This is a genomic window from Streptomyces sp. NPDC048278 (genome assembly GCF_040652195.1).
Classification (GTDB): domain Bacteria; phylum Actinomycetota; class Actinomycetes; order Streptomycetales; family Streptomycetaceae; genus Streptomyces.
On record NZ_JBEZLP010000005.1, the window covers coordinates 447,114 to 494,958 of the forward strand.

Consider the following 47,845-nt stretch of genomic DNA (forward strand, 5'->3'; position numbering starts at 1 on the left):
CCGGCCGATCGCGTCACGGGTGTAGGTCGTGGTGCGGGTGGTGGAGTTCGCGGTCTCCGTGAGCGTGTGGATCTGGCCGTACCGGTCGTACGTGTACGTCTTGGTCGGCAGTTCGGTGGGGTTGGAGCCCCCGCCGGTGATGGCCGCCGCCGGGGCGGTGCGGCAGACGAGGCCAGCCCATTCGGGGCTCCCCTGGCAGTCGCCGCTGCCGGTCGCCGAGTAGTACGTGGTCAGCGTCGTCTTGGCGTCGCTGCCTGTGGAGCCCGACTGGATCTCCTTGGTCAGGTTGCCGTCGCTGTCGTAGCCGTAGCCGGTGCTGGCGGCCAGGCCGCTGGGGTCGGTGACCGTACTCAGGGGCAGGCCGACGGTCCAGTCGTACGTGGTGGCGGTGGTGTGCCGATCAGCGTCGGCCGGGTAGCCGGCCACCGTGGCGCCGGTGGTCATCGACGTCTGCTCGTCGGAAACGACCGCGTCGCTGGGCCGGTTCTCGTCGTAGGCGTAGGAGGTGTGAGTACGGGCGAGGGTCTCGGTGCCCGCCGCCAGGTCGGCGGCGCCGGTGCCGCCGGAGAGGGTGTGCTGGAGGGTGATGGTGTGCAGCGGGCCGTAGACGTCGGTCAGCTGCTCGGAGCCGTCGTCGGCCGTCGTGTAGTCGGTTACGGTGGACAACAGTTCGGCCGCGTCCGCGCTGCTCGCGGTGTTCGCCAGGGCACCGGCCAGCAGCGGGTCGTCGCTGGTGGTGGTCGAGAGGGCCAACTCGCGGTTGGCGGCGGTCAGCTCACGGACGGTGTTGCCCATCGCGTCGTACTCGGTGGTGGTGATACGACCGCCAGGGGTGGCCGTGTCGACGCCGAGGCCGGCCTCGTCCAGGTAGGTGACGGTGGCCTTCGCGTAGTCGCCCGAGCCCAGGGAGCCGCCGTCGTTACCGACAGGAACGGAGGTCGGTGGGAAAACCGCGGTGCCGACGGTGGGGTTGTCGGTCTGGCCCCACTTGGCGGTGGCGGTGGTGGACAGGTCGTAGGGAGCTGCCGATCCGGAGATCGGCACGTTGTAGACGACGCTCGTGGTTGCCGTGCCGTCCGTGGTCGCCACGGTGCCGGGCTTCAGCGTGGGTCGGGAGGCGGACACCAGCTTTCCGCTGCCCGCGTCGTAGGCGAAGGTCCAGGGCAGCTGTCCGGGCGGAGTGAGCGTGGCGATCCGGCCCGCACTGTCGTACGTATACGCCGTCTTGAGCGGGGTGTCCAGGCGAGGGTCCCAGGCCTCGCGGAGTCGGCCCGAGGTGTCGTACGCGTACTGGGCGACAACCGTCGCGGTCGCGGCCGAGCCACCGGGGGCGGTGGCCCACAGCTTGATCTGGCTGACCTGTCCCGCGTAGTCACCGAGGGCCGAGGAGGTCGCGGTGGTCGCGGGGGCGTAGACGAACTCCAGGACCCGACAGCCCTTCGTGCTCGGGTCGCCCTTACAGGCAGTTGCGGAGACTGCGCTGGTGGGTGTGATGACGTACTCGGGTTCGGCCAGGAACTCGCGGCCTCCGGAGACCGGCACCGCGTTGGAGACCACGGTGGTGGTGCTTGCCGAGTCGTCGGCGGCCGTGGCGGTGGTGGCCAGCTGCCAGGTGGTGGAGTTCCCGTTCGGCTTGGCGAAGGTGGAGACCGTGCCGTCGGCGGTGTCCTTCAGGGTGAAGGAACTGCCGGACGGGGAGCCGGTCAGCGTCAGATCCTCCGCACCAGGCTGCGGGGTCCAGGTGCCAGCGGTCGCGTCGAGGAGGGTGAAGCCGGTGGCCGCCCCGGTTGAGTCGAGCAGCGACACCGACGTGCTTGACGTCTCCTTGAGGTAGGTCCAGTCGGATGTCGGCGCGGTGACTCCCGAAGTCCAGTTCGGTCCGAAAATGGCGACCTGCCCGTCCTGTGCGGCGGCGCCCTGCGGGTTCCGGGAGGAGAACGCGCGGGTCACGGTCGCGCCGAACGCACCGGCGTCCGTGGCCGACAGACCGAAGTCACCGGTGAGCAGGTTGACCGAGCCCGGACCGACGGCGCCGCTGGGGGCATTGGCGGCCTTGCGGTCGACGGTGACGGTGGCCGCATCGGTGCCGTAGGTGTTGGTGCCGTCCGTGAACAGCGCCCGCACCTGCACCGGGCCGTCGTCGGAGACCTGGTCGGTGGCCGCCCAGGTGAGATTGTCGGGGTTCGAGGTGGCGGAGAAGGCGAACGGCCAGGAGGAGAGCGCCGTACCGTCCATCTTGGTCACATAGTTCACGGGGATGGGCTGCCAGCCGTACGGATCAGCAGCGCCGATCCTGTACTGGTAGGTCACACCGGTGAACGCCCCCGACTGGGTGGCCGACAGGCTCACATTGTCGTCGGTCGTGTCGCCCGTGACCGGGGAGGTGAGTCCCGCTTTGCCGACGCCGAACGCGTAGGAGGTGGTGGCGGTGGAGACGTTGCCGCCGGAGTCGATGGTCCGCGCGTACAGGGTGTGCCAGCCGTTGGCCGGCTTCACGGTGACCGTCTGGGACTGGCCGCCGCTGCCGTCGGTGGTGTCCAGCGCGCTGTCGGGGACCGTTTTGTCGTCCAGACCCCACTGGTAGCCGGCGCCGTCGGTGGAGGTGGTGCTCAGCGTGCAGGTCGCGCCGCTGCTCGACTTGTCCGTCCAACTGCCCGAGGAGTACGGCGAGCAGGAGATCGTCGGCGCGTTCGGCTTGGCCACGTTCGGCACAAAGTACACATAAGACGACCAGGCGCCGTAGTCCGTGCCGTCGTAGCCCCGCACGCGCAACCGCAGATGCGAGGCAGCCAGCTGGCTCGCGCTCGGGACGGCCAGGGTCGCGGTGCCGCCGGAGGAGACGGAGGACGAGGTGGCGGTGTAGGAGTAGGACGTCTCGCCTGAGTAGGCCGGGTCGTTGGTGATCTCGAACTGGGCCTTGGCCGTGGAGCCGTCCGGGTCGGAGACCTTCGCGGACAGGGTCGGGGTGTACGTCGTCACGTACCGCTTGCCGTTGTAGGCGTTGACGGTGGACGGCGACACCGCGGCCGAGGTCGGCTTCGCGGGGTAGGAGTTGTAGGTGACGACCAGCTGCGGGGCATACCCGGAGGTGGTGTAGTTCGCGGACCGGAACCTGCGCCAGGTCGTCGCGTCGGTCTCGTCGGCGCTGCGCAGCTGGATGCCGTAGTTGGTGGAGCCGTCGGCCCAGGCCTGCACGATGGACTGCATGTTCCAGTTCGACCAGGCGGCCGGACAGGAGGAGCTGTAGCCCCAGTGGCCGGTGTTGGTCGCCATGCCGGTCGTCGTCGTGGACGGCTGCGCGGACCAGGTCACCGAGGACGAGGACCAGGTGGAGGTGATCCGGCGGGCCTGGGTCGCGGCGCCCGAGGTGGAGCAGGTGGCGGAGTAGTAGTTGTAGAGCTTCATCGTCGCCGACGTGATGTGCGTGCCGGTGAACTTCGAGACGTCGAACTTCAGGTAGGCGCGGGCCACATCGGTGCCGCTGTCGTAGGTGCCCGACTTCAGCTCCTGCGAGGAGACCTGGGAGTCGGGGTAGTCCGGGGTCTGCACCCAGGTGTCGGTGGTGACGGCGAGGGTGGAGGTCGGGTCGACGGTCACCGGATAGGTGGCCGTGTCGAGGAAGTCGGCGTCCGGGGTCAGGACGAGGGTCTGGGAACCGTCCTCGGCGGTCTCGATCTTCGTCGAGACCTGCTCCTCGTGCGCGGACTCACCGGATGCCGGGTCCTTGGACGCGTCCCACATCATCGGCGCGGGCGCCTCGGCGACGAGCTTGCCGTCGCCGTCCTTCAGCAGCAGGTGGCCGGAGTCGGCCTGGGACAGGGCCAGGCCCTTGAGGTGCAGCGGGATCCGGTAGCTGACCGTCCTGTCGGACGGCCGGCTGTCCAGCGTGATGTTCTCCGAGAAGCCCTGCGCCAGCGCCGTCGCCGACAGGGTCTGGCCGTCGCCGAGGTCGTAGGAGGCGGTGTCGTCCTTGACGGTCGGGGTGGGGAGCTTGTCCGCCCAGCCCAGGCCGAAGGAGTCGCTACCCTTGGTGACGGAGGCGAGGTCGGTGTCACCGCCGTCCGACACCGCGATGTCCGCCGCGGCCACTTGGGGTTCCAGGTCCGGGCCGGTGTCGGAGAGGTCGGTGTCGATGTCGTGCCAGTCGCCGTCCTGCTTCACCCGGACCGGACCGGCGTAGTCCTCGGTCTGCATACTGCCGTCCGGCAGCGCGTAGGTGGTGGAGGCGCCCGTGCGCTCCGACAACACCTCGATCTTCCTGTTCTGCAAGCGCGCCGCCAGGAGAGCGGAGGCAGGGTCGTTGGCTTCTGCGGCCCCGTAGGTTGCGTCCGCCGACGTGGCGGCCGACGTCGCAGCGGTGACCGGGAGGGCGACAGCCGTACCAGTGCCGGCGAGGGTCAATGTCGCTTCTGCGACTAGAGCGATGGCGGCCACCAGGCCTGTCCCACGTATACGGGAACCGGAACTGCTCGGTCTGCCGGACTTGGATCTGCTGCGCACGGAAGGACCCCGTGATCTTTCTGCTGGCGTGAAGCGATGAGCAGCAGATCTTTACATCGCCCTCACATGGAGCCATTAGCACCAGCACACATCACTTCAAGCGACAGCAAAGAGGAGCTAAATGAACGGTGTGAGCACCTGAACCTCATCACCTTCACGAGGGCGACAAAAGAGATATTCTCTCCATACGCAAGGCCCTGAACAGGGACTACGCACGGTGGGCCGACAGTTGCGATCTTGGGTGATTCTTTCCAGAAGACCCGCTCAAAAGGTAAGAACTAGGTTGCGAGGGAGGAGCGGGGCAGAAGTCGCAAATAGAACGAGGGGCTGGTCCTGCTATCCGTCCCCGACAGTGACTGATGGGCGGGCAAGGCCCAGCCCGGATGACAGTACCTAGACACCACTGCCGAGGACTGTTTCGGCGGCTGACAAGGCCCAGTGCTGTGGCCTCGGTGTGATCGTCGAGGTTCGGGAGTCCCAACTACGGGGCCGCAGCGAGGCCGACACCCCGCTGGAACGCGCGCTCGGGCGCCGCCTGACCTCACCACCCCCACCGGGACACGGACGCGCGGTCTACCTGGCGCGAGCCGCGACCAAATCACCCGGGTTATATCACCGGCGCAATGTGCAGTCCGCCCCACGACCCGGAAGGCTGCTCCCCGCACACCTCTCGTTGTGCACTGGCACCACCGAAGCCGACACAAGCCGAGCACGGGAAAGGAGAGGGTCATGCCAACTCCCAGGCGCACCAAGGGCGATCACCTGATCTACGCCGACGTCGTCGACTCCAAGAGCAAGGCGGGGGTCTGGATGGGCGAGCGCGATGCCTTCCAGGCCAAGCAGGCCGAGATCATGGAGGCGTTGAAGGACAACACGGACTGGGTGCCCGTCGAGAACGCGATCATGGTGGTCAGCACCGAGCCCGCCGGCATCACGATCATCGCGGCGAACCCCACCCTTCCGGGCGTGATCGTCCTGGCGGACGGCGGCTCCCCGGAGGCCTCGGCACAGCTGCAGGCCACGGGGGAGGAACTCGTCCGCAAGCTGATGGCCGAGCGCGGCATCCTGGAAGAGGAAGCCGCGTAACACCAGTGGCCTCCTCGCAACTTCTGTGGGGGAAGTACATCCGGTACGACCGGGACGGCGAGGTCGCCCTCCTCGACCCGGTCACGCTGGACAGCGTGTACCTCGACCGCGGGGAGGTCACCGATCTCTCCGCGGTTCCCCCGACCGCGACGCACACAGCTCTCGCCGAGCTCGGCTTCTCGCCGGACGGTCCCGACCGCGACCAGCGCGAAGCACTCCGCAACCGACTCCGGAGACTGGGTCTGGAGCCCTTACCCGTACGGATCAGCGGTCTCCGGGTCGTCCTCACCGACGCCTGCAACATGAAGTGCAGCTACTGCTTCGTCGACACGAACACCGGCAAGCCGGACATGACGGAGCAGGAACTCGCTGACGGCCTGACCTACCTCTTCGAGACCAACGCCGGCCAAGGCGAGGTGGCCATCCAGTGGTTCGGGGGCGAACCGACGACTCGGTTCGACCTGATGCAACGCGGGGACGAACTCGCGGATGCCCTGGCCGAGCAGTACGGCGTACAGCGCGTGCGCCGAACCGTCGTCACCAACGGCGCCCGAATCACCGCCGCCATGATCGATCACTTCTCCCGCTATCGCTACGGCGTCGGGATATCCGTCGACGGCCCACCCTCGGTCAACTCCGAGCACCGGAGACTGCTGGGCGGCCAGTCGGCCGACGACCGCATCCGGCGCAACGTAGGCCAGCTCCTTGATGCGGACGGCATCCACGTGGGCTGCAACCTCACCCCCACGCCGGCGAACATCGGGCGCCTGGCCGAGACCGTCAAATGGATCACCGACGAGCTCGGCCTGAAGTTCATCTACGCCAACACGCCCATCCCCGCCGGCGGCCGCTGGACTGTCGACGGCGCAGAACTCGCTGAGGAGCTGTACCAGGCGCGCCTGGTGGCCCTCGGCCGAGGCGGGATGATGTTCTCCGTCCTCGACCGGGCGTTCCAGGCTCTCGACCGGCGCCGCCCCATGCTCTTCGACCACATGCAGAGCGACCGCACGCTCAACGCCGCCTTGCTGCCCGGCAGCCGCGTCAGCCTGTGCGACATCAACTTCACCGAGCCGGCCTTCCTTCACACCCTTGAGGAGTTGCGGGCCGACCCGGCACTGTTGGGCGGCATCGCCAAGGAGATCGCCCCGGTCCCCGAGTGCGGCGAGTGCCCGGCCCTCGCGATCTGCGGCGGTCCCTCCCGCAACGAACAGCTCCTGATCGCGGGGGACCGGCCGGACCCACAGATGTGCGCCTTCTACCAGGGCACGGTGGAGATCGCCGTATGGGACAGTACGGGGCTCCAGTGAGCGCGGTTGTCGCGCACTCCGAAGCGCCGAGCGCACCTCCTCGCAGGCGGTATCGGACCGCACTGGTCAGCACTGCGGGCCACTGCAGGATCGCCTGCGGGTTCTGCTTCCGCGCCGACCGCGCCCATGGGTTCCTGCACGTCTCCACCTACACCCGGACCCTGTCCCGGTTGAAGGAGATCGGCGTCGAGGGGATCTGTCTCACCGGGGGCGAACCCGCGCACCATCCCGAGCTACGCCAACTGGTTCGTCTTGCCCACCAGTTCGGCTTGCCGGTGTCCGTGGTCACTTCCGCCCGCGATCCCGAGGACGTAGACCGTCTGGCCGGCCTGGCCCACCTGCTCGCGAACGTCACCGTCTCCGCGGACTCGGCCGGCGCCATGGAACTCGGCCTCACGACACGGTCCGTAGCCTCGGCCATCGCGACGCTGAAGCAGGTCCCCGCACAGCAGCAGGTCCTTCACCTCACGTACTGGAAGCTCAGCGACCAAGAGAGCCAGGACATTTACCGACGCGCCGCCGCGGCAGGGGTCGAGATCCAGCTCAGCCCCGTCGCCCTCGATGACGCGGGGCGGCGGCGCGCGGGTCACACCGTCCACAGCTACCTTGACCAGCAGAGCGTCGACACCACCCACCTGGGCCGCTACTTCCGCCTCACGCCAAGGTTCCTGGAGTACCTGATGGGGCTTCGGACCATGCACCTCCATCCAGAGGACCGCCCCCTCTGTTCATCCGCCTCCCTGTACGTGTCCGCAGGCGGCGACCTCCGCCGCTGCCCGTACGGCAGTACCGGAGTGAACGTCCAAGCCCCCCGGGCGGAGATCACCCAGTTCCTCGACTCCGATCCCCAGGATCGGACCACGCCCGAGTGCGCGGCCGTCTGCCGCGCCGACGAGACCCGATGAGAGGCCCATGACGACGCTCGTCACCACAGCCGAGGAGTTCACCGAGCGATGGCGCACTCCCCCCAACCTTCGCGTCGGTGGATCTCTGGCCGGCACCGGGTATGACTTCCCTCCTGCACCGGACGTCCTCGACGTCATCCGGCGGGACGAAAAGGTACGGTTCACGATCCTCGGTGACGAGGACTGGTCCGTGCGTATGGACCGTACGGCGGCCTTCCGCACCGCTCCTCTCGAAGAAGTGCTCTCGTGGAACTTCCGCCTCGTCCACTTCGACCTCAGCCGCTTCTACGACGGCCTCCTGAGCGGGTTCCAACAGAACGTCATGGTCCCGTGGCGGACCCAGATGTCCGGCTGGGGGTTCACATGGCAGCGGTGCGCACCGATCCTTTTCTTCTCCACGGCCGGGGTGTCCTCGACCTACCACAACGACAACTCGCACGGACTCGTGTGGCAGATCGAGGGCACCAAGACGTTCCACAGCTACAACGACCCCGACAAGCACCTCAGCGCCGACGCCGCCGTCGTGAGTGAGACGACCGGAGAGGAACCGCCTGAGCACGATCCCGCTGATCGTCAATCCGTGCGGATGGACCCAGGCGACCGGCTGTGGAGCCACGCGCTCACCCCGCACTGGGTCACCACCGAATCCCCGGTGGCCATGAGCGTCACTCTGGCTCACGGAGGCCTGTGCCATCAGGGGCGCTTCTCGGACCGGGAGCTGGCGCTCCGGGCCTACTGGGACAGACATCCCGAAGAGGCGTGGAAGCTGGACCTGCGCAACGTGCGCTACTGACAGGGAACCGGGTCCGCCCCTCGGAGGGGCGGACCCGGTTCCCTGTCTCTAGGGGGTCAGCCGGTTGGGCCCCCGGAACAGGAACGTGGCTTCCCGGAGCGATTCGAGGCCGAGCAGCACCATCAGCACACGGCCGAGGCCCATGCCCAGACCGCCGTGGGGCGGGCAGCCGTAGCGGAAGCTGTTCAGGTAGTCCTGCATGGGCTCGGTGCTCATGCCCTTCTCCGCGGCCTGCTTGAGCAGCACGTCGTAGCGGTGCTCACGCTGGGCGCCGGTCGTGACCTCCAGCCCCTTCCACAGCAGGTCGAAGCTGAGTGTCAAGCCCGGGTTGTCGGCCGGCCTCATGTGGTAGAAGGGCCGGATACTCGTCGGATAGTGGGTGATGAACACCCACTCATGCCCGGTCTGCTCCTTGATGTAGGAAGCGATACCGCGCTCGCCCTCCGGGTCCAGGTCCTCCTTCACCCCCTCCGGGTCCCAGCCATTCGCCCGCAGGATCTTCTGCGCCTCGGCCATCGTGATGCGCGGGAACGGCGTCGCCGGCACCACGACCTCGACGCCGAAGGTCTCCCTGATCGCATCGCCGTGCAAGTCGGCGACCTTGGCGATGCCATGCGTGAGCATCTGCTCCTCGAACGTCATCACGTCCTCGACGCCGTTGATCCAGGCAAGCTCGACGTCCACTCCCGTGAACTCGGTCGCGTGCCGGGACGTGAACGACGGCTCGGCACGGAACACGGGCCCGATCTCGAAGACCCGGTCGATGCCCGCCGCGATCGCCATCTGCTTGAAGAACTGCGGCGACTGCGCCAGATACGCCGACCGGTCGAAGTATCCGAGTTCGAACACCTCGGCTCCGGACTCGGACGCCGTGCCCATCAGCTTCGGCGTGTGCATCTCGGTGCACCCCTGCGCGTAGGCGTACTCGCGCATTCCCTGCTCGAACGTGGTCTGCACGGCGAACAGCAGCTGCGCCTGAGGCCGACGCCGTACGTCCAGGAACCGCCAGTCGAGGCGGTGCTCCAGTCCTGTGTGCTCGTCGATGGGCAGCGGTGTCTCAGCGCGGTTCAGGATCTCGACCGACTCCGGAACGAGCTCAAGGCCGCCGAGCTTCACGATCGGGTTCTCGACCACGCGGCCGGTGATCCGGACGGCGGACTCCGTGGTCAGTCCCTCCAGTGTGGCCTCGACCTCGTCGCCTTCACCCGAGCGCTTGTGAGTGACCTGCACCATGCCGGTGTGGTCACGGACGACAACGAACTGCATCTTGCTCTGCAGGCGGAGCGTGTTCACCCAGCCCGACACGGGTACGGTCTGCCCGACGTGTTCTCGCAGGTCAGACACCAGTACGCGGCTAGTCGTGTGGATCATCGCAGCCCTCCCAGGGGCGTCGTCATGATCCCTTGGGGGCGCGGACGAGAAGGGTACTCGCGGTGCCACCGCGCCTTTACCACCGCTCAGCGAGAGCGGCGGCCTCATTCAAGCCTGATGACGGGGGCCGGCCGACGGGGCATTGGGTCGCAAGACCGTTCCTCCCCGCACTCAGGAGTGTCTTCACATCGGGCGCGAGATTGCCTTCGCAGCTACCGGCAATTCTCTCGGCTCACGTGATCCCGAAGCTACTCGTCTCCATCAACGCGTTGCCAATGAGCATAGCGGGAACGCCAGGGATCGGGAGGCAAGATCACGCCAGAGTCGGTGCGCAGGCGACGAATCGCCTCTCGACACTCCCATCCCCAGACGACCAGGTTCGCGCCCGGGCGCATGCACCATGGCGACGGCGGTTGCCAAGGCCAGCCTTGTCGTGGTCGCGCCGACCGTCACTCTGGGTCGTGGAGGGAACATCCATCGTGTGACCCCAGGCAAGGCCAACGCCCCATACCTGATCGAGACGGGAGGCAGAGAGGGGTGAGCACCTGGGCCGATCGCGATCGGATGGATATATCACCCGTGTGATTTGAGTCCATCACCGATAAAGTCCTACGCTTCGAAGAAATTCAAACGGAGATACCCAAACCTTTGGGCCGGTTAACGCGATCAAGTAATACGTCGAGCAATTCTGGCGTCCTTATCACCGAACTCCGCCGTGCTTCCTACGGAAGGGCATCCTGACGATGGATGGAACCTCACGTGCCGGAGTGCCCGTTGAGATCCTCTCGACCCTCAACGTGCCGCCCGGCAGGAGCACCAAGTACGTCTTCGGAACGTCCGACAGGTCCACTTTCGAGGCAGTGCGGCTCTGGGAAGGCGACCGGGAAGCCTACTCGGTGTGCATGTCCGCCCAGGCGGGATGCAGGTACGGCTGTACGCATTGCGCTACCACTTTCGCGCGTACACCCTTCGTGCGGAATCTACGGCCGGAGGAGATCACAGCGGCGGTGCAAGCGGTGGCGGATCCCGTTCGAACCCCCCAAGGCCCCCTCGTCTGGGTCGACTTCGCCGGAGTCGGGGATGCCGCCGCGAACTGGACCCACGTCACCTCAGCGGCGAGAACGATCGCGGATCGTGGCTTGGCGAAGCAGGTGAAGGTGACCAGCATCGCCCCACAGGCATGGGTTCGAAGGCTCCTGCGGGCCGACGCCTGGTTACCGGATCGCTTCATGTTCTCCCTGCACGGCGCCACTGGGACTCAGCGCCGCGCGATCATCCCACGCGCGGACGACCCCGCGACCGTCCTACCGCTGTGGGCCGCCGTCGCCGAGCAACGCCCCGTGGTGGTGAACTACGTCCTCTGCGAGCACAACACGCGGCCGGCGGACGAGGTCGCGCTCACACAGCTACTCGCTCCGTACGCCGGCCGCTTCGTTCTGCTGCGGCTCTCCAGCATCAACCCCGTGCAGGGCAGTCCCCTACGCCCGAGCGCCAGGGAAGCGGACTTCATCGCCGCGCTGTCCCGCGATCTGGAAGGCTGGGTCGTCTCGCACCACCTTTCCGCCGGGCGCGAGGCGGTCGCCGCCTGCGGTCAGCTGCGTTCGGAGATCCTGGACCTCGCTCCGCCAGTCAGCCGTCCGGGGCAAGCCGAGGCCATGAGCTGAGTCGATCGCCCGCCGCAGGAGAACTAAGTCCTCGGCTGCTCCCCGTGTTCCAGGTACACAGGACCGTCGTTGGCTCGCGAGGCGATCGCGGCCTTCACCCTGCGTGACAGCCTCGGGATCAGGAGCTCGTCGAGTTGCCCGGGAGGAAAGAACTCGGCGGCGAGAAGCTCGTCGGGAGCGACCTTGATGGAAGCGAAGTCCTCTGGGGTGAGTTCCCCGCCGTCGAAGACGTACAGAACCTTGTCACCCTCGGCGTCGCTCGGAGCCCAGTCGACGGCGAGGAGAATGCCGATCGGCGGAGTGATTCCGAGCTCCTCCTCTACTTCCCGTCGGCAGGCGGCCAAGGGCGACTCCGCATACTCGACGTAACCGCCGGGGATCTCCCACATCGGCTTGTAGGAAGGCTGGACGAGGAGGACGTGTCCGTCGGCGTTGAAGAACAGTGCACCGGCCGCCATCCGGGGCCGGGCCATGCGCTGTTCCTGCTCGTTGGGGGCCATGGGCCTCAGCCTACGACCCGGGTCCGCTGCGGCCCCGCGCGGCCACTCGCCTGGCGCGGGCGGTCACCGCGAGTGGATACTCCTGGCAGTGGCGGGACGGGAGCGAGCCCATGCGTGGCATGACCGATCATCTGCCCTTCGGCAAGCGCGTGCGGTTCTACCGGCAACGCCGCGGGCTGAGCCAGCGGCAGCTCGGTCAGCTTCTGGGACGTTCCGAGGACTGGATGTACCGGATCGAGTCCGGGCGTATACCGGTCAACAACGTGAAGATGCTGGCGGACCTGGCCCAGGCACTGCGTGTGCACCTGGAGGACCTTCAGGGCACGCCGAGGTTGTTGGAAGACCGTGGACGCGGCACAGGCAGCGTGCCGGCGATCCGGGCGGCGCTGATGCAGTCGCGCCACCTGGCGGGCTCGCTCTACGACGATCGTGAATCGGTCCGTCTGGAACGTCTGCACGTGGAGGTCGACGAGGCCTGGCAGCTCTACCAGAGCGGGAGGTTCGCGAAGCTGGCGGAGCGGGTGCCCGGGCTCCTCGCTGACGCCCGTCTGGCGACTCGGGAGCGATCGTCCGGTCGTGAGAGATCCGAGTCGCTACGGCTGTTCGCGTTGACGTGTCATGTGGCGGCGGTGCTCCTGCGGAAGTTGGGGGAGACCAATCTCGCGTGGACCGCGGTGGACCAAGGCGACATGGCCGCGGTGGAGTCGGGAGACCCGTCCGTCGTGCTCGCTCTCCGAAGGGGCATCGCGCACGTGCAGCTCGGCGCCGGATTCCCGGCGGAGGCGGTGAACGTCACGCTGGACGCGGCTGACGGCCTCGAACGCGGGTGGTGGTCATCCGCCCCGTCCGCCCTATCCCTGTACGGGACCCTCTTCCTCAACGGAGCGGTAGCCGCGGCGAGGATGAGGAACCGGGCGCTGGCCGATCACATGATGGGCAAGGCGCACGAGGCAGCGGAGCGGCTCGGCAGTGACCATAACGAGCTGTGGACCTCGTTCGGCCCCACCAACGTCGAGATCCATCGGTTGGCGCTCGCCCTTGAGTTCGAGGACGTCCAGCTGGCCGTGGACATGGCCCCACACATCCGAACCACCGGCCTTCCTGTGGAACGGCGGGCCCGGGCCCGACTCGACGTAGCCCGCGCGTATGCCGAAGCCGGACGTATCGACGATGCCGTCGAGGAACTGAAGCGTGCCTTCCGCATCGCACCCGAGCAGCTGCGAGCCCACGAGTTCGCCCGCGAGTTGGCGCGCCGGCTGCACAAGCTCTCGCGTCGCCGGGACGTTCAGGATCTTGCCTTGAACCTTGGGGCCATCAAGTAGCAGCCCAGGTCAGCCGCACCGATGGACCCGGAATTTTCCTCCGGGTCCACTCCCGCGTGGGCGCTTACGGTCTTGACCACCGAGCGTCGCTTGAACGGGAGGCAACAGGGTGTCTGTCCGCCGACTGGACGACAGAACTGGATCCGACGGCATCGACGACACGGTCGTGCTGCGATGGAGCGGCCACCCACGGTGTGTCGGACTCGCCCGCAACGAACTACGCCGTGCGCTACGCGGGTGGGATCTGTCCCACATGGAGGACACGGCCGTACTCGTGCTTTCGGAGATCTTCAGCAACGTCGTACGTCGCGTTCGAGTACCACCGGGCAGAGAGATCGAGTCCTGGTACTTGCACACCAGCGACGGCCTCCGGTTGGAAGTCCACGACGATGCTGACGGCTCATACCAACCGGCTTCTGAAAGGCTCGCTCTACAGGACGAGTTCGGATCGCAGCTCCTGCAGGCATTGACCCACCGCTGTGGCGTGGCCCAACAAGCCGGGAACCGCTGGGTCGTTTGGGCGGAGTTGGCCCCTGACTTCCGGAGGGGGCACTGCGATGACCGCTGACCGACGGACTCACCAGCTGTTCGCCCTGGCCGAGGAGATACAGGTCCTGCCCGCTTCCGCCAGCGAAAGAAGCGAAGACCGTGAAGCCGGCGTCTGGGAGGGGTTCGGCTTACGCACCCACGGCTCGGACACGGGACCGAGCGGACGCTCCGTTCGGCGCTGCCGCCGCTGCCAGTGCATTCTCAGCCGCTACAACGAGGGCTCCTACTGTGGCAGTTGTGTCCGCAACGCGCCGAGCAAGCCCTGGGTCGTGCCAGCTGTGCCAGCCGAGGTGTGGAATCGTGCCGACATTCAGACGGCGCTCTTCGCGCGGGACTTCGGCCAGGTGTGTCACCTCGTACGTATCGCGACTGGACTGCGCCAGAGTGACATGGCCGACCTCACGGGACTGAGCCAGGCATTCCTGTCCATGCTGGAGTCCGGTGGACGACGGCTGACCAACATCGACAAGATCGTCGAACTGCTGGCAGGACTCAACATCCCGGCCGACCTCGCTGGCCCCACCCTCCTGCCAACGACCGTGTCAACGGAAGAGGCCTACCACGCCAGCTAGACTTGGAGATCTTCAAGGACTGAAGGTCGCCAGGAGTACCTGGAGAGCGTGCCCTGATCCCCGGCATGAGATCTCTTTGAGAGATCCCCGTCAGCCGCCTCCTCACCGGGCACGGACCTCGGCCTGAGCGAATCACGCCGCCAGAAGAGTCTCAGCCGATGTACGAGACGCTGGCTCGCTTTGACACGACGTACTTCCGCGACGCCTGGCCCCGCCTCCTCGCCGAGGCGACGGGACTGTAATCACGAACTGATCAGCCAGCGAGCTTCGCTAGCACCCCGTCGATCCGGGCGAGGGTGCGGTCCTTGCCGAGGACTTCCAGGGACTCGCAGAGGGGCAGGCCCACCGTGCGGCCCGTGACCGCGACGCGCACCGGCGCCTGGGCCTTGCCCAGCTTCAGGCCGTGCTCCTCGCCAGCGGCCAGGACCGCCTCCTTCAGGGACTCTGGGCTGTTCCAGTCAGCCGTCTCCAGCTTGGCGCGGGCCGTGGTCAGGAGCGCCGCCGGGTCGCCCTTCATCGCCTTGTCCCAGGAAGCCTCGTCGGCCACCGGCTCCTTCAGGAAGAGGAAGTCGACGTTGGCCGTGATGTCCGACAACACGGCCACGCGAGTCTGGGCGTGGGGGGGCGATCGCCTCCCACGCGGCTTGGTCGAAGTCCTCGGGGGCCCAGTTGGCGTATGGGGCCCGTAGCCACGGCTCGCAGGCCTTGATGAATTTCTCCACCGGCAGGGCCCGGATGTACTCGCTGTTGAAGGCGGTCAGCTTCTTGATGTCGAAGAAGGCCGGCGAGGTGTTCACGTCCTCGACGCGGAACTTCTGCTCCAGTTCCTCGTACGGACGGATCTCGACGTCGTCGCCGGGGCCCCAGCCGAGCAGCATCAGGTAGTTCGTCATCGCCTCGGGCAGGTAGCCCTCGGCGAGGTAGTCCTCAAGAGCGACCTTGTCCCGGCGCTTGGACAGCTTCTGCCGCTTCTCGTTCACGATCACCGGCAGGTGCGCCCACACCGAGGCCTTCGCGCCGAGCGCCTCCCACAGCAACTGCTGCTTGGGCGTGTTCGACAGGCGCTCGTCGCCACGGATCACTAGGGTGATTCCCTCGTCGAGGTCGTCGACGACGTTGGCGATCAGGAAGACCGGGGAGCCGTCGCCGCGGGCGATGACGAAGTCCTCGATCGCCGAGTTCGGGAAGGACGGCTCACCGCGGATCAGGTCCACGACGACCGTCTCGCCCTCCGTACGCCCACCGAGATCGATGACGTCGGCGACCTTAGCGGCATCGTCGCGCTGACCTGCTGATCGGCTCGTCGCACGGCAACCGCATGGGGTGAGGAAGGCGGCTCCGAAACGGCGTACCGCGTACGGAGTGAGGGGGACAGCCGCCACCCCTCCACCTCACTCCGTACGCCACCGACTGGCTCAGACGGTCGGATCCTCGGCTGTGATCGCATCACGGGTCGCCGCGAAGGCGGCTTCCGCTTCCGGATCGCGCTCCAACATGCGCTCCCAAAAATCCCCCGCGATCCACTCTCTCGGACCCATGCTCAGCCCGCCCCGGGGATAGATCTCGACGCTCCACTGGGACGGAATGACATCGGACACCTGCTCGAAGTACTTCCCACCGTACAGACCGGCCAGGTCGCGCGGCGAGTGCTCGATACGCAGGGAGGAAGACCCGTCGCTCCGGACATGGAGTTCGAGTACGACGTATTCCTGTCCCGGGTTGAAGTGGTATCTGCCGTCGAGAGGGTCGGGCGGTGTGCCTGGGGCACCCAGATAGCGGACTCTCACCTTCGCTCCCCTCCGCCCAGCTTCACCTTGTAGTCGTAGTAGTAGATTTCTCCGCTCACTTCGTTTCGGTAGAAGTGGATGTCGAACGTTCCCTCTCCGCCCGGAATGTTCATGCGCGGAGTGGCGTATTTGCCCCACTGCTCGGCTCCTCCGTGCGCCGCGAAGTACTTCTTCAAGTGGTCGTTCCCCATCTTGGTTCCCTCCTGGATCTTCATGGAACGCGCGATGGTCTCCGCGGTGAGGTCCCCGTCCGTAGTGAACATCTTGGACGCCGCGGCCGCATCTGCCTCGTACGCCAGTTGCTTCCCGAGACGGGCCCCGTTGGCAGCGTTCGCCGCGCCACCGTACACGGAGCCGGACGGCATGCTTCCGCCCGCGGCGCCGCCCGTTCCGATCTCGGCCACCACCTCGGCGCAGCCCGCGGGGTTGGCCAGGCACGCCGTGGCGATCTCCGGCCCGGCGGCCGCGACCACGGGGGCGCCGACCACCGCGGTCGCCACGACCGTGACGACGCCCAGGACGACCTTTTGCCAGGTTGCGAGCTTCCCTGTGTCAGGAAGGTCGTCGGCATTCGGGTCGTAGTTGGGATTGGTGCCCATGGCCCAGCAGGATTTGCACGTCCATCCCTCCTTCTCCTGTGGCTTCGGGTCGGGTCCCTTCTTGAAGACGATCTGGGCCGACCTGTGGCCTGCGTCCGTGCGGACGGTGACGGTCATGGTGCCGCTTCCGGTGCCGCCGCCTGCCTTCTGGTACTGGAAGCTCTGGCTGTAGGTCCTGGTGGAGTGGAAGACCCACCCCCCACTGGCGCTCGGGGTCGCCCATTCCCGGTAGGTGCCGCCCTTGCCGTCGCTGCACCCCCGCTCGCAATCGGTGATCGGCCGCAGGCCGGTGGGGTCGGACTTGGTGACCGGGGTGTTGTTGGAGTAGGCGTAGCCGTTCAGCGACTCGTGGTCGTCTGGGGCCAGGACCGGGTCGGCGGAGAGAAAGCGGCCGCTGGTCGGGTCGTATTCGCGGGCGCCGACATGGGTGAGCCCGGTGTCGGTATCGGCTGGTTTGCCGAGGAAGCCCTTGTCGTCGGGCCAGGCCGACGGTGTGGTGCCGCGGGCCTCGCCGAAGGGTTTGGTGTAGCGGCGGGTGACGGCCTGGGTGGTGGCGTCCACCGTCATCGACGCGGTGCCGTGGTGGTCGTCGACCATCCAGGACAGGCCGGCCTCGGTGCGGACCGCGGTGGCGTCGCCCGCCGGGTAGTAGCGCTGGGCGGTGAACTTCTTCGCGGCCGTGTCGTAGTGGAGTTCCTGACCGGCCAGGTAGAGGACGGTCTGCGCCGGACCGCGGCGGATCAGGAGGTCGCCGTTGGCGTCGTACAGGTAGTCGGTGGTCTTGGTGCCTTCGGTGAGGCTGCTCAGTTCTCCTTCGATGTCCCAGTCGAGGCTCTGCGCGGTGCCTGTCGGGCTGTACCGCTTGGTGGTGTTGCCCTGCTCGTCGTACTCGTACGACTTGGCCGCTGCGGTGCCGACCGTGACGGAGGTCATCGTGTGGGGCTGGCCGGCACCGGAGGCGTTGACGGTGGGGTAGCCGTAGGCCGTGGTGGTGTTACCGGCGGCCTTGTGCTCGATCTGGGTGTCGCGCAGGCCGCCGGGCTTGTAGGTCCAGCTGGTCCAGTACGGGGCCGGGCCGCCGAGCGCGGACGCCGATCGGGCGGTGGCACAGTCGTTGGACGACGGGGTCCACGCTTCGGTGAGACGGCGGTAGCCGTCGTAGGCGAAGCACTGGGTGTCCTTGCCGTTCGCCTTGTCGGTGACCGACTTGATGTTGCCGGTGGTGTCGTAGACGTAGTCGACGTCGCTGGTGTAGCCGGTGTTGGTCTGGTCGACGGTGTGGGTGTTGGCCAGGCGGCGGGTGCCGTCCTCGTACTGGTTGAGGATCTGGAGTTGCTTGGCGCCGGTGGAGGTGCCGAGGCGGGTCTCCTCGATCTCGCCGTACGGGGAGTAGCCGATGTTCTGGACGTAGTCCGTCATGCCGTCGGTGCCGGTGAGCATGCCGAGGCCGTTGTAGCTGTTGGTGACGGTCTCGGCGGGAAGGCCGGCCACCGCGGGCATCGAGGTCGACTGGACCGTGCCGTCGATGTTGTACGTGGTGGAGGTGGTGAAGGTCTGCGGCGCGCCGGCGACGACCAGCGGGTCGGTGGCGGCGATGACGGTCTTGGTGCCCTTGGAGCGGCCGAGCGCGTCGTAACCCGTGACGACCTGGGAGTAGATCTTGCCGGCGGTGCCGCCGACGTAGCGGATCGCGGCGGTCGGCTGTCCCTTGGCCAGCGAGTCGTAGGTGAACTTCGTCAGCTGGTGGCCACTGTCCTGCACGCCGTCCCAGGTCCCGGTCCTGCGGCCGAGCTCGTCGTAGTCGGTGATCAGGGTCCGGGAGACGCCCTTGAGGGTGGAGGTGACCGTCAGTGGCTGGTCGGCGTTGTTGTAGGCGGTGGTGACGGTGCCCGTGTCCGGGTCGGTCGTGGTGGTCTTGCGGCCGCGCAGGTCGTAGCCGTACGTCCACACCGCCCCGTCCGGGCCGGTCAGCTTCTTGAGCTGGCCGCCGGGCGTGTAGTCGTACAGCGTGCGCGTGTAGTCGCTGCCCGTGGGGGCGGGACCGCCGTACTCGCGGCGCTCGGTGACCCGGCCGCGGGCGTCAGTGATCGTCAGGGTGCCGGTGCCCCCTGCGGCGGCGGTGACGGCGGTGCGGTCGCCCTGGTCGTCGGTCTTGGTGCGCCACTTCTCCTGGTCGTAGACCCGGAAGATCGATTCGGTGGCGCGACCGGCGCCGTCGAAGACCGTCTCGGTGGAAGCCGGGACGGAGCCTTGGAAAGTGTTCGCCAGGGTGCCCGACGGGGCGTTGTTGTCGTGGACCTGGGCGTTGGAGATGTAGGCCAGGCCGCGGTCGTCGTAGAGAGTCTCGGAGATCACCCGGCCGCCGTCCGGCGCGGGGACCTGCTTCTGGCGGGAACGCAGCAGACCGTCGAAGATCTCGTACGAGCTGTTGTAGGTCTTGCCGTCGGCCTTGAGGGCGTCGGTGCGGACCCAGGTCTCCTTGTCGTTGTTGATGCTGTACGCGTAGACGATGCTCGCGGCGTCACCCAGCGACCGTGAACGGTCCGGCTTCCAGACCGACTTGAGACGGCCGAGCGCGTCGAAGGACCACTCGGTGACGTTGCCGTTGGCGTCGGTGGTCTTGGTGGCCGAACCCCAGGCCGGGTCCACCTCGGTGGTCGAGGTGTAGAGCTTGGGGTCCTGAGCGGTCTTGGAGGTCAGCGGGCCGTAACCGGTGTCGTCGGGGACGTAGGTGGTCGTGACCGTCCGGTTGAGGGCGTTGGTCGCGGTGAGCGGGCGGCCCAGCTTGTCATAGGTGGAGGACGAGACCTGCTGGTAGACGGGTGCCTTGGTCACCGGGTCGTAGCTCGCGACCCGGTAGGAGGCGGTGATCTCGCCCTTGGTGGGCGCCGCCCCGGCGGCCTGGCCGTCGTAGCCCGTGGTGACGTCGGAGATGACGTCGTCGGGGACCGTCGGTGTGGTCGCACACGGAACCGAGTAGGTCTCGGTGCGCGAGACCGTGTTCACCAGCCAGGCCGTGGTGTTGCGGGCGTAGCTGGTCTTCACGCACGTCTCGTCGCCGCTCTTGCCGGCGTCGCCGCTGTCCTCGACGGTCATCGGCATGCCGTACGTGGGGTCGTACGTGGTCTTCTGGGTGACCGTGCGGGTGCCGGTGGACGTCTTGGTGCGGGTGGCTGTCTCGCCTGCCTGGACGATCCAGGAGTCGGTGGTGCCCCAGGTGTAGGTGTGGCTGCCGGTCTTGTGGGACCAGGGGGTGTTGACGGTGCCGCTGAGTTCGTCGGTGCCGTTGTAGACGATGGTCTCGCGGACGAAGCCGGACAGCTGGCGGGAGTCGTCGATCGCGGTGCCGGTGGAGTCGGTGACCTTCTCCACGCGGGCTGTGCCGTCGAGTTCCTTCTCGCCGTTCAGGCCGCGCATGTACAGGGTGGACTTCTTGGACCGCGGGCCCTCGGAGTCGCCGGAGGTCTCGACGACCTTGCCGTAGCCGCGCCACTGCGACCAGGTGCGGTTGGCGGCCTTGGTCAGGCCCTCGTCGTCGGCGTAGCCCCAGCCGGCGCCGCCCTGGTAGTCGTAGTACTTCTCGCCGGTGTCGCCGTGGCCGTAGGGGTCGTCCTGGAAGACGGAGGTGACGACGTACTTGTGGAACCAGTCGGTGACGGGGGTCGCGCCGGACTGGGACCACTTGACCGGGTAGCAGCGGCGGCTGTTCTTGTCGACGTCCGCCGGCATGCTGCTGCCCCAGATGCAGTCCGGGTCGGAGTAGTTGACGGTGGTGGTCGAGCCGGTCTCCGACTTGATCGTGCGCACCCGCCACTTGATGTAGCGCAGGGTGTCCGGACCGCTGCCCTCGACGTGGTTGGACAGCTGCATGCCGCCGAAGACGACGGGCGGGAGCTGAGCCGCAGTGGTGTTCGCCTTGCCGGTGTTCTGGATGGACTTCAGCCACAGGCTCGCCGAGGAGGCGTCACCGGTGTCGGGGAAGTCCTGGTCCAGGTGCCAGGCGTCGACGTCCCGCTGGGTGGTGCCGGTGCCGGTCCACACCGAGGTGGTGATGTCGGTGAGGCGCTTGCGGGTGAAGAAGGCCGGGCCGATCTGGGTGGTGCACTTGGTGCTCGCCGCGCAGATCATGTCGAAGGGCACGTCGGGCCAGTTGGCCTTGGTGTCCTTGGTCAGACTGGTGCACGAGGTCAGGCAGCGTTCGGCGTAGGTGAAGCGGACCTGCTGGGCGGCGGGCTTGCCGTAGATCAGGTCGCTGCGCTGGCCGTAGTCGATGCGGTTGAGGTAGCCGCCGCGGGTGTACGCGGTGCCGTTGACCGTGGTGTCGGCGTTCTTGGAGTAGTAGTTCGTCTCCTTGGTGTACCAATACGAGGACGCGTTGCCGTGGGGGTCGACGACGTAGTCGAGGTTCCACCGCCAGGCCTGGTTGCAGGAGGAGTCGGCGAAACCGGTGGACTTGTAGCAGGGCTCGCCCGGGTTGTTGCCGAACACCGGGACCGTCCACACGGAGTTGGTGACCGGGTCGTCGTCGGCGGTGTCGGTGGTGCCCTTGTCGCTCCAGCCGGGCAGGCGGTGCTTGCCGAAGAAGTACTGGATGCCGGAGGCGTCCGTGACCTTCCAGTACTCGGTGTTGTCGTCGCCGTTGCCGGTGGCGCCGGTCAGGTGCTCGACGAGGGTGCCGTCCTCGTTCTTCGTCTTCCAGCTGCCGCCAGATGCCTGGGAGAGGGCAGCGGTGTCGCAGGCCGCCTTGTCGGCACAGGTGTTGACGAGTTCGACGGCCTTGCCGTTGAGGACGAGGGTGGCGTTGGCGTACTTCCAGCACTGGTCGCCCTTGCCGGACTGGCCGTCTTCCTTGCACGAGGCGTACTTGCGTTCGATGTAGGACTCGGTGAGGGAGAAGCCCTCACCGATCACCGAGGTCTGGTTGTTCTCACCGGCCGTACGGCCGTCCACCGAACCGGAGTTGTAGGAGATGGACAGGTTCGGGGACGGACCGGCCGTGGCCGGGGGAACCCGCAGCGGGTAGTTCCAGGTGAAGTCCCCCGTGCTGCCGCCGGCCTCCCAGGTCGCGCTCGGGGACAGGGAGGTGGCGCCGTAGTCGCCCCCGCCGCCCGAACTGTCGGCCGCAGCCGCGAGCAGCATCGGGGTGCCGGCCTTCAAGGTGCCAGCGGAGACGGTGCCCGTCAGGGTCTGGGCCTGTGCGTCGTTGTCCGCGCCCTTGACCGGAGTCTGGGTGCGGCAGGACTTCTTCTCCGGGGTGGTCAGCGCACACGCCGGGAGGGTCACCAGGTGCAGACGGGGGCCGAAGTTGCCGCCGTACACGTCGGAGAAGGAGGAGTAGTCCAGGGTGACGCGGAGCCTGTCCGTGTCACCGGCGGACTTTCCGGACCTGGCGCCCGCCGGGTCGACGGTGAGCAGGACGCCGTTGACACCGGCCCTCTTCGCCGCTGATGGGGGGTGTACGCGGAGCGCCACCTTCTCGGCCGGGCCGGTGGCCTTCACACCGGATCTGGTTTTCGTCCCTGTCTTCGCAACGGGCGTCTGGGCCAGCTTTACGTCGAGTCCACCGACGGCGACCGAGGTCCTGCTCGTCGCCGGGACGTCGGCGGTGGCTCTTCCGCCCTTCGGCCACGCGGCCTTCTTCAGCCGTTCACGCGTCTTGCGGGAGGCGGGGGCGGCTTTGTCCTTCGGTGCCTTGGACACGCCGGGTCTGAGCACGCCCACCTTGTCGGTCTTCGCGTCGGGCTGTTCCTCCAACGGCTTGCGGGCCGTCGAAGGCTGGGCCTGCGCAGCGAAGTCGTAGCCCGAGGGGACGGCGACCTGTGGCAGGACGGCGAGGGAAAGAACCAAGGCGGCGCGGCTGAGCCAGCGGCGTACGACAGCTCCTGGCAAGGGTGGGCGGAAGGGTGATGAGGACAATGATTTCCCCGTTTCCTGGGTAGAGGCGGAGTCGCTCGGGGGACAACTGGTCACCCGAGGACGCCGGGTCTCGACAGCGCGTCGGTGAAAGTGCGCAGGGGCTTGAGCAGATCAGCGCATGGTGGGTCAAGGGCGGCCGTGGAGACCCGCCCTTGACCCCTGGTCGTTACCGCTGCTCGGTGTTGCGCCGGTTGGCGATGGTGTCGGTGGAGGTGGCGCCGGCCCACACACGGACGCTGTCGATCGACCCGGGGAAGTAGCGCGCGGCGGCGCCGTCGATCTTCGCCCGGCCGATCTCGAACGCCCCGGAGCCCTGCCAGGGGGTCGAGAACGGGATGCCGTCCTCGTCACCCATCAGCGCGCTGTCGACGTAGAGCTTGAGTCCGCCGAGCTTGGAGGTGTCGTTGGGGTTTGCCGCCGCCTGGGCGTCGTAGACGACCGTCAGCATGACGGGAACGCCCAGTTGGGTCCTTTTGACCGCGGTGGACTCGCTCGTCGTCCAGTCCGCCCCGGTGCCGTCCTTGTCGGGACGGCCGAACGTCCACCGGCCGTCGGTGCTGCCGGCGGGCTGCTCGTACCAGACACCCCAGGAGGACTGGCTCGTGCCTGACTGGCCGAACACCTGCACGGCGTACGACTTGCTGGTGTCGGTCAGTTTGGCAGGATCCAGCGTCACCCAGGCGGTCGCGGTGAACGAACCGGAGTCGTCGACGACCGGACCGGTGGCACCGGCGTACGCGCTGGTGCCGTTCAAGGTCATCGTCTGGGTGGTCGTGACCTCTTCACCGATGTCCGGGTCGCCCGTGGTGATCTGGGTGAGCGCGGCCCCGTTGAGGGTGAGGTTGCGGCCGAAGCCGCTGGTGTCCTTGACCGTGGTGCCCGTCGCGTTCGCCAGGTCCGTCGCGTCCCACTTGGCGACGAGGGCGGGAACCGGGTCGCCGGCGGTGCCGTCGCTCAGGTCCTCGTCCTCCAGCCAGGCCTCGTGGGCGACCTCGGTGTCCGCGAGCGCGCGGGACCAGACCTTGACCTCGTCGATGGTCCCGGAGAAGTACTCCTTGCCGGTCGCGGCATGCCACAGCCGCCCGACCTGGAGGGCGCCGGACGCCTTCCACGGGCTGACCGGGAACGACACCGGCGTGGTCTGCGGGACGCCGTTGACGTAGAGCTGGATGGTGTTGGCCGCCGCGTCGTAGACGCCCGTCAGGTGCGTCCAGGCGTTGAGGACCGGCGGCCTGGTGCCGATCGAGCGGGTGATGGCGGGCTCCACGACATCGGTCTGGTGGCGGTTGAAGATCCAGGCGTTGTAGGCGGTCGAGTAGTACAGCTGGAAGCCGGAGGCGTTCGTGCCGGCCTGCGACAGGACGGTGTAGTTGACGTCCTTCTTGGTCAGGCGCGCCCAGGCCGAGACGGTGAAGGACTTGGTGGTGTCCAGCACCGCGCCGGAGGTGGCCAGGTAGGCGCTCGTGCCGTTGAACTTCCCCGCTCCGGAACCGCTGCGCGCCAGGGTGTCCCACGTGGCGCCCGACCCGGTCAGCGGATGCTGAGTGGCTTCCGTGGAATCGGTGAGGGCGTTGTCCAGGTGCCAGATCCCGGCGGGCTTCTCGGCCCCCTTCACCAGGAAGCTGTAGTAGCCCGTCTGGGAACTGTGTTTCGCCGCGTCGTAGGCGAAGACCTGAAGGGTGTTCTCGCCGGCCTGGTTCGGCGGGATCGACTGGGTGGTGGAGCCGCCCTTGGTCACGGGGATCGGATCGGAGAGTTTGCCGCTGTTCAGCTTCCACTGGTAGCTGACGACGTCCGACTGGACCCCGGCCGCGACCGGGTCGCTGTCCCCGGGGGCGAAGGTGAACTTGCCGGGCGTGCCCACGCCGCCCGCGGCGGGGTCGGTCTCGGCCGGCTTGTAGTCGGTGCTTGTCACCACCGGAGGCGGCGGTGAGTCGGTGTCGACCCGGAAGTAGCACCAGGACGACCAGGACGAGTCCAGGACCCCCGTGTCGCCCCGGTCCGTCTTGTAGTACGCCTGTGTCTTGACCCGCATCCGGTAGTCCGTCTGCGGCGTCAGCGCGCTGGTGGTCGCGTCGCGGACGGCGTTGTCGGCCACCCATGCGCTGTCCGGGGAGGCCGCGTACCAGGTACGGGAGGAGCCGTCGGCCTTCCACACCTCGAACAGGGCGCGCAACTGAGCGCCGGAGCCGTCCGCCGACTGCACCGTGGCCAGCATCTTCGGCTTGGTGGCGCTGGTGACGAAGGCAGCGGTGGAGGCGTTGCAGACCTGCCCGGTGGTGCCCTGCTGCACGCCGTACGAGGTCGGCTTGTCCGGGTAGGACACGTACGTCACCGACAGCTTCGCGTCGTTGCGGAAGCGCGCCCAGGAGGCCGCGTCGGACTCGTCGTGCGCGGTCAGCGAGAACGTGATCTGCGGATCCTTGTCCGCGGCGGCCGAGGCGAGGGTGGGAGTGAGGTTCTCGTTCGTCTCCTCGCCCACGTTGTCGCTGAAGCGCACCCAGTTGGCCGGCTGCGACGGGCTGCACAGGGAGCCCCGCCCGTAGGCCACGTTCCGGTCGCCCATCAGGTCGTCCGCGGTAGGGCGGCCCGACCAGGTGGTGCTGGAGGAGATGCCCTTGGTGACATGGCTCAGGTCGTACCAGTGCGGATCACAGGTGAACGTCCAGACCTGGAACACCTCAAGTGTCGCGTCCAGGATCTTCTTGCCGTGGATCGAGGACAGCGGGTACTCGAAGTACATGCGCTGGGTGTACGGGCTGTTCGAGCAGAGGTAGCCGGCGTAGTTGGAGCAGCGCCCCACGCCTTTGTCCCCGTCGAACTTCCAGTACTTGGTGCCGTTCGAGGCCAGGGCGGTCCAGTCGCCCAGCACGACGCCCTTGGTCGGAGGATCGATGTACAGCGGGAAGACGGTGTCCTCGCCATGCAGCAGCGCCGGATCCGGGGTGATCTCCAGGGTCGTCCCGGTGACCTTCAGCGGCAGCTCAGCCTTCGCGTCACCACTGCTGGGGCCCTCCGAAGGAGCCGGTTCGCCGCCGGCCTCGGCAAGCGGGAGCGTGTCCGTCGCCTTCGGCTCCGTCACAGCGGCAGCGCGGGCGAGTTGGGTGGTGACGCCGGCCGGTGCGCTGTCCGCAGCGTCACCCGCCGAGTCCCACATCCGCCCCGCCGGACTCTCGAACACCGGCGAGCCGTCACTTTCACGGGCGACGAAACCCCCGTCGGCCGTCGGCGCGATGTCCAGGCCGCTGGCGGAGACGGACATCCTGATCGTGGCCAGCGCCGGGTTCTTCGCCGCTTCCGCGGTCTTCACCACGAGCACCGACGTGTAACCGGAGTTCAGAGCCGTCAGTTTCAGGTCGACGTCCGGGAGAACCCCGGCGTAGGTGACAGTGCTGCCATCGAGGTGGGGCTCGGGTATCGCGGTCGGCCAGCCGAACCGCAACTCATGCCCCTCGTCCTCCAGAGTGATCAGTCCGGCACCGCTGCCGCCGCCCGAGAAGGTGAGAGCGGCTGTCGTGTTCCTCGCCCTGATAGAACCGTCGGCGTCACGCCCGAGGGTGGTGTCGATGGAGGCCCAAGTGCCGTCGTCCTTGCGGGCACGCACCGGAGCCGCGTTCATCTCCTGGGTGAACGTGCCGTCCGGATTGGCGAACACCTGGGATGACTCGGTGGTCCTAATGTCCACCTCGACCCGCTCACCGGTCTTCGCAGCGAGAGCGCTCGCCTGCGACTCGGCGGTCCTGTCAGCCGCTGCTGAGGAGACACCTTCACCAGCGAGCGACGGAGCCGCCTCGGCTCCGAGTACCGGAACCGTGCCTCCCAGGAGAGTGACGACTACGGTCCCCACTCGTATCGCGTGATGCCAGCCTCGCCACCGTTCTCGCACGAACGCGCCCCCACCATTCTCTTAACTTTCCCTTACCAAAAGCTGTGGGAATCATGTGTGGATCTTGGGCGGGGGTCAACAGTGTCATCCGTCACGTTGCCCTTGTCTTGCTATGGGGTAAGAGACATCACCCTGACTCATGATCAGGCATGTGCAAGAGCTTGACGTAGCGGGTGGTGCGGTCGACGAGCGTGCCGGTGGCCGACCTGTTGCCCTGGCCGACGATGAGGTCGCCTTCCCAACGTGCCTCGACCTGGCGGTCGGCGGCCTCGGCCGGGCGCTGGCTGACGAGGGCGCCGGGGTAGATGAACCGGGTGGCGCGCCAATCTAGCCCACTGCCTTACCACCTACTGACAACTCGGTTCGCCGTGTTGGGCGTTGTTATCGACGCCGAACGCAACGCCGGCCATGCGCGTGTGGCCCGGATCTGCCCCTGGCCCGGCTCTGCCCGCCCATCCGCACGCGGCCAAACCGCCTCGCCTGGCTCCATTCGATATCAGATATCTCCCGGCCCGACCAAGTCGCCCTTTCCCCGGATTCTCATCCTGTCGCCGCCTCAGCCACGACAGGAGCACTGCGATGCCTCAGCCAAATCACATATCCGGGACCGCCTTCCTGAATCTCCCGAAGGCCGCCGAGTATCTGGGCGTCTCCCCTAACACCCTCTACGTCTGGCGCCATCGCCGCCAAGGCCCGCCGAGCTTCCGGATGGGACGTCGCGTGATGTACCGCATCACCGCTCTCGACGCATGGGTGCAGGCCCAGGAGCAGGCAGACTCCCGCTCCAACTCTGCCCTCAACCCCCTCACACAGAAGGCGCAACGTCGCACCAAATCCCCCAAGTAACCCCCCTCGAAAAGACCAGGAAAAGAGCAGCCGCAGCCGGGATAAGCGCCGGCCGCGAGGTGCGTTGCCACCGACCAACACGCGACGCATGCACGCACGGAGGATCACTGAATGGCCGGTTACATAGAAGACCGCTGGCTGAAGAAGCGGCCGAACAAGGAGACCGGCAAGCGCGAACGCACCGCCCGGTACGGCAGCGGTAAGCGGTATCGGGTCAAGGGGATCCACGGAGTCCAGGACCGTGCCTTCGACACGAGCGAGGACGCCAAGCAGTGGCTCGCCACCGCCCAGACCGACTCCAGTCGCGGTGACTTCGTCGACCCGCGCAGGGGCGAGATCTCGCTCACCGACTACGTCGTCGACCACTGGTGGCCCGCACGGTCCGACGAGCCCTCGACCGCGGGTCCCCTGGCCAGCCGTATCTGGAACCACGTAATCCCGCTGGTCGGCGATCTCTCCCTCCGCGAGATCGACGCAGCGGCCCTACGCTCCTTCAAGGCCTCCCTCCTCTCTCGGGTCGAGGAAACGACGGCGGAGGTGATCTGGGGACACCTGTCGACGATCCTCGGCAGCGCGGTGGATGATCAACGCCTGTTGCGGAACCCCATGAAGGCCAAGAACAGCGTCAAGCCCCCGCGCCCCACGGAGAGGAAGGCCAAGGCCTGGGCCCGTGAGGTCGTCGACGCCGTTCGAGCGGGACTCCAGGAGCGCTACCGGCTCGCTGTCGACCTGGGCATCGGGCTGGGGCTCCGCCAAGGCGAAGCCTTCGGCCTTGCCGAAGAGGACCTCGACTTCGAGGCGGGCGTCGTCCACGTGCGACGGCAGCTCAGGTGGGACATCAAGGGACGCCCCTACTTCTCACTTCCCAAGGGACGCAAGACCCGCGACGTGCCCCTGCCGCCCAACCTCGTCATACGGGCACGCGAGCACTTCCGCCACTTTCCCTCCACCCCCTGCACTCTCCCGTGGCGCAACCCCGAGCCTCCGACCACCGCCCTGGAGGAGCGCCAGCGGAAGCCGATCACGGTGAACCTGGTTCTCACCACCTCGCACGGCAACCGGATCTACTACCGCACCTGGAACGACCGCAGCTGGAAGCTGGCGCTCGCCGCCGCCGGCATCATCAAGCCCGTCGGGGAGAAGGTGCGGCGCGACGGAGGCCGCGTTCGTCGCGTCCCCCTCTACGCCGCCCCGCGCGAGGAGATGTTCCACGTGCTCCGGCACACCTACGCGAGCGTGCAGCTGGAGGCCGGCGAGTCGATCGTCAGTCTGTCGAAGTGGCTCGGTCACTCGACGCCCAAGGTCACACTCGACCACTACGCTCACTTCATGCCCGGCGCAGGTCAGCGCGGTCTCGTTGCCATGGACGCGTGGCTGGAGGACCGCCGCCGGCCGAAAGTCCCCGAGAAGTCCCCAGCGGCCGAGTGGATCAAGAAAATCCCGGAGAACCAGCAGGCCAGCGGGCTCGTCGCGTCCGGCGCCGCCTTGTCCGTCAAGTACAAGGAGACCGCCCGGGGCGGGCTGGCGGTGAACATCATCGAGTGCTGAGGGGACGGGGCCCGCGCAGCGCGGGCTCGCCCCCTTCGCACGTCAGGCCAACCCTCGGCACTACCCCGCGCGACTCGCCGTGCGCGGCGTCCTGTCGCCGCCGCCGGCCCTCACCCCGTCCACGCACCCACCCCGTCCGGGACAACGCCCCGAGGGCCCGACTCGAACACGCGTGTTTGAGTCGGATCGTCACCGCGTGATTCCCGGGGGGGGCACGTCCCACCGGCCGCCGCCCGCCGCGCTTCCCGGGCCACGGAACTTGGCCGAATCGTGGTCGCCGGTCAGTCCGCCGTCAGCCACGCGCGGGTGCCGAACGAGGCGCAGGCACGGGAGGCCACCGCGGCGGCCCGGGCCAGGGCTTCGGCGAAGGCCGGGCCCTCGACGGGGGCGGGGCCGCCGAGGTGGTAGGCGAGGGCGCCGTGCAGGACGTCGCCCGCGCCCAGCGTGTCCACCACACGGGTCTCGGGCACGCCGACCAGGCCACCGCCGCCGGGGCCCGACCACGTGATCGGCGCCCCGCCGGCGGTGACCGCCGCCCAGGTCACCCCGTGGTCGTGGAGGAACTCCAGGGTCTCGGCGGGCGTACCGGTACCGGGCGGGCGGAAGTCAGCCGAGCACACGGCGACGTCGGTGGCGGACAGCAGCCGCTCCGTGCCGTCCTTCCAGCTGCCCCCGTCGAGGACGGTGCGGCGGCCGGCCGAGCGGGCGGCGCGTGCGACGTCGACGGCCAGGTCCATGTGGTGTCCGTCGAACTCGGCGATGTCGCACGACACCACCAGTTCCTCCAGTTCCGCGGGGGCCCGCAGCCGGTGTCCGGTCGCGTTGGTCGAGGCGACCGCCCGCTGCCCGGTCGACGCGGTCACCAGGACCGAGGACACCGCGGGCGGTTCCACGCGGCCGGCGGCGAGGTCCGTGACCCGCACGCCGAGCGCGCCGAGGTCCGCCCGGACGCCGAGGGCCAGCGGATGGACGCCGAGGCCCGTGAGCAGCCGGGGCCGGCCGCCCAGCCGGCCGAAGGCCACCGCCGCGCCCGTGGCCGGACCGCCCGCGGCCACCACCTGGTCACGGGCCGTCAGCTTCGAGTCCGGCCCGGGCACATGGTCCACCAGCTGGACGACGTCCAGGGTGCACAGTCCCACGAAGAGGCCCGCAGGCCGCCGCCCCGCCACCGGACCCGTTCCCACCAGCGCCTCCTCGGGCCTCGGCCTGCGGCCAGCGTACGTGCGGCCTCGCGCGCCCCGCGGGAGTTCCGGATACCGATGTTCCCCCAGGGGCTACCGCCGGGTAACCGCCAGCTTCTACGCTTCCGCCAACTCATCACCAAGCCAAGGGAGTTGGGTCATGCGTGTACGGAGACGGCTGGCGGCGCTCGTGGGTGCCGGGGCTCTGTTCGTGATGGCGGGCTCGGCGGCACACGCGGACACGGGCACGGACCTCAACGCGGCGAAGTTCTCCGAGACCACGTCCATCGGCACGCACAACGCGTACGAGAAGGACAAGTACACCTACTGGGCGCAGGCCATGGACTCCGGGGCGTCGCTGCTGGAGCTGGACGTGTACGTCGACAGCATCAGCAAGCGGTGGCGGGTCAGCCACAGCAACCCGTGGGGCGACAACAACAACTGCGAACACGCCAATACACCGAGCCAGTTGTACAGCCAGGCCACCAGCCAGGACCTCGGCAGCTGCCTCGACAACATGGCCGCCTGGGAGCAACTGCACCCGGACCACGCGCCCGTCGTCGTCAAGGTCGAGATGAAGGTCGGGTTCAACCAGACCATCGGCCTCGGGCCCACCGCGTTCGACACGCTCGTCGCGCAGAAGCTGGGCAGCAGCGTGTACAAGCCGGCCGACCTGCTCGGCTCGTCGTACCCGACGCTCGACGCCGCCGCGAAGGCCGACGCCTGGCCCACCCGTGACCAGCTCAAGGGCAAGTTCATCTTCGAGCTGATCCCGGGCACGGTGGAGCAGGCCAACCCGTTCGACCACTACTGGACGGACGAGGAGTACGGCGACCACCTGCGGGACCTGTACGCGGCCGGCAACATCTCCCAGGCCCAGGCCTTCCCCGCCGTGCTGGGCGCCGCGAACGGGGATCCACGGACCAGCAGGTACGACGCCTCGATCCAGCCCTGGTTCGTGTTCTTCGACGGCGACGCGGCGACGTACGTGAACAACGGCTACGACACGTCGTTCTACGCCACGAACCACTACATCCTGATCATGACGGACGCGTACAACGTCTCACCGGCGATCTCCTCGACCGCTCCGACGGACGCCGAGGTCGCCGCCCGGCTGGCGCTGCTCGCCGCCGACCACGCCAGCATCATCACCTCCGACTGGTCGACGAAGTCGGCGGCCGTGCTCGGTGAGGTGGCGGCCCGAAGCTGACAATTCACGCGCCCACGCGGATCTCTCCCGGCGCGGCGGGGAATACGACATACGCAGTTGCAACTTGTGTCACCCCACTGGCACCAAGGGAGTTCCCCCATGCTGCACGGAATCGACGTGAGCGCGTACCAGTCGTCGAGCTACGACACGGACGGCCTCTCCTTCGTCTTCATCAAGGCGACGGAGGGCCGTTCGTACGTCAACCCCAAACTCGCCGCCCAGACCAAGACCGGCCGCGACGCCGGACTGGTCGTCGGCTACTACCACTTCCTCTGGCCCGGCAACCTCACCGCCCAGGCCGAGTACTTCGTCCAGCACGCCCCGGAGAAGGCGGGCGAGATCCTCGCCGTCGACTGGGAGACCACCGGCGACGGCACCCACGCGAGCAACGCCGAGAAGGACTCCTTCATCCGCAAGGTGAAGGCGCTCCGGCCGAACAACCGGGTGATCCTCTACACGAATCGAAACTACTGGCTCACGATCGACACGACCTCGTACGCCGGCGACGGCCTCTGGATCGCCGACTACGTCGGCGCGGGCCACCCGCGCATCCAGGCCGACTGGCGTTTCCACCAGTACACCAGCGACCCGCACGACAAGGACGTGGCGGACTTCGCGAGCAGGGCCGACCTCAAGGCCTGGGCGGCGAAGGAGGACTGAGCGGCGGCGCCGGTCCGGGGCGGCGGCGGTACGGGCGGTGGGACCGGGCTCCCCGGCTCGGTCCCACCGCCAGTCGTCAGTCGTCCGCCGTCAGCCGTCAGCCGTCAGCCGTCAGCCGCGGAAGTTCTCCGGGCGCTCCGGGGACGCCTCGGCCAGGGCCTTGCGCACACTCTCGGCGTCCGCCCGCAGGCCGTACACCGGGGTGCCCGGCTGCTGGCGCCAGGAGTCGTCGATGCCGCCGTTGTCGACGGTGTCGAAGCCGAGTTCGTCGATCAGGGCGCGGACGACCCGCTTGGCGTCCTCGTCGTCGCCGGAGACCGGGAGGGCCTGGCGGCCGGGGTCGCCGGCGGGACGGCCGCGGTCCAGGATGTCCTGGGCGAAGGTGCCGTTGAAGGCCTTGATCACGGGGTGGCCGATCTGCCGTTCGGTCCAGCGGCTCTCCGTGATGCCCTCGTCCTCGATGCCGGCGATCCGGCCGTCCCGCTCCCGCGGGTAGTAGTTGTTCGTGTCGATCACGGCGGCGTCCGCCGCGGCGCCGTCGAGGAGGCCGGACGGCAGGCCCGGGACCGCCTTCACCGGGACCGTGACCACCACGACCTCCGCGCCCCGCGCCGCCTCCCCGGCCCGTACCGCCGTCGCTCCCGTCTCCTCGGCCAGCCCGGCGAGCGTCTCGGGGCCCCGCGAGTTCGCCACGGACACGTCGTGGCCGAGAGCGGCCAGCCGCCGGGTGAGGTTGCCGCCGATGTTGCCCGCGCCGATGATGCCGATCTTCATGACACGCCTTCCGATAGCCCATTGGTCTATGCACTTGCATGCATATGCTGCTGTGCGGCGACAACCCCGGGCGTGCGGGCCCTATTCCAGGGCTGGGCCGGACGGGTGAGGTCCGGCGCCGGACACGGCAAAGGGGCGCCCGGCACGCGGAGTGCCGGGCGCCCCTTCCGTCGGGTCACTTGCTCAGGTAGGCCCAGAACTCGTCGAACGACAGGACCTTGTCGCCGTTGAGGTCGCGGGTCTTGATGATGGCCTCGGCGACCGTGTCGGTCACGTTCCAGTCGCCCCCCTGGGCCAGGGCGGTCTTGAACTCGGCCGCGGTGATGACGCCGTCACCGTCCGTATCGATCCGCTCGAACTGCTTGCGTGCTTCCTCGATGTCCGCCACCGGATCCGCCCCTTCGTACGCTTTACTGCCTGTTGACGGAGGTCAGATTAACCGGCCGCGCGAGCTCGCAGTGCGGCGACCACCCAGGCGAACTCCTCACGGTGCGCGGCGGCGGGCCCAACGCCCTTCACCTCGCACAGCAACTGCCGGTACCGGGCGAGCCGATCGTTGGACGCGGACTCCATCCGTTCGAGTACGGCGGTCAGGTCGCCGCCCCCCAGCACCTCCCGGACGATCGCCTCCGCCTCGGGCGACTCGGGGGCGATTCCCCGCCGCAGGGCCTCCCCGCCCGACTGCACCAGCCGCATGGGGAACCAGGTGCCCCGACCCGCGGCGGAGTGCCCCCGGTCCGCCGCGTTGAACTCGACGACCCGCCGCATCTCGGCCCGGAACTCCGGGTCCTGGATTATCTCGGCCAGCTCCACCCAGGCGTCGACCTGCTCGGGGGTGGGCTCCTCCGGCAGGTCCACCGCGATGGAGCGCATCCGCGCCTCGATGGCCGGGTCCACGGTGTCGAGCCCGTGGAACAGCTCCGCCACGAACTCCTCCATGATCCGCTTCCGTTCGGCTGCCGACAGCCGCGCCAGCTTGTTCATGAGCGTCATCTCCTCTGCGGTCGAACCCCGTCGCGCCACGGTCGACAGCACCGCCCGGGTCACCTTGAGGGCACGGATCTGCGCGTCCAGCGCCGCCACATGCGTCTCGGCGACCTCCGCCACGGTCCGCTCGCCGGAGAGCACCTCGCGCACATGCCCCAGGCCGAGCCCCAGCTCGCGCAGGGTGCGGATCAGCTCCAGGCGGGCGAACGACTCGGCGTCGTAGAGCCGGTAGCCGCCGGCGGAGCGGGTCACCGGGGTGAGCACGCCCTCGTCGGACCAGTAACGGATGGTGCGCACGGTCAGCCCGGTGGCCTTCGCCAGCTCGCCGATGGTGAGAAGTCCGGTGCCGTCGTCGATCATGTCTGCGAGTGTGGGCCTTCCAGTGGGTGGAGACTCAAGGAACAGGGGTCAGGGGTGGGGTACGCGGTGGCAGAGACTCTTCGCGACATTCTCGACGCGGCGGCCCGTGGCGTCTTCCCGCCGCCCGACGGCCGTACGACGGTCGTCGCGCAGCCGTCCGACCGGGACGCCGGGGTCCTCTCCTTCGCCGCCCACTCGGTGGTCTTCGTCGACGAGGACCCGGAGTGGGTGTACGCCACCCTGCGCGCGACGCCCACCGATGCCCTGGCCGCGACGATGAACGCGCGCTTCCTCACCGCCCTGATGGACCGCACGGGCCGGGAGCAGGAGACGATCGACGGGCTGCTGGTCGCCGGCCCGCTCCCCGGCCGCCCGGACCTGCCGCTGACGGAACTCACCGGCCCCGACCACTTCCGGGTCGCATACGCCCGGGGCCGCCGCGACGAGGTGCGCGCCTGGGCGGCGGACGGCGGGTTGGTGGTGCTCGGCCGGGGCGTCGCGGGACGTCTGGAGGTCTCGGTGGAGGTGGACGAGGGGGCACGGCAGCGGGGGCTGGGCCGGGCCCTGGTGGCCGCTGCCCGGCACCTCGCCGAGGAGCCCCTGTGGGCGCAGGTCGCCCCGGGGAACGCCCGCAGCTGGCGGGCGTTCCAGGCGGCCGGCTATGTGCCGGTGGGCGCCGAGGCGCTGTTGCTCAGGGGCTGAGGCCCGGCCGGTTCCGGCCTCAGCGGAAGATGCCGGTGTGGCCGAGCGAGTAGCGGCCCGGCTGCGGGTAGACGGCGAGGCCGTGCGGACCGCTGCCGACGTGGATGCGGGCCAGTTCGGCGCCGGTGCGGGTGTCGATGGCGTACACCTCGGAGTTGTACCGGCCGGAGAGCCAGAGCACCTTGCCGTCCGCCGAGACCCCGCCCATGTCGGGGCTGCCGCCGCCCGGCAGCCGCCACTTCCCGGTCAGCCGGTTCTGGGCGAAGTCGAAGAGGGAGATCGTGCCCTCGCCCCGGTTGGAGATGTACATCACGCGCGAGTCCCGGCTGACGTACAGCCCGTGCGCGCCCTTGCCGGTGGGCAGGAAGGTCGGCTTGGTGAAGGCGTCGCCGTCCAGGATCCACACCCCGTCGGCCATCATGTCGGCGATGTAGAACCGCTTGCCGTCCGGCGAGACCTTGACGTCCTGCGGCATGGCGCCGTGGAACGGCAGCTTCTCCTGCCGGAGCACCTTCATCTGCTCGGTGTCGACCTTGAGCACCTCGCCGCTGAACTCGCAGGACACGATGAAATACCGGCCGTCCATGGAGAAGTCGGCGTGGTTGACGCCGTAGCAGCTGACCGGCAGGGCCTTGACGGTCTGCATGGTGTGCGCGTCCCGGAAGACCAGCTGGCGGTCGTTGGAGGCCATCACGATCGCGTACCTGCCGTTGGGCGTGAAGTACAGGTTGTACGGGTCGTGCACGGCGACCGGCTTGCCGGCCCGGCCGGTCCTCGGGTCGATGGGGGTGAGGCTGTTGCCCAGGTCGTTGTTGACCCACAGCGTCTTCAGGTCCCAGGACGGCACGACGTGCTGCGGCTGCCGGCCGACCCGGATGGTCCCGGTCACCCGGTACGTCTTCGGGTCGATGACCGAGACGGTGTCCGAGTTGGTGTTCGGGACGTAGACCAGGGACGGGAAGCCCTTGACCACGGGTGAGAGGTTGCCGGGGCGGTCGGCGGCGTACACGTCCTTCGGGTCGAGGACCGGGGGCATCCCCGGCAGGCCGTCGACGGCCTGCTCCGCCTTCTTCGCCGGCGGCTGCACGGCCGCGGCGGTGCCGGTGGCCGGTGCCGCGGGGCTGTCGGAGTCGCCGCTGCACGCGGGCAGCAGCGCCAGCGCGGCGAGGACGGCACCGGCGGACAGCAGACGGGCGGCGTTCGTGGTTCGCATCAGCTGAGCAGCTCCGTGGTGGTCACCGCGCGCAGTCCACGGCGGTGGAGTTCTTGGAGGACGGCGGGGAGGGCGGCGACCGTGTCCGGATACCCGAAGTGCATGCTCACCACCGAGCCGCCGGTGACCTCCGCGAGCACCTTCCGGGTGATGGCCGACGCACCGGGCCGGGTGTAGTCGAGCGAGTCGACGTCGTACGACAGCACGTGCGGGTACCCGGCCTCGGCCGCGAGCCGGGCGACGAGCGAGGAGGCGGTCGGCGCCCTGGAGGGACGGAACCAGCTGCCGATCGATCCGGTGAGCCGCTTCAGCCGGTCCGCGCAGTCGGTGATCTCCTTGCGGGCGTCGGCCTCCGCCATGGCGTTGATGGAGACGTGCCGCTGGGTGTGGTTGCCCAGGTCGTGCCCGCCGTCGAGGACACGGCGGGCCATGGCGGGGTATTCGTCGAGCCAGCTGCCGACGGCCAGCACGGTGAGGTGGGCGCCGTGCTGCTCGGCGGAGTCGAGGAGCTGCTCGGCCAGGGCGGGGTCGCCCTGGCCGTGGAAGGTGAGAGCGACGGCGGCGGTGGTGCGGGGGCCGTGCGTGACCTGGAAGGGGAACCGGCGGGGGGAGGCCGACGGTGAGGTGGGGGTGACGGTGGGGGGTGCTGCGGTGGCCGTACCGGTGGTGCCGCATCCGGCGGCGAGCGTGCCGCCGGCGGTGAGGGCGGCGCCTGCGCGGAGGAGGTCGCGTCGGGGGGTGGGGGTCACCTGCACTATTTAAAGTGGGATAGGTAAGAAAGTGCGCTATTGACCCGACAAGGGTTGTATTTGCACGTCGCGGTCGGTGGGGGTGCTTCGCGCCCACGCGGCGGAGCCGCAATTCGCCTACAGCCCCGCACCTCTGACGGGGCGCCTTCCGCCGGGCTCTATCGATCAGCCACCCGCATCTCGAACCACGTCGTCTTGCCCCGGGGAAGCAGGTCCACGCCCCAGCGGTCCGAGAGTTTGTCCACCAGGAACAGGCCCCGGCCGCTGATGTCCGTCTCCTGAACCGGCATCAGGCAGGGGAGCCCGCGGGACGGATCGCGTACCTCCACCCGGATCCAGCCGGGGCGGCGGCGCATCCGGAGGCCGAACACCCGGGCGCCGGTGTGCCGCACGGCGTTGCCCACGAGTTCCGAGACGAGTAAGACCGCGTCCTCTGTCATCTTGGGGCTGAGCCGCCACTGGCGGAGCACGACGACCTGGGCGAGCCGGCGGGCGGTCGCCGCGGACTCGGGGCGGGACGGCAGCGGAACCTCTGCGTCCGTCGGGTTGCCGAACAGCTCGATCGCCTTGAGCGCCCGCTCGTCCTCGACCGCAGGCGACCACCGCGCCGCGGCCGCACGGCTGTGTCCCCGCGGCTGTTCGATGCCCTCCAGCCCCGCCATGCCCCCATCATGGCCGCCCCAAGCGCCCTCCGTGGCCGTTCCTGGGGAATACGCCCCCGCAAAGCTTCCGCCCGATACCGGGCGAACGGCATATGCCGTCGGCATTGCGGAAGTATCGGCGGCCGGTCCGACCTGGGAAGACGTACCATCTCCGGGCAATCGCCAGACCCCCTCGACAAGGCGGGCTTAGGGTTGCCTTAAGGCTCCCATAATCCGCCCCATCGGGGGACCCGGAATCAGACATCGCGTCAATTGCAAGTGGTTCGGGACTTTCACAGCAGGGCGAAGATCACAGGAACTTGGCCTTGCCAGGCCCCTCCTCGACGAAGCTCCGCATCCCGCGCTCCCGGTCCTCGGTGGCGAACAGACCGGCGAACCAGTTCCGTTCGACGGCGAGCCCGGTCTCCAGGTCGGTCTCCAGACCGGTGTCGATCGCCTCCTTGGCGGCCCGCAGCGCGATCGCCGGCCCCTGCGCCAGCCTCGCCGCCCAGGCGTGCGCCTCGGTGTAGACGTCGGCGGCGGGCACGACCCGGTCGACGAGGCCGATGGCGAGCGCCTCGTCGGCCTTGACCATCCGGCCCGTGAAGATCAGGTCCTTGGCCTTCGACGGGCCGATCAGCCGCGGCAGCCGCTGGGTGCCGCCGGCCCCCGGGACGAGCCCGAGCAGGATCTCGGGCTGCCCGAGCTTGGCGTTGTCGGCGGCGATGCGGTAGTCCGCGCAGAGGGCGAGTTCGCAACCGCCGCCGAGCGCGTAGCCGGTGACGGCGGCGACGACCGGCTTGGGGATCCGGGCGACGGCGCTGAAGGAGTCCTGGAGGTCACGGGAGCGCAGAACCATGGCGGCATGGTCCATGTTCTGCATTTCCTTGATGTCGGCTCCCGCCGCGAAGACCTTCTCACCGCCGTAGATGACAACGGCACGCACGTCTTCGCGACGGGTGGCCTCACCCGCCAGCTCCTTGATCCGGTCCTGCGTGGCGACGTCGAGCGCGTTCATAGGTGGGCGGTCGAGGCGAATCGTACCGACGCCTTCAGCGACTTCGAGGGTTACAGTCATGCCTCGCAGGTTAGCGGGCGTTCACGCCCCCCACCTCAGGGGCGCGGGGAACTGCGCGACCAGCCCCCACGCACCCGCAGACAACCGGCTACGCAGTCCATTCCTTCCACGACATGTTCCACCCGTTGAGCCCGTTGTCCGGCGACACGGTCCGGTCGTTCGAGTGCTTCACCGTCACCACGTCCCCGATGATCGAGTGGTCGAAGAACCAGGCGGCCGGCACCGACCGGTCACCCCCACCCCGGATGTCCCGAAGGCCGACGCACCCGTGGCTCGCGTTGTAGTTGCCGAACGCGTCCCCACCCCAGTAGTTGCCGTGGATGAACGTCCCCGACGTGGTCAGCCGCATCGCGTCCGGCACGTCCTTGATGTCGTACTCGCCGCCGTAGCCGACCGTCTCGCCGTTCATGCGCGTGACGCGCAGCTTCTCGCTGATGACCATCTGGCCGTTCCACGTGTCGTAGCCCGGCTTGCCGGTCGTGACCGCGAGGGTCTTCACGACCTTGCCGTCCTGCATGATCTTCATCGTGTGCTTCTTGGCGTCGACGACGGAGACCTGGTTGCGGCCGATCGTGAACTTCACGGTCTTGGCCTGCTCGCCGTAGACCCCGTCCCGGCCCTCGACGCCGTCGAGGTTGAGGGAGACGGAGACCTTCGTGCCGGACTTCCAGTAGTTCTCGGGCCGGAAGTCGAGGCGGTCGTTGCCGAACCAGTGGCCCTGGACGTCGACGGCCGGCTCGGTCTTGATGGTGATCGCCTTCTCCACCGCGGCCGGGTCGGTGATGCCCCGGGTGAAGTGGACGGAGAACGGCATGCCGACGCCGACCGTGGAACCGTCCTCCGGCGTGAAGTAGCCGATGAACGTGTTCTTCGGGGTGAGGGTCGTGAAGCTGGAGTCCTCCGCCGACTCCCGCCCGGCGGCGTCCCTGGCGATCGCGTGGACCGTGTACTTCGTGGAGTTGGCGAGGTGCGTCGAGGGCGTCCAGCTGGCGCCGTCCGCCGCGATCGCCCCGGCTATCTCCTTGCCCTTGGCGTCCTTCACCTCGACGTCGGTCAGCTTGCCCTTGGCGGCGCTGACCTTGAGCGCGCCGCTGGTGTCCACGCCGGTCGCACCGGACTTGGGGCTGATGCTGACGGTGGCCACGGACTGCTTGCTCGCCTGGGTGGTGGAGTCCTTGGTCTTGCCCTGGTCCGCCCCCTTGTCGGAGGAGCCGCCCCCGCCGCAGGCGGTGACGGCCATGAGCAGGATGCCCGCGACGACCGCCATCCCCTGCTTCCGCCGCGTCCCCCGAACCGACGCCCCCGATATCGGCCACTCGTTCAAAGTCCTTCTCCCCTCCCAGGGCCTGGTCAGGCCCACCCCGGCGCGTCAGGCGCGCGCTCTGGCGCATATTAACCGCAGGGTTTTGAGGTTGGTGTTGGGCGAATGTCACCGTTGCGTCGCAACTTCTCGCCCCCCACCGGCCCGCCCCCACCTGGTCACTTGACCGCGCTGCCCGCCTTCCACTCCTTCCACCCCATGTTCCACCCGCCGAGGCCGTTGTCGGGAGAGACCGTTTTGTCCTGACTGTTGACGACCTCGATCACGTCCCCGATGAGGCTGCGGTCGTAGAACCAGCCCGCGGGCGTGTCCGAGCTGCCGCCCTTCACGTCGCGCAGCCCCACGCAGCCGTGGCTGACGTTGACGCGTCCGGGGGCGTCCGGGGCCCAGTAGTTGCCGTGCAGGAAGGTGCCGGAGTCGGTGAGTTTGAGGGCGTGCGGGACGTCGGGGATGTCGTACTCGCCGCCGAAGCCGACCGTTTGGCTGTTCATGCGGGTCACGTCGTGCATCTCCATCACCACCATCTTCCCGTTGTAGGTGGTGTGCTCCGGTGCCCCCGCGGTGATCGGCACGGTGGCGAGCAGTTCGCCGTCCCGGCGGACCTGCATGGTGTGGGCGGCAGCGTCGACGAGGGAGACCTGGCTGCGGCCGACGGTGAAGGTGAACGTCTTGGACTGGAGGCCGTAGACGCCGCGGGCGCCCTCGACGTCGCGGAGGTTCAGGCCGACGGTGACGACCGTGCCGGGCTGCCAGTAGTGCTCGGGGCGGAAGTCGAGGCGGTTGTCGCCGAACCAGTGCGGGCGGATCTCCACCGCCGGCTTGGCGGTGACCTGGATCGCGCGCTCGACGGCGGCGCGGTCCTCGATGCCGCGGCTGAAGGCGAGGGAGACGATCATGCCGGTGCCGACGACGGCCCGGTTCTCCGGGGTGACGTACCCGATGAAGCGTTCGGCGGGGACGAGCGTGGTGAAGGTGGTGTGGCGGGCCGAGCGGTGGCCGTCGCCGTCCACGGCGACCGCGTCGACGGTGTATTTGGCGGCGAGCGCGAGTCTCGGGTCGTCCGGCCGCCAGATCGTGCCGCCCGCCGCGATGTGCCCGGGGACCGGGGAGTCCTGGGCGTCCTGGGACCTGACGACCCTGACGGACTCCAGGCGGCCGTCCGGCACCCGTACCGTCAGCGGCCCGTCGGGCCGCACGGCCCTGGTGCCGTCGTCCAGGGAGATGCGGATGACGTCCTCGGGTGCCGGGGGTTTGCCGCCGAGGACGTGGTCGATGCCGAGCCCGTCCGTGCCGTCCGGGGAGCAGCCGACGGCTCCCGCCAGCAGCCCCGCCCATGTCAGTACCGCGGCCAACGCGGCCCCCGCGCGCCGTGCGCGCCCTTGTGGATGCCTCACGTGCGGCTCAACGAGCGGGCATGCCCCGGGGAAACGTGAGTGCGACGCCGGCACTGGGCAGAACAGAGGGAAGGACGACGAGCTGGGGAGCCGCCGTGCCCGTGCGAGAGCCGTCGCGGGCACGTCCGTAGCGAGCCGCCGACCGTGCCCGGGACCGGGAGTCCGGGCCCCGTCGGCTGCTCGGACGCGGGTGCGGGTGCGCCCGGTGGTCGGCGAGCCGCGGGACACATAAAGGGGCCGACAGGTGACGAGCGCAGCCGAGCAGCAGGGGGCACCGGCGCGGGCCCCGAGGGCGGACGGCGCCGGGGTGAACGGCGCCGCGGTGGAGGGCCGCGCGGGGGCCGGCGCAACGGCGCACGCCCCCGCGGTGAACGGGACGCCCCTCCCCGTCCCGTCCGCGTGGCCGGGGGCGTCGACACCGCTCGGCGCCCGGTTCCGGGTCGGTCCCGACGGCGTGGCGGGCACCAACTTCGCGCTGTGGGCGGCCGGGGCGGAGGCGGTCCGGCTCTGCCTCTTCGACGAGCAGGGGCGGGAGACCCGCATCCCGCTGACCGAACTCACGCACGAGATCTGGCACGGCTTCGTCCCCGGCGTGCTCCCGGGACAGCGCTACGGCTACCGGGTCGACGGCCGCTGGGACCCGTGGACCGGCGCCCGCTGGAACCCGGCGAAGCTGCTCCTCGACCCGTACGCGCGGGCGGTGGACGGCGAGTTCGCGCTGCCGCCCGAGGTGTACGGGCACGTCCGGGACTGGCCGGACCAGCAGGTCGCCGACACCGTCCGGGACGACCGCGACTCGGCACCGTACGTCCCCAAGGGCGTCGTCGTCCACGATGACGACGACTGGTCCGACGACCACCGCCCGAAGACGCCGTGGGCGGACTCCGTCATCTACGAGCTGCACGTGCGCGGCTTCACCAGACTGCACCCCGGGATACCCGAGGAACTCCGCGGCACCTACGCGGGCCTGGCCCACCCGGCCGCCGTCGAGCACCTCGTGAACCTGGGTGTGACGGCCGTGGAGCTGCTCCCCGTCCACCAGTTCGCCCACGAGGACCACCTGCTCAAGCGCGGCCTGAAGAACTACTGGGGCTACAACTCCATCGGCTACTTCGCCCCGCACGCGGCCTACGCCGCCTCCGGTACGACGGGACAGCAGGTCGGCGAGTTCAAGCGGATGGTGCGGGCGCTGCACGCGGCCGGGATCGAGGTCATCCTCGACGTGGTCTACAACCACACCGCCGAGGCGGGCGAGCTGGGCCCGACGCTCTCCCTGAAGGGCATCGACAACCGGGGCTACTACCGGCTCCAGGACCACGACGCCCGGCGCTTCGCCGACTACACCGGCTGCGGCAACACCCTGCACGTGGTCCGCCCGCACGTGCTGCGCCTGATCACCGACTCGCTCCGCTACTGGGTCACGGAGATGGGCGTGGACGGCTTCCGCTTCGACCTCGCCGCCGCGCTGGCCCGCTCGATGCACGACGTCGACATGCTCTCCCCCTTCCTCGCCGTGATCGCCCAGGACCCGGTGCTGCGCCGGGTGAAGCTGATCGCCGAGCCCTGGGACGTCGGCTCGGGCGGCTACCAGGTGGGCGCCTTCCCACCCCTGTGGACCGAATGGAACGACCGCTACCGCGACGCCGTCCGCGACTTCTGGCGCGGCGCCCTCCCGGACGTGCGCGACCTCGGCTACCGCCTCTCCGGCTCCAGCGACCTCTACGCCTGGGGCGGTCGCCGCCCCTACGCCTCGGTCAACTTCGTCACCGCGCACGACGGTTACACCCTGCGCGACCTGGTGTCGTACGAGCGCAAGCACAACGAGGCCAACGGCGAGGACAACCGGGACGGCTCCGGCGACAACCGGTCCTGGAACGGCGGCGCGGAGGGCGAGACGGACGACGAGGGCGTACAGGCCCTGCGCCGACGGCAGCTGCGGAACCTCCTCACCACCCTGCTCCTCTCGACGGGCGTCCCGATGCTGGTCGCCGGCGACGAACTGGGCCGCACTCAGCGCGGCAACAACAACGCCTACTGCCAGGACAACGACATCAGCTGGCTGGACTGGAGCCTGCTCGACGACCCCGCCTGGCGGCCCCTCTTCGACCTCACCGCCCGCCTCGTCCGGCTCCGCCACCACCACCCGGTGCTGCGCCGCCGCGCCTTCTTCTCCGGCCGCGCGCACTCGGCGGACGGCCTGCGCGACCTGGCCTGGTTCACCGCCCACGGGGAGGAGATGACCGCGGGCGACTGGTACGCGCCCGCCGCCACCCTCGGCATGTACCTCTCCGGCCGGGACATACCCGGCCGCGACGAACGCGGCGCCCCGGTCCTCGACGACAGCTTCCTGACGATCCTGCACGCCGGCGCCCGCCCGACGGAGTTCGCCCTGCCGGGCCCGCCGTGGGCGGAGCGCTACGAGGTGCTGGTGGACACCTCGCTGGAGGAACAGGGCGCGGAGCCGGGGGTGGTGCACGAGGCGGGGACGGTGATCACGGTCCCGGGACGAACGGTCCTCTTCTTGCGGGTGGCCGGCTGACGGGAGTCCGGCTGACGGGGGGTCTGGTGACGGGGGCGGGCTGGGGCAGCGTTTCAGGTGCATGAAATCAGCGCCGTACCGCTGGCGCCCCGGGCGGCCCGGCTGATCACATCGACGTCATGCCCATGCCCGAGATAACCCGTCGTACCTTCGGTGGTCTCGTCGGCGGCGGCGCGGTCAGCGCCGTCGCCGGGGCCACCGCCACCCCCGCCGAAGCCGCCCCGGCCCCCGCCGAGCGCCCCTTCGCGGCCCGTACCGCGCCCTCCCACACCCGTCGTCCCAACTTCCTGGTCATCCTCGGCGACGACCTCGGCTGGGCCGACCTCTCCTCGTACGGCGCCCCGCACATCAGAACGCCGAACCTGGACCGGCTGGCCCGCCAGGGCGTGCGGTTCACGGACGCCTACTCCGGCTCGGCCACCTGCTCCCCCACCCGGTTCAGCCTCTACACCGGCCGCTATCCCGGGCGTACGCCGGGCGGCCTCGCCGAGCCCATCGCCGCCAGGACGCAGGGCCTGGACCCGCACCACCCCACCCTCGCCTCCCTCCTGAAGAAGTCCGGCTACGCCACCGCCCTCATCGGCAAGTGGCACTGCGGCTGGCTGCCCGACTTCAGCCCGACGAAGTCCGGCTGGGACGAGTTCTTCGGCAACTTCGGCGGGGTCCTCGAATACTTCTCCAAACTGGGTCAGCTGGGCGACTACGACCTCTACGAGGGCGACGCCGAGTACAAGGACCTGCGGTACTACACGACCGTGCTGACCGAACGGGCCGTCGAGTACGTCGGCCGCGCACACGGCTCCCCCTGGCTGCTGAACCTCAACTTCACCACCCCGCACTGGCCCTGGCTCGCCGAGGGCGACGAGGAGACCGGCGCGGGGATCGCGGCGAAGATCCGGGCCGCCACCAGCCAGGCGGAGATCAGCAACGCGCTCAACCACTACGACGGCGGCTCGGTCGCCAAGTACACCGAGATGGTGCAGAGCCTGGACGCGGCCGTCGGCGAGGTGCTGGACGCGCTGCGCCGGTCCGGGCAGGAGGACGACACGGTCGTCCTGTTCGCCAGCGACAACGGCGGCGAACGCTGGTCCTACCTGTGGCCGCTGAGCGGTGAGAAGTTCGTGCTCCAGGAGGGTGGCATCCGGGTACCGACCATCGTCCGCTGGCCGGCCCGCATCGACGGCCACCAGGTCAGCCATGAGCCCCTGTTCACCCCGGACTGGACCGCCACCCTGCTGGAACTGGCCGGCGCCCGCCCAGATCCCTCCTACCCCCTGGACGCCACCAGCCTCGCCGGTTACCTCCTCCGCGGCGAACGCCTCCCCGAACGCGACCTCTTCTGGCGCGTCCGGGCCAACCGCGCACTCCGCCGCGGCGGCTGGAAGTACTACCAGGACGCCGCCGGCGACGACCACCTCTACCACCTCACCACCGACCTCCGCGAACAGGCCGACCTCGCCCCCGACCAACCACAACTGCTCGCAGAACTCAAGACATCCTGGGAACGAATCGCCGCCGGACTCCTCCCGTACCCAGGCTGAGCTCACGGCAGTTCATCAAGCTGGTCACTGCATCGACGCCGGCACCCGACGCGTCGTCGCCGTCGGCCGGGCCATGGTCATCGCGGACGGCGGCTACCGGGGCACCGGCCTGCCCATCCCGCACCGCCGCGAACTCGGTCAGACCGAACTGCCTGCATGGTAGGAGGAACACAACACCTCACACCGCAAGGTCCGGGCCCGCGTCGAGCACGTCTTCGCGCGGATCAAAATCTGGAAGATCCTTCGCAACTGCCGTCTGCAGGGCGACGGCGTGCACACCGCAAGGCTCAGCATCGCCCGGCTGCACAACCTCGCCCTCAGGGGACAGCTCCCGTCCCCATCAAAGTCCTTGGCGTGCGTGACGCCGGCACGGCGTCCTCCGCGCCAAGGGCAGCCTGCGGGTGCGACGGGGCCAGTTAGGGCCGATGCTGGTGGCAGGGCCATGTCGGCCCCCGGCCGGCGGCGAACCGACGGCTGACTGCTGCCGTGCCGGAGAAATGAGGGATACCGCAGAAAGGATGACGGGATCATGGCGGATAACCTCGTGGGCAAGTCACAACAAGACGGGATCGCCGGGGTCTACGGCGGAAACGACGTTAACGGCAACGGCGTGGTCGGGGAAACAAATGGCAGAGGTCACGGAGTCTTTGGCCAGAGCGCAACGGGTCATGGAGTGGTCGGAAGGGCATGGGCTTTCGGCAAGCTCGGGGTCTGGGGTTTTTTCACCGACAGCGAGGAAACCCCTCCAGAATCTTCACACTTCGTGGTTTCCGCCTCTGCCGGCGTCAAGGGAACAACGGCCAATGAGGCCGCAGTTGGCACAGATCCTCAGCTCAACCTGAAAACAGTATCGGGTGTCGTAGGAGAAGTAACTCTGCCGGGACCCGGGTTTGGATACGGAGTCCTCGGGCTGGGGCACAACGACGAGGGTGTCGTCGGTTGGAGCGAAAAGGCAGCCGGTGGAAGTTTCGTCGGCTTGAAGGGTCCGGGCATCACTGCGAAGTCCGAGAGTCGCGGACAGATCCGGCTCGTACCCAGAGAGGTTGCCTTCGGCGCGGACGCTCAAGGAAATCCCCACCCGGAACTGCCGAAATTCGCAGAGGCCGGCGAACTGGCGATGGTCACCGCGTCGGGCACGTGCAGTCTCTGGCTGTGCGTCAAGTCTTGGCGGGCCGGCGGCGGCGTAGTTCCGCAAACGGACGCCCGTTGGGCAGAGGTGAAGCTGGGTGCTTCCTTCAGTGGCGAGACAGGCTGACCGCGGGGCGTCGTATCGCCTTGCGTAGCAGGGGCCGAGCGACAGGCACGCAGCCAGGGCCTAGGAAGAGCACAACACAAAGCTGCAGTACGCCCTTTTGGCGCGAACGGAGGCCGCGCAGACGATCGCCGAGGACGTGCCGATCGTCGGCGGCTGATGCCGCCAGGCACAGCCGCTGGTCAGTACGTACACCACTGCGGTGACCGGAGCCCGTTCGTCACACGGAGCGGTCCCGCCGCCTTGCGGTCGAGCCACGAACGACGGCAGTATCCCTGCCTGATGCGGCCGATCTGGCGGCCTGCTCGATCTTCGCGCAGTAGGCGGCGCGGGCTTCTCCATCGATCTGCATCTCGTGTTCGGGCCGCATCCCGGTTCGGCCGTCGACGCCTTCGCGCAGGATGTCGGCGTGCCCGGCATGCCGGTTGGTCTCGCCGAGGACGTGGACCAGGATGGCGAACAGGTTCGTGTTGGAATAAGGCTCCGGCCACCACGGCACGTGGCCTGGGGTGTCGAGGGCAAGCCCGTCGATCGTCGCGTCCGAGTGTTCCCACGTGCGTCGGTAGGACTCGATGATCTGTTCGCGCGTTTCGTCCTCAGCCGCCCACAGATCGCTGCCGTCGTGGTCCTGCCAGCGGGGCAGCGGTTCCGGGGACGGGCGGTCGAAGACCTCACCGAAGTACCTGGCCTCGACGCCGGCCACGTGTTTGACCAGGCCGAGGAGGTTGGTCCCCGTCGCTGTCAAAGGCCGGCGAGTGTCGTATTCGGACAGGCCGTCGAGTTTCCAGAGCAACGCCTTGCGGTCCCGCCGCAGTCTCCCGAGCAGGCTGCCCTTCGCGAATTCATCGATCACGCGGCATGAGCCTGCCATGGACTACTCGTGGCCTCAAGATCTCGTATGTGGACGCAACGACCGGCAGAGCCGAAGTCCGGCCATGGCCACCGCCCTGACCTGCTCCAAGAAGCTCGCGAAAATCGCCACGTGAGACACCCTCTTAGACGCCATTTCATTTGGTGAGTCGGCGGTGACATATGAGGGTCGCGGCGATGGCGGTGAAGGCGAGGAAGTGTTCCGGCTTGCGCTCGTAGCGG

The 47,845-nt window shown here is 68.7% G+C and carries 32 protein-coding genes and 3 pseudogenes (1 of these 35 running past the window's edge); 16 read left to right on the top strand and 19 right to left on the bottom strand.

Annotated elements, in window-relative coordinates; translation table 11 throughout:
* Nucleotides 1–4,269, bottom strand: partial view of a DNRLRE domain-containing protein gene (locus tag AB0D74_RS12775; RefSeq protein ID WP_362584121.1) — the 5' portion only. It extends 1,767 nt beyond the left edge of the window; 4,269 of the gene's 6,036 nt are visible here — the first part of the coding sequence; the start codon lies at nucleotides 4,267–4,269; its stop codon lies off the left edge, out of view.
* A gap of 960 nt (nucleotides 4,270–5,229) precedes the next feature.
* Here AB0D74_RS12775 and AB0D74_RS12780 point away from each other — a divergent pair.
* The 4 genes from AB0D74_RS12780 to AB0D74_RS12795 are packed head-to-tail and all read left to right on the top strand — an operon-like array spanning nucleotide 5,230 to nucleotide 8,591.
* On the top strand, nucleotides 5,230–5,586 hold the full coding sequence (locus AB0D74_RS12780; RefSeq protein ID WP_362584124.1) for a hypothetical protein: 357 nt from the start codon (nucleotides 5,230–5,232) through the stop codon (nucleotides 5,584–5,586).
* Between the two features lie 5 nt (nucleotides 5,587–5,591).
* The gene (locus AB0D74_RS12785; protein WP_362584127.1) at nucleotides 5,592–6,893 is read left to right on the top strand and encodes a radical SAM protein; all 1,302 of its coding nucleotides are present in this window, start codon (nucleotides 5,592–5,594) and stop codon (nucleotides 6,891–6,893) included.
* The gene (locus AB0D74_RS12790) at nucleotides 6,890–7,798 is read left to right on the top strand and encodes a radical SAM protein (protein ID WP_362584131.1); all 909 of its coding nucleotides are present in this window, start codon (nucleotides 6,890–6,892) and stop codon (nucleotides 7,796–7,798) included. The genes AB0D74_RS12785 and AB0D74_RS12790 overlap by 4 nt, the downstream gene beginning before the upstream one ends.
* A 7-nt stretch (nucleotides 7,799–7,805) precedes the next feature.
* Complete coding sequence (locus AB0D74_RS12795) at nucleotides 7,806–8,591, top strand: hypothetical protein (RefSeq protein ID WP_362584134.1); 786 nt, start codon at nucleotides 7,806–7,808, stop codon at nucleotides 8,589–8,591.
* A gap of 48 nt (nucleotides 8,592–8,639) precedes the next feature.
* On the opposite strand, the gene aspS is transcribed toward AB0D74_RS12795, so the two are convergent.
* Complete coding sequence (gene aspS / locus AB0D74_RS12800) at nucleotides 8,640–9,962, bottom strand: aspartate--tRNA(Asn) ligase (protein ID WP_362584137.1); 1,323 nt, start codon at nucleotides 9,960–9,962, stop codon at nucleotides 8,640–8,642.
* Nucleotides 9,963–11,101: 1,139 nt separating this feature from the next.
* Between aspS and AB0D74_RS12805 the strand changes: the two genes are divergently transcribed.
* Nucleotides 11,102–11,626, top strand: a complete 525-nt coding sequence (locus AB0D74_RS12805) for a hypothetical protein (RefSeq protein ID WP_362584140.1) — start codon at nucleotides 11,102–11,104, stop codon at nucleotides 11,624–11,626.
* A gap of 23 nt (nucleotides 11,627–11,649) precedes the next feature.
* On the opposite strand, the gene AB0D74_RS12810 is transcribed toward AB0D74_RS12805, so the two are convergent.
* Entirely contained in the window at nucleotides 11,650–12,126 is a 477-nt protein-coding gene (locus AB0D74_RS12810; RefSeq protein ID WP_362584143.1) for an NUDIX hydrolase, read from the bottom strand.
* A 110-nt stretch (nucleotides 12,127–12,236) separates the two neighbouring features.
* On the opposite strand from AB0D74_RS12810, the gene AB0D74_RS12815 reads away from it, so the two are divergent.
* Nucleotides 12,237–13,448 (top strand): helix-turn-helix domain-containing protein, encoded by a 1,212-nt coding sequence (locus AB0D74_RS12815; protein WP_362584146.1) that lies wholly within the window; start codon nucleotides 12,237–12,239, stop codon nucleotides 13,446–13,448.
* Between the two features lie 557 nt (nucleotides 13,449–14,005).
* Complete coding sequence (locus AB0D74_RS12820; RefSeq protein ID WP_362584149.1) at nucleotides 14,006–14,569, top strand: helix-turn-helix transcriptional regulator; 564 nt, start codon at nucleotides 14,006–14,008, stop codon at nucleotides 14,567–14,569.
* Nucleotides 14,570–14,822: 253 nt separating this feature from the next.
* Here AB0D74_RS12820 and AB0D74_RS12825 read toward each other — a convergent pair.
* The 5 genes and pseudogenes from AB0D74_RS12825 to AB0D74_RS12845 all read right to left on the bottom strand — a co-directional run.
* Nucleotides 14,823–15,807: pseudogene (locus tag AB0D74_RS12825) on the bottom strand (glutamate--tRNA ligase family protein); the annotation flags it as partial.
* 177 nt (nucleotides 15,808–15,984) lie between these two features.
* A complete protein-coding gene (locus AB0D74_RS12830; protein ID WP_362584152.1) occupies nucleotides 15,985–16,356 on the bottom strand; it encodes a hypothetical protein in 372 nt (123 codons plus the stop codon).
* On the bottom strand, nucleotides 16,353–22,802 hold the full coding sequence (locus tag AB0D74_RS12835) for an RHS repeat-associated core domain-containing protein (RefSeq protein WP_362584155.1): 6,450 nt from the start codon (nucleotides 22,800–22,802) through the stop codon (nucleotides 16,353–16,355). Before AB0D74_RS12835 ends, AB0D74_RS12830 begins: the two co-directional genes overlap by 4 nt.
* A gap of 235 nt (nucleotides 22,803–23,037) precedes the next feature.
* Entirely contained in the window at nucleotides 23,038–26,556 is a 3,519-nt protein-coding gene (locus tag AB0D74_RS12840; RefSeq protein WP_362584158.1) for a LamG domain-containing protein, read from the bottom strand.
* Nucleotides 26,557–26,902: 346 nt separating this feature from the next.
* Nucleotides 26,903–27,049, bottom strand: a pseudogene (locus tag AB0D74_RS12845) (IS30 family transposase); the annotation flags it as partial.
* 287 nt (nucleotides 27,050–27,336) lie between these two features.
* Between AB0D74_RS12845 and AB0D74_RS12850 the strand changes: the two are divergent.
* Together AB0D74_RS12850 and AB0D74_RS12855 are read left to right on the top strand one after the other, a co-directional pair.
* Complete coding sequence (locus AB0D74_RS12850; RefSeq protein ID WP_362584161.1) at nucleotides 27,337–27,603, top strand: helix-turn-helix domain-containing protein; 267 nt, start codon at nucleotides 27,337–27,339, stop codon at nucleotides 27,601–27,603.
* Nucleotides 27,604–27,714: 111 nt separating this feature from the next.
* The gene (locus AB0D74_RS12855) at nucleotides 27,715–29,151 is read left to right on the top strand and encodes a site-specific integrase (RefSeq protein WP_362584165.1); all 1,437 of its coding nucleotides are present in this window, start codon (nucleotides 27,715–27,717) and stop codon (nucleotides 29,149–29,151) included.
* Between the two features lie 281 nt (nucleotides 29,152–29,432).
* Here AB0D74_RS12855 and AB0D74_RS12860 read toward each other — a convergent pair whose 3' ends face one another.
* A complete protein-coding gene (locus AB0D74_RS12860) occupies nucleotides 29,433–30,335 on the bottom strand; it encodes a PfkB family carbohydrate kinase (RefSeq protein ID WP_362584168.1) in 903 nt (300 codons plus the stop codon).
* Nucleotides 30,336–30,492: 157 nt separating this feature from the next.
* Between AB0D74_RS12860 and AB0D74_RS12865 the strand changes: the two genes are divergently transcribed.
* The gene (locus AB0D74_RS12865; RefSeq protein WP_362584171.1) at nucleotides 30,493–31,542 is read left to right on the top strand and encodes a phosphatidylinositol-specific phospholipase C domain-containing protein; all 1,050 of its coding nucleotides are present in this window, start codon (nucleotides 30,493–30,495) and stop codon (nucleotides 31,540–31,542) included.
* 99 nt (nucleotides 31,543–31,641) lie between these two features.
* Complete coding sequence (locus tag AB0D74_RS12870) at nucleotides 31,642–32,202, top strand: glycoside hydrolase family 25 protein (protein ID WP_362584174.1); 561 nt, start codon at nucleotides 31,642–31,644, stop codon at nucleotides 32,200–32,202.
* 111 nt (nucleotides 32,203–32,313) lie between these two features.
* On the opposite strand, the gene AB0D74_RS12875 is transcribed toward AB0D74_RS12870, so the two are convergent.
* The 3 genes from AB0D74_RS12875 to AB0D74_RS12885 form a co-directional block, all read right to left on the bottom strand.
* Entirely contained in the window at nucleotides 32,314–32,976 is a 663-nt protein-coding gene (locus AB0D74_RS12875; protein ID WP_362584176.1) for an NAD(P)-binding domain-containing protein, read from the bottom strand.
* A gap of 175 nt (nucleotides 32,977–33,151) precedes the next feature.
* Complete coding sequence (locus AB0D74_RS12880) at nucleotides 33,152–33,364, bottom strand: EF-hand domain-containing protein (protein WP_089098659.1); 213 nt, start codon at nucleotides 33,362–33,364, stop codon at nucleotides 33,152–33,154.
* A 47-nt stretch (nucleotides 33,365–33,411) separates the two neighbouring features.
* Entirely contained in the window at nucleotides 33,412–34,323 is a 912-nt protein-coding gene (locus AB0D74_RS12885) for a MerR family transcriptional regulator (protein ID WP_362584180.1), read from the bottom strand.
* Nucleotides 34,324–34,389: 66 nt separating this feature from the next.
* On the opposite strand from AB0D74_RS12885, the gene AB0D74_RS12890 reads away from it, so the two are divergent.
* Nucleotides 34,390–35,025: a GNAT family N-acetyltransferase gene (locus AB0D74_RS12890; protein WP_362584182.1), complete on the top strand. Its 636-nt coding sequence runs from the start codon at nucleotides 34,390–34,392 to the stop codon at nucleotides 35,023–35,025.
* 19 nt (nucleotides 35,026–35,044) lie between these two features.
* Here the strand turns inward: AB0D74_RS12890 and AB0D74_RS12895 are convergent, their stop codons facing one another.
* The 6 genes from AB0D74_RS12895 to AB0D74_RS12920 all read right to left on the bottom strand — a co-directional run bounded on the left by AB0D74_RS12895 (nucleotide 35,045) and on the right by AB0D74_RS12920 (nucleotide 41,421).
* Nucleotides 35,045–36,238 carry a hypothetical protein gene (locus tag AB0D74_RS12895; RefSeq protein ID WP_362584184.1) on the bottom strand — a complete coding sequence of 398 codons (1,194 nt, stop codon included), beginning with the start codon at nucleotides 36,236–36,238 and terminating at the stop codon, nucleotides 35,045–35,047.
* On the bottom strand, nucleotides 36,238–36,987 hold the full coding sequence (locus tag AB0D74_RS12900) for a polysaccharide deacetylase family protein (RefSeq protein WP_362584186.1): 750 nt from the start codon (nucleotides 36,985–36,987) through the stop codon (nucleotides 36,238–36,240). Before AB0D74_RS12900 ends, AB0D74_RS12895 begins: the two co-directional genes overlap by 1 nt.
* A 158-nt stretch (nucleotides 36,988–37,145) precedes the next feature.
* Nucleotides 37,146–37,649 (bottom strand): ATP-binding protein, encoded by a 504-nt coding sequence (locus AB0D74_RS12905; RefSeq protein ID WP_217547724.1) that lies wholly within the window; start codon nucleotides 37,647–37,649, stop codon nucleotides 37,146–37,148.
* A gap of 289 nt (nucleotides 37,650–37,938) precedes the next feature.
* Nucleotides 37,939–38,706, bottom strand: a complete 768-nt coding sequence (locus AB0D74_RS12910; protein WP_362584189.1) for an enoyl-CoA hydratase-related protein — start codon at nucleotides 38,704–38,706, stop codon at nucleotides 37,939–37,941.
* An 88-nt stretch (nucleotides 38,707–38,794) separates the two neighbouring features.
* Nucleotides 38,795–39,973, bottom strand: a complete 1,179-nt coding sequence (locus AB0D74_RS12915) for an Ig-like domain-containing protein (RefSeq protein WP_362584192.1) — start codon at nucleotides 39,971–39,973, stop codon at nucleotides 38,795–38,797.
* 212 nt (nucleotides 39,974–40,185) lie between these two features.
* Nucleotides 40,186–41,421 carry an Ig-like domain-containing protein gene (locus AB0D74_RS12920; RefSeq protein ID WP_362584195.1) on the bottom strand — a complete coding sequence of 412 codons (1,236 nt, stop codon included), beginning with the start codon at nucleotides 41,419–41,421 and terminating at the stop codon, nucleotides 40,186–40,188.
* Between the two features lie 367 nt (nucleotides 41,422–41,788).
* On the opposite strand from AB0D74_RS12920, the gene glgX reads away from it, so the two are divergent.
* The 4 genes and pseudogenes from glgX (at nucleotide 41,789) to AB0D74_RS12940 (ending at nucleotide 46,756) form a co-directional block, all read left to right on the top strand.
* On the top strand, nucleotides 41,789–43,960 hold the full coding sequence (gene glgX / locus AB0D74_RS12925; RefSeq protein WP_362584254.1) for a glycogen debranching protein GlgX: 2,172 nt from the start codon (nucleotides 41,789–41,791) through the stop codon (nucleotides 43,958–43,960).
* 125 nt (nucleotides 43,961–44,085) lie between these two features.
* Nucleotides 44,086–45,501: a sulfatase-like hydrolase/transferase gene (locus tag AB0D74_RS12930; protein WP_362584198.1), complete on the top strand. Its 1,416-nt coding sequence runs from the start codon at nucleotides 44,086–44,088 to the stop codon at nucleotides 45,499–45,501.
* A 58-nt stretch (nucleotides 45,502–45,559) separates the two neighbouring features.
* Nucleotides 45,560–45,826: pseudogene (locus AB0D74_RS12935) on the top strand (transposase); the annotation flags it as partial.
* A 204-nt stretch (nucleotides 45,827–46,030) separates the two neighbouring features.
* The gene (locus AB0D74_RS12940; RefSeq protein ID WP_362584201.1) at nucleotides 46,031–46,756 is read left to right on the top strand and encodes a hypothetical protein; all 726 of its coding nucleotides are present in this window, start codon (nucleotides 46,031–46,033) and stop codon (nucleotides 46,754–46,756) included.
* Nucleotides 46,757–46,973: 217 nt separating this feature from the next.
* Here the strand turns inward: AB0D74_RS12940 and AB0D74_RS12945 are convergent, their stop codons facing one another.
* On the bottom strand, nucleotides 46,974–47,606 hold the full coding sequence (locus AB0D74_RS12945) for a DinB family protein (protein ID WP_362584204.1): 633 nt from the start codon (nucleotides 47,604–47,606) through the stop codon (nucleotides 46,974–46,976).
* Nucleotides 47,607–47,845: the final 239 nt, after the last annotated feature.

Excerpts from the sequence above, each read along its gene's own strand:
- AB0D74_RS12940 (WP_362584201.1), top strand. The coding sequence starts at position 46,031 with ATGGCGGATAACCTCGTGGGCAAGTCACAACAAGACGGGATCGCCGGG.
- AB0D74_RS12885 (WP_362584180.1), bottom strand. The coding sequence starts at position 34,323 with ATGATCGACGACGGCACCGGACTTCTCACCATCGGCGAGCTGGCGAAG.
- AB0D74_RS12850 (WP_362584161.1), top strand. The coding sequence starts at position 27,337 with ATGCCTCAGCCAAATCACATATCCGGGACCGCCTTCCTGAATCTCCCG.
- aspS (WP_362584137.1), bottom strand. The coding sequence starts at position 9,962 with ATGATCCACACGACTAGCCGCGTACTGGTGTCTGACCTGCGAGAACAC.
- AB0D74_RS12865 (WP_362584171.1), top strand. The coding sequence starts at position 30,493 with ATGCGTGTACGGAGACGGCTGGCGGCGCTCGTGGGTGCCGGGGCTCTG.
- AB0D74_RS12780 (WP_362584124.1), top strand. The coding sequence starts at position 5,230 with ATGCCAACTCCCAGGCGCACCAAGGGCGATCACCTGATCTACGCCGAC.
- AB0D74_RS12820 (WP_362584149.1), top strand. The coding sequence starts at position 14,006 with ATGACCGCTGACCGACGGACTCACCAGCTGTTCGCCCTGGCCGAGGAG.
- AB0D74_RS12810 (WP_362584143.1), bottom strand. The coding sequence starts at position 12,126 with ATGGCCCCCAACGAGCAGGAACAGCGCATGGCCCGGCCCCGGATGGCG.
- AB0D74_RS12815 (WP_362584146.1), top strand. The coding sequence starts at position 12,237 with ATGCGTGGCATGACCGATCATCTGCCCTTCGGCAAGCGCGTGCGGTTC.
- AB0D74_RS12870 (WP_362584174.1), top strand. The coding sequence starts at position 31,642 with ATGCTGCACGGAATCGACGTGAGCGCGTACCAGTCGTCGAGCTACGAC.
- AB0D74_RS12915 (WP_362584192.1), bottom strand. The coding sequence starts at position 39,973 with ATGGCGGTCGTCGCGGGCATCCTGCTCATGGCCGTCACCGCCTGCGGC.
- AB0D74_RS12855 (WP_362584165.1), top strand. The coding sequence starts at position 27,715 with ATGGCCGGTTACATAGAAGACCGCTGGCTGAAGAAGCGGCCGAACAAG.
- AB0D74_RS12905 (WP_217547724.1), bottom strand. The coding sequence starts at position 37,649 with ATGGCGGGGCTGGAGGGCATCGAACAGCCGCGGGGACACAGCCGTGCG.
- AB0D74_RS12910 (WP_362584189.1), bottom strand. The coding sequence starts at position 38,706 with ATGACTGTAACCCTCGAAGTCGCTGAAGGCGTCGGTACGATTCGCCTC.
- AB0D74_RS12930 (WP_362584198.1), top strand. The coding sequence starts at position 44,086 with ATGCCCGAGATAACCCGTCGTACCTTCGGTGGTCTCGTCGGCGGCGGC.
- AB0D74_RS12875 (WP_362584176.1), bottom strand. The coding sequence starts at position 32,976 with ATGAAGATCGGCATCATCGGCGCGGGCAACATCGGCGGCAACCTCACC.
- AB0D74_RS12795 (WP_362584134.1), top strand. The coding sequence starts at position 7,806 with ATGACGACGCTCGTCACCACAGCCGAGGAGTTCACCGAGCGATGGCGC.
- AB0D74_RS12895 (WP_362584184.1), bottom strand. The coding sequence starts at position 36,238 with ATGCGAACCACGAACGCCGCCCGTCTGCTGTCCGCCGGTGCCGTCCTC.